Source organism: Leifsonia sp. EB41 (genome assembly GCF_041262565.1).
Lineage (GTDB): Bacteria > Actinomycetota > Actinomycetes > Actinomycetales > Microbacteriaceae > Leifsonia.
In genome coordinates, this window is the sequence record NZ_JBGCCJ010000001.1 from 4098005 (window position 1) to 4154166 (window position 56162).

The 56162-nt window shown below is 69.7% G+C and carries 54 protein-coding genes, 1 tRNA gene and 1 pseudogene (2 of these 56 running past the window's edge); 39 read left to right on the forward strand and 17 right to left on the reverse strand.

From position 1 onward, the window contains the following. Together ABH923_RS20205 and ABH923_RS20210 are read left to right on the forward strand one after the other, a co-directional pair. On the forward strand, positions 1-1728 hold the 3' portion of the coding sequence (locus tag ABH923_RS20205; protein ID WP_370057182.1) for an AAA family ATPase. Its footprint begins 1104 nt before the window's first position; the window shows 1728 of its 2832 coding nt (coding positions 1105-2832); its start codon lies off the left edge, out of view; its stop codon occupies positions 1726-1728. Positions 1729-1762: 34 nt separating this feature from the next. Further along, complete coding sequence (locus ABH923_RS20210) at positions 1763-2026, forward strand: hypothetical protein (protein ID WP_370057183.1); 264 nt, start codon at positions 1763-1765, stop codon at positions 2024-2026. On the opposite strand, the gene ABH923_RS20215 is transcribed toward ABH923_RS20210, so the two are convergent. Then, complete coding sequence (locus tag ABH923_RS20215) at positions 2014-3414, reverse strand: deoxyribodipyrimidine photo-lyase (protein WP_370057184.1); 1401 nt, start codon at positions 3412-3414, stop codon at positions 2014-2016. The two genes, ABH923_RS20210 and ABH923_RS20215, sit on opposite strands and share 13 nt — an antisense overlap. Further along, the gene (locus ABH923_RS20220; protein WP_370057186.1) at positions 3411-4049 is read right to left on the reverse strand and encodes an MBL fold metallo-hydrolase; all 639 of its coding nucleotides are present in this window, start codon (positions 4047-4049) and stop codon (positions 3411-3413) included. The genes ABH923_RS20215 and ABH923_RS20220 overlap by 4 nt, the downstream gene beginning before the upstream one ends. An 88-nt stretch (positions 4050-4137) precedes the next feature. On the opposite strand from ABH923_RS20220, the gene ABH923_RS20225 reads away from it, so the two are divergent. Next, positions 4138-5052, forward strand: a complete 915-nt coding sequence (locus tag ABH923_RS20225; protein ID WP_370057187.1) for a diacylglycerol kinase family protein — start codon at positions 4138-4140, stop codon at positions 5050-5052. Between the two features lie 80 nt (positions 5053-5132). Further along, positions 5133-5208, forward strand: a tRNA-Glu gene (locus ABH923_RS20230). A gap of 42 nt (positions 5209-5250) precedes the next feature. Here ABH923_RS20230 and ABH923_RS20235 read toward each other — a convergent pair. Further along, positions 5251-6393, reverse strand: coding sequence for a tyrosine-type recombinase/integrase (locus ABH923_RS20235; protein ID WP_370057188.1), 1143 nt, complete (start codon positions 6391-6393; stop codon positions 5251-5253). Between the two features lie 197 nt (positions 6394-6590). On the opposite strand from ABH923_RS20235, the gene ABH923_RS20240 reads away from it, so the two are divergent. Further along, positions 6591-7199 (forward strand): hypothetical protein, encoded by a 609-nt coding sequence (locus ABH923_RS20240; protein ID WP_370057189.1) that lies wholly within the window; start codon positions 6591-6593, stop codon positions 7197-7199. Between the two features lie 547 nt (positions 7200-7746). Here ABH923_RS20240 and ABH923_RS20245 read toward each other — a convergent pair. Beyond that, positions 7747-8130, reverse strand: a complete 384-nt coding sequence (locus ABH923_RS20245; protein WP_370057190.1) for a hypothetical protein — start codon at positions 8128-8130, stop codon at positions 7747-7749. Between the two features lie 416 nt (positions 8131-8546). Here ABH923_RS20245 and ABH923_RS20250 point away from each other — a divergent pair, with 416 nt between their 5' ends. Together ABH923_RS20250 and ABH923_RS20255 are read left to right on the forward strand one after the other, a co-directional pair. After that, on the forward strand, positions 8547-9851 hold the full coding sequence (locus ABH923_RS20250; RefSeq protein ID WP_370057191.1) for a hypothetical protein: 1305 nt from the start codon (positions 8547-8549) through the stop codon (positions 9849-9851). A gap of 141 nt (positions 9852-9992) precedes the next feature. Further along, positions 9993-10844: a hypothetical protein gene (locus tag ABH923_RS20255; RefSeq protein WP_370057192.1), complete on the forward strand. Its 852-nt coding sequence runs from the start codon at positions 9993-9995 to the stop codon at positions 10842-10844. A gap of 57 nt (positions 10845-10901) precedes the next feature. On the opposite strand, the gene ABH923_RS20260 is transcribed toward ABH923_RS20255, so the two are convergent. From ABH923_RS20260 to ABH923_RS20275, 4 genes are all read right to left on the reverse strand, one after another. Continuing rightward, on the reverse strand, positions 10902-11426 hold the full coding sequence (locus tag ABH923_RS20260; RefSeq protein ID WP_370057193.1) for a barstar family protein: 525 nt from the start codon (positions 11424-11426) through the stop codon (positions 10902-10904). A gap of 227 nt (positions 11427-11653) precedes the next feature. Further along, positions 11654-12148: a hypothetical protein gene (locus tag ABH923_RS20265; RefSeq protein WP_370057194.1), complete on the reverse strand. Its 495-nt coding sequence runs from the start codon at positions 12146-12148 to the stop codon at positions 11654-11656. Between the two features lie 303 nt (positions 12149-12451). Then, the gene (locus tag ABH923_RS20270) at positions 12452-13000 is read right to left on the reverse strand and encodes a hypothetical protein (protein ID WP_370057195.1); all 549 of its coding nucleotides are present in this window, start codon (positions 12998-13000) and stop codon (positions 12452-12454) included. A gap of 164 nt (positions 13001-13164) precedes the next feature. Further along, entirely contained in the window at positions 13165-13818 is a 654-nt protein-coding gene (locus ABH923_RS20275; protein WP_370057196.1) for a hypothetical protein, read from the reverse strand. A gap of 195 nt (positions 13819-14013) precedes the next feature. On the opposite strand from ABH923_RS20275, the gene ABH923_RS20280 reads away from it, so the two are divergent. From ABH923_RS20280 to ABH923_RS20330, 11 genes and pseudogenes are all read left to right on the forward strand, one after another. Continuing rightward, positions 14014-14934, forward strand: a complete 921-nt coding sequence (locus ABH923_RS20280) for a TetR/AcrR family transcriptional regulator (protein ID WP_370057197.1) — start codon at positions 14014-14016, stop codon at positions 14932-14934. 357 nt (positions 14935-15291) lie between these two features. Then, a complete protein-coding gene (locus ABH923_RS20285; RefSeq protein WP_370057198.1) occupies positions 15292-15495 on the forward strand; it encodes a hypothetical protein in 204 nt (67 codons plus the stop codon). Between the two features lie 58 nt (positions 15496-15553). Next, positions 15554-16357 carry an MBL fold metallo-hydrolase gene (locus ABH923_RS20290; protein ID WP_370057199.1) on the forward strand — a complete coding sequence of 268 codons (804 nt, stop codon included), beginning with the start codon at positions 15554-15556 and terminating at the stop codon, positions 16355-16357. A 183-nt stretch (positions 16358-16540) separates the two neighbouring features. Further along, on the forward strand, positions 16541-17611 hold the full coding sequence (locus ABH923_RS20295) for a TerC family protein (RefSeq protein WP_370057200.1): 1071 nt from the start codon (positions 16541-16543) through the stop codon (positions 17609-17611). Continuing rightward, entirely contained in the window at positions 17608-18348 is a 741-nt protein-coding gene (locus tag ABH923_RS20300; protein ID WP_370057201.1) for a PP2C family serine/threonine-protein phosphatase, read from the forward strand. Before ABH923_RS20295 ends, ABH923_RS20300 begins: the two co-directional genes overlap by 4 nt. Positions 18349-18512: 164 nt before the next feature. Then, positions 18513-19989, forward strand: a pseudogene (gene leuC / locus ABH923_RS20305) (3-isopropylmalate dehydratase large subunit). Beyond that, positions 19989-20588 (forward strand): 3-isopropylmalate dehydratase small subunit, encoded by a 600-nt coding sequence (gene leuD, locus ABH923_RS20310; protein ID WP_370057202.1) that lies wholly within the window; start codon positions 19989-19991, stop codon positions 20586-20588. Before leuC ends, leuD begins: the two are co-directional and overlap by 1 nt. Next, a complete protein-coding gene (gene murA / locus ABH923_RS20315) occupies positions 20585-21955 on the forward strand; it encodes a UDP-N-acetylglucosamine 1-carboxyvinyltransferase (protein ID WP_370057203.1) in 1371 nt (456 codons plus the stop codon). The genes leuD and murA overlap by 4 nt, the downstream gene beginning before the upstream one ends. Positions 21956-21974: 19 nt before the next feature. After that, positions 21975-22790 carry a lysophospholipid acyltransferase family protein gene (locus tag ABH923_RS20320; protein ID WP_370057204.1) on the forward strand — a complete coding sequence of 272 codons (816 nt, stop codon included), beginning with the start codon at positions 21975-21977 and terminating at the stop codon, positions 22788-22790. After that, complete coding sequence (locus tag ABH923_RS20325) at positions 22783-23940, forward strand: NAD(P)H-dependent glycerol-3-phosphate dehydrogenase (protein WP_370057205.1); 1158 nt, start codon at positions 22783-22785, stop codon at positions 23938-23940. The genes ABH923_RS20320 and ABH923_RS20325 overlap by 8 nt, the downstream gene beginning before the upstream one ends. Continuing rightward, positions 23837-24931, forward strand: a complete 1095-nt coding sequence (locus ABH923_RS20330; RefSeq protein WP_370057206.1) for a D-alanine--D-alanine ligase family protein — start codon at positions 23837-23839, stop codon at positions 24929-24931. Before ABH923_RS20325 ends, ABH923_RS20330 begins: the two co-directional genes overlap by 104 nt. Positions 24932-25011: 80 nt before the next feature. Here the strand turns inward: ABH923_RS20330 and ABH923_RS20335 are convergent, their stop codons facing one another. Continuing rightward, complete coding sequence (locus tag ABH923_RS20335) at positions 25012-25521, reverse strand: DUF3515 family protein (protein ID WP_370057207.1); 510 nt, start codon at positions 25519-25521, stop codon at positions 25012-25014. Between the two features lie 26 nt (positions 25522-25547). On the opposite strand from ABH923_RS20335, the gene ABH923_RS20340 reads away from it, so the two are divergent. After that, positions 25548-26543 carry a thiamine-phosphate kinase gene (locus tag ABH923_RS20340; RefSeq protein WP_370057208.1) on the forward strand — a complete coding sequence of 332 codons (996 nt, stop codon included), beginning with the start codon at positions 25548-25550 and terminating at the stop codon, positions 26541-26543. Positions 26544-26597: 54 nt separating this feature from the next. Here the strand turns inward: ABH923_RS20340 and rsmD are convergent, their stop codons facing one another. After that, complete coding sequence (gene rsmD / locus ABH923_RS20345; protein ID WP_370057209.1) at positions 26598-27179, reverse strand: 16S rRNA (guanine(966)-N(2))-methyltransferase RsmD; 582 nt, start codon at positions 27177-27179, stop codon at positions 26598-26600. Between the two features lie 48 nt (positions 27180-27227). On the opposite strand from rsmD, the gene ABH923_RS20350 reads away from it, so the two are divergent. From ABH923_RS20350 to mutM, 10 genes are all read left to right on the forward strand, one after another. Beyond that, positions 27228-28061: a tetratricopeptide repeat protein gene (locus ABH923_RS20350; RefSeq protein WP_370057210.1), complete on the forward strand. Its 834-nt coding sequence runs from the start codon at positions 27228-27230 to the stop codon at positions 28059-28061. Beyond that, positions 28058-30271 (forward strand): ATP-dependent DNA helicase RecG, encoded by a 2214-nt coding sequence (locus tag ABH923_RS20355; protein WP_370057211.1) that lies wholly within the window; start codon positions 28058-28060, stop codon positions 30269-30271. Before ABH923_RS20350 ends, ABH923_RS20355 begins: the two co-directional genes overlap by 4 nt. Before the next feature lie 89 nt (positions 30272-30360). Then, positions 30361-30843 (forward strand): pantetheine-phosphate adenylyltransferase, encoded by a 483-nt coding sequence (coaD, locus tag ABH923_RS20360; protein ID WP_370057212.1) that lies wholly within the window; start codon positions 30361-30363, stop codon positions 30841-30843. Positions 30844-30856: 13 nt separating this feature from the next. Beyond that, positions 30857-32020, forward strand: coding sequence for an AAA family ATPase (locus ABH923_RS20365; protein ID WP_370057213.1), 1164 nt, complete (start codon positions 30857-30859; stop codon positions 32018-32020). Positions 32021-32023: 3 nt separating this feature from the next. Beyond that, positions 32024-33379: a DUF58 domain-containing protein gene (locus ABH923_RS20370; RefSeq protein WP_370057215.1), complete on the forward strand. Its 1356-nt coding sequence runs from the start codon at positions 32024-32026 to the stop codon at positions 33377-33379. Next, complete coding sequence (locus tag ABH923_RS20375; RefSeq protein WP_370057216.1) at positions 33372-35636, forward strand: transglutaminaseTgpA domain-containing protein; 2265 nt, start codon at positions 33372-33374, stop codon at positions 35634-35636. The genes ABH923_RS20370 and ABH923_RS20375 overlap by 8 nt, the downstream gene beginning before the upstream one ends. Before the next feature lie 59 nt (positions 35637-35695). Then, positions 35696-36220, forward strand: a complete 525-nt coding sequence (locus tag ABH923_RS20380; protein ID WP_370057406.1) for a DUF177 domain-containing protein — start codon at positions 35696-35698, stop codon at positions 36218-36220. A 2-nt stretch (positions 36221-36222) separates the two neighbouring features. Beyond that, a complete protein-coding gene (gene rpmF, locus ABH923_RS20385) occupies positions 36223-36426 on the forward strand; it encodes a 50S ribosomal protein L32 (RefSeq protein WP_055919953.1) in 204 nt (67 codons plus the stop codon). Between the two features lie 55 nt (positions 36427-36481). Beyond that, a complete protein-coding gene (gene rnc, locus ABH923_RS20390) occupies positions 36482-37195 on the forward strand; it encodes a ribonuclease III (protein ID WP_370057217.1) in 714 nt (237 codons plus the stop codon). Then, positions 37173-38084, forward strand: coding sequence for a bifunctional DNA-formamidopyrimidine glycosylase/DNA-(apurinic or apyrimidinic site) lyase (gene mutM, locus ABH923_RS20395; RefSeq protein WP_370057218.1), 912 nt, complete (start codon positions 37173-37175; stop codon positions 38082-38084). The genes rnc and mutM overlap by 23 nt, the downstream gene beginning before the upstream one ends. A 75-nt stretch (positions 38085-38159) precedes the next feature. On the opposite strand, the gene ABH923_RS20400 is transcribed toward mutM, so the two are convergent. After that, positions 38160-39230: a GNAT family N-acetyltransferase gene (locus tag ABH923_RS20400; RefSeq protein ID WP_370057219.1), complete on the reverse strand. Its 1071-nt coding sequence runs from the start codon at positions 39228-39230 to the stop codon at positions 38160-38162. Positions 39231-39569: 339 nt separating this feature from the next. Between ABH923_RS20400 and ABH923_RS20405 the strand changes: the two genes are divergently transcribed. The 6 genes from ABH923_RS20405 (at position 39570) to smc (ending at position 48274) form a co-directional block, all read left to right on the forward strand. Then, positions 39570-40676, forward strand: a complete 1107-nt coding sequence (locus tag ABH923_RS20405; RefSeq protein WP_370057221.1) for a branched-chain amino acid ABC transporter substrate-binding protein — start codon at positions 39570-39572, stop codon at positions 40674-40676. 116 nt (positions 40677-40792) lie between these two features. Then, positions 40793-41803, forward strand: a complete 1011-nt coding sequence (locus tag ABH923_RS20410; RefSeq protein WP_370057222.1) for a branched-chain amino acid ABC transporter permease — start codon at positions 40793-40795, stop codon at positions 41801-41803. Then, a complete protein-coding gene (locus ABH923_RS20415) occupies positions 41800-42960 on the forward strand; it encodes a branched-chain amino acid ABC transporter permease (RefSeq protein WP_370057223.1) in 1161 nt (386 codons plus the stop codon). Before ABH923_RS20410 ends, ABH923_RS20415 begins: the two co-directional genes overlap by 4 nt. Beyond that, a complete protein-coding gene (locus tag ABH923_RS20420; protein WP_370057224.1) occupies positions 42957-43871 on the forward strand; it encodes an ABC transporter ATP-binding protein in 915 nt (304 codons plus the stop codon). The genes ABH923_RS20415 and ABH923_RS20420 overlap by 4 nt, the downstream gene beginning before the upstream one ends. Then, entirely contained in the window at positions 43864-44571 is a 708-nt protein-coding gene (locus ABH923_RS20425; RefSeq protein ID WP_370057407.1) for an ABC transporter ATP-binding protein, read from the forward strand. The genes ABH923_RS20420 and ABH923_RS20425 overlap by 8 nt, the downstream gene beginning before the upstream one ends. A gap of 118 nt (positions 44572-44689) precedes the next feature. Beyond that, positions 44690-48274 carry a chromosome segregation protein SMC gene (gene smc, locus ABH923_RS20430; protein WP_370057225.1) on the forward strand — a complete coding sequence of 1195 codons (3585 nt, stop codon included), beginning with the start codon at positions 44690-44692 and terminating at the stop codon, positions 48272-48274. Here the strand turns inward: smc and ABH923_RS20435 are convergent. Then, the gene (locus ABH923_RS20435; RefSeq protein WP_370057226.1) at positions 48271-49056 is read right to left on the reverse strand and encodes a CHAD domain-containing protein; all 786 of its coding nucleotides are present in this window, start codon (positions 49054-49056) and stop codon (positions 48271-48273) included. The two genes, smc and ABH923_RS20435, sit on opposite strands and share 4 nt — an antisense overlap. 29 nt (positions 49057-49085) lie before the next feature. Here ABH923_RS20435 and ftsY point away from each other — a divergent pair, with 29 nt between their 5' ends. From ftsY to ffh, 3 genes are all read left to right on the forward strand, one after another. Then, positions 49086-49961: a signal recognition particle-docking protein FtsY gene (gene ftsY, locus ABH923_RS20440; protein ID WP_370057227.1), complete on the forward strand. Its 876-nt coding sequence runs from the start codon at positions 49086-49088 to the stop codon at positions 49959-49961. Between the two features lie 7 nt (positions 49962-49968). Then, the gene (locus tag ABH923_RS20445) at positions 49969-50469 is read left to right on the forward strand and encodes a DUF2004 domain-containing protein (RefSeq protein ID WP_370057228.1); all 501 of its coding nucleotides are present in this window, start codon (positions 49969-49971) and stop codon (positions 50467-50469) included. An 82-nt stretch (positions 50470-50551) separates the two neighbouring features. Further along, a complete protein-coding gene (gene ffh / locus ABH923_RS20450) occupies positions 50552-52120 on the forward strand; it encodes a signal recognition particle protein (RefSeq protein WP_370057229.1) in 1569 nt (522 codons plus the stop codon). A gap of 26 nt (positions 52121-52146) precedes the next feature. Here the strand turns inward: ffh and ABH923_RS20455 are convergent, their stop codons facing one another. From ABH923_RS20455 to ABH923_RS20475, 5 genes are all read right to left on the reverse strand, one after another. Next, the gene (locus ABH923_RS20455; RefSeq protein ID WP_370057230.1) at positions 52147-52839 is read right to left on the reverse strand and encodes an SGNH/GDSL hydrolase family protein; all 693 of its coding nucleotides are present in this window, start codon (positions 52837-52839) and stop codon (positions 52147-52149) included. Between the two features lie 77 nt (positions 52840-52916). Continuing rightward, positions 52917-53393, reverse strand: a complete 477-nt coding sequence (locus tag ABH923_RS20460; RefSeq protein ID WP_370057408.1) for an SGNH/GDSL hydrolase family protein — start codon at positions 53391-53393, stop codon at positions 52917-52919. Positions 53394-53396: 3 nt separating this feature from the next. Further along, on the reverse strand, positions 53397-53633 hold the full coding sequence (locus tag ABH923_RS20465) for a hypothetical protein (protein ID WP_370057231.1): 237 nt from the start codon (positions 53631-53633) through the stop codon (positions 53397-53399). Then, positions 53630-54304, reverse strand: a complete 675-nt coding sequence (locus ABH923_RS20470) for an SGNH/GDSL hydrolase family protein (RefSeq protein ID WP_370057232.1) — start codon at positions 54302-54304, stop codon at positions 53630-53632. The genes ABH923_RS20465 and ABH923_RS20470 overlap by 4 nt, the downstream gene beginning before the upstream one ends. 44 nt (positions 54305-54348) lie before the next feature. Then, positions 54349-55524, reverse strand: a complete 1176-nt coding sequence (locus tag ABH923_RS20475; RefSeq protein ID WP_370057233.1) for a glutamate--cysteine ligase — start codon at positions 55522-55524, stop codon at positions 54349-54351. A gap of 204 nt (positions 55525-55728) precedes the next feature. On the opposite strand from ABH923_RS20475, the gene rpsP reads away from it, so the two are divergent. Beyond that, positions 55729-56162, forward strand: the 5' portion of a protein-coding gene (rpsP, locus tag ABH923_RS20480; protein WP_370057234.1) for a 30S ribosomal protein S16. Its footprint extends 40 nt past the window's final position; only the first 434 of its 474 coding nucleotides appear in the window; the start codon lies at positions 55729-55731; its stop codon lies beyond the right edge, outside the window.

Genomic DNA, 56162 nt, shown 5'->3' on the forward strand with positions numbered 1-56162 from the left:
GCCGGGCTTTCCGACGCGCTGCTCTCCCTGCACGCCGAGCGGGCGGGGAGGGCCCGGGAGGCGTACGCACTCGCCCGGCGGGCTGCCGAGCGGGCCTCCACGCTCTCCGCGCATCGCGAGGCCGCCGACCTCTACCGCCGCTCGCAGCGGACGATGCCGCTCGCGGTGGGCGGCCGCGACCGCGCCGACCTCCTGCGCCGGCTGGGAGCCGAGCTCGCCGCCGTCGACGCCAACCGGGAGGCCGAGGCCGAGCTCGCGCGGGCCATCGAGCTGTATCGCGCCGCCGGACTCGCACGGGAGGCCGCCGCCGTCGTCCCTGCACTCGTCGCCGCGCGCCACCTGCTCGGAGCCGACTATCCCTCGCGGGTGGCCGACCTCCGTGCCGCGCTCGGCTGGATCGACGGCGACGAGGACGCGGAGGCCGTCCAGGTGCGCGGGCGCCTCCTCGCCGCGCAGGCGGCCGCCGCCATGCTCGAGCGGCGGCTGGACGACGCACGCAGGGTCGCCCTGGAGGCACGGGAGCTCCTGACCGCGGAGAGCGACCGGATCGGCCTCGACGCCACCCTCGGCTCGGTGCTGGTGTTCGCGGGGGAGGGCGAGCCCGCCTGGGACCTGCTGCGCGGGGCGGCGGAGCAGGGCGCGGCGCACGGCCGGGAGGAGGCGGCCGCCCGCGCGTACCGCATGCTCGGGTCGAGCGCGTCGGTGCTCCTGCAGTACGGGCGCGGCGCCGAGTGGCTGGCCGACGGGATCGCGTACGCCGAGCGCATCGAGCGCTGGAACGACGCGCACTACCTCACCGCGCACCTCGCGCACGTCCGCTGGGCCGGCGGCGACCTCCGCGCTGCGGCCGAGCTCGCCGGCCACGCCCTCGCGGACGGCCGGGGCGGCATCACCACGGAGGTGACCGCCCTGCACGTCCTCGGCTACTGCGCCCTGTCGTCCGGCGACCTCGCTCGGGCCGGCGAGCTGCTGCGCCGGGCGGAGGGGATCGGCGAGCGGATGCAGGAGCTGCAGCGGCTGTCGCCCGCGCTCTGGGGGCTGGCCGAGACGGCGCTGCTCGCGGACGACCCGGCTGGGGCGGTCGGTTACTGCGAGCGCGGCGCGGCCGAGTCGCACCGCGTCGAGGACTCCGCCTACGCGTTCCCGTTCGCGGTCACCGGCGTGCGGGCGCACCTGGCGGCAGGCGACGTCGCCGCAGCGCGGTCGTGGCTGGAGCGGGTGGGCGTCCTGGTGGAGCGACGGCGGATCCCCGGGACCGAGTTCGCGCTCCAGCACGCCGCGGGCGTCCTTGCGCTGCGCGAGCGGCGTCCCTCCGACGCCAGAGAGCTGCTGGAGTCGGCCTCCGCCGGCTGGGACGCGCTGGGCCGCTGGTGGGAGGGCACGCACGCGATCCTGGACCGCGCCGAGTGCGCGCGCCGAACCCGCAGCCCGGCGGAGGCCGCCGCACTGGTCGCCGAGGCGCGGACACGGGCGCGCGGGACGGTCCTCGAGCGCCGGGCCGACGAGCTGGCCGCCCGGCTGGCCGAGGGCGTCGAGCCGTCCACGCTCAGCGCGCGGGAGGAGGAGGTCGCCGCGCAGATCGCGGGAGGCGCGACCAACCGGGAGATCGCAGCCGCCCTCCACATCGCCCCGAAGACCGTCTCGACGCACGTGGAGCACATCCTCGCCAAGCTCGGCGCCTCCCGTCGATCCGAGATCGCGGCCTGGGCGGCAGGGCGCGGGGCTTGACGGACGGCGTGCCCGCCGGTCTACCATGCGGCACATGAGCCAGATCGAGACCGGGATCGTCTCCTACACGCTGTCCTCCGACTACTACGCGCAGGTCGGCGCCGACTTCGACACCGAGGCGGTGGACGACGCCATCCTGGCCGAGCTGAACCGCAAGCTGCCGGCGGGGATCGTCGTGGAGCGCAGCGGCAAGGTGCTGGCCGACGAGGAGCTGGCCGACGTCGCGCGGGGGCTGGACTGGCCGGCGCTGCTGCAGCAGATCGACGTGGACCAGATCCTCGCCGATCACGCGCGCTGAGCGCTCTTGACGGTCTCGTAGGCCGCGAGCGCCGCCCGCCGCGACTCGGGGAGGTCGACGACCGGCTCGGGATAGTCGGCCGTGTCCCACTCCGGCACCCAGCGCCGCACGTAGTCGCCGTGCCGGTCGAACTTCGTCCGCTGCAGTTCGGGGTTGAACACGCGGAAGTAGGGCGCGGCGTCCGCGCCTGAGCCGGCGACCCACTGCCAGTTGAACGGGTTGCTCGCGGGGTCGGCGTCCACCAGCGTGTCCCAGAACCACTGCTCGCCGCGCCGCCAGTCGATCAGGAGGTTCTTGGTGAGGAACGACGCCACGACCATCCGCACCCGGTTGTGCATGGATCCGGTTGTCCACAGTTCTCGCATCCCCGCGTCCACGAGGGGGACGCCGGTGCGACCCTGGTGCCACGCGGTCAGCACGGACGGGTGCAGGCGCGGCCAGGGGAAGGAGTCGTACGCGCGATGGATGTTCACGGTGGCGAGGTCGGGGTGCTCGAAGAGCGTGTGATAGGCGAACTCGCGCCAGCCGAGCTCGGAGAGGTAGGTGGCGGCGGCCTCGGCCAGGGCGCCGTCGCGCGGGCGGGCGTCGCGCGCGGCGGTGATCGTGTGCCAGACCTGGTGCGGGCTCAGCTCGCCCCAGCGCAGGCGAGGGGACAGCCGGGAGGTGCCGTCGACGCCCGGAACGTCCCTGTCCTCGCGGTACTGGGCGAGGGCCCCGGCGGCGAAGTCGTCCAGGGCGGCATGGGCTGCCCGTTCGCCCGGCTCCCAGGTGTCGCGGAGGCCGGCCGCCCAGTCCGGGTGAGTGGGCAGGAGGCCGAGGTCGTCGATCGCGAGGCCGTCGACGGCCGGGGCGGGCATCAGGTGGGCCGGAGCGACGAGCGGCATGCGCGGAGGCGGGGCCGACCGGCACGCCCGCCAGAACGGTGTGAAGACCGAGAACGGCGTCCCGGAGCCGGTGCGGATCGTCCACGGCTCGAAGAGCAGGCTCGCGCCGAAGCTCTCCGCCTCGATCCCCGCCGCCCGCGCCGCGGTCTTCACGGCGGTGTCGATCCGCCGCTCCGGGCCGCCGTAGCGACGGTTCCAGAAGACGGCGGCAGCGTCCACGTCGGCCAGGAGCGCGGCGATCGTCGGTTCGGCCGCTCCGCGGAGGACGACGAGCCGCGAGCCGCGCTCGCGCAGGTCGGCGTCGAGGGAGGCGAGGCTGTGGTGCAGCCACCACCGGGCGGCGCCTCCGGGTGGGCGCAGGCCGGGGGACCGGTCGTCCCAGACGAAGACGCAGATGACGGGTCGGCCCGTGTGCGCCGCGGCGTCGAGCGCCGGATTGTCGGCGAGGCGGAGGTCGTCCCGGAACCAGACGACGGCCGGTCGGGAGTCGGGAGCCGCGCTCACAGGTCGAGCGAGTCGCCCGGTTCGAGCGCGAAGAACTCGCCGCCGTTCTGCTCGGTCGCCCACGCGATCCGGCCGTTCGAGAGGTCCTTGCCCGCGCGCGACAGCACCATCTCGTGGGTGGGGAAGCTGCGCTTCGGCTTGGTCGCGAGCACGTAGTCCATCGTCTCCGCCACCTTCATCCACGGCGCGCCGGCGGGCACCGCCAGCACATCGACCTCGACGCCGTCCGGGATGACGAACGAGTCGCCCGCGTAGTAGAGCTCGTCGTTGACCAGCACACCGAGGTTGTCGACCACCGGGATGCTCTCGTGGATGACGGCGTGCCGGCCGCCGAAGAAGCGGAGGGTGAACGGGCCGGCCTCCACCGTGTCGCCCGCGTGCACCACCGTGACGTCGAAGTCCGCGGCGGCTCTGGCCACGCCTTCCGGGGCGAAGATCGGCGCCTCCGGGTTCAGCTCCAGCACCCGCTTGAGCTGCTCGGGGGTCCAATGGTCGGCGTGCTCGTGCGTGATGACGACGCCCACGGTGTTGGCGGTGTCCGTCAGCGGCGAGGTGAAGCTGCCCGGGTCGATGAAGAGCTTCTTCCCGGACTCCTCCAGGAGCAGGGCGGCGTGTTCGAACTTCGTCAGTCTCATGGGTTCATCAAACCTCCACCGGGCGGCGCGCGCCAGGTCCGGCCGTGTCGCGCGCTCGAGGACGGCGGCTATGCCATAGTCGTGGTCTATGTCTGTCACCCCTCGGACCGTGGTCGTCGCGGTCAACCCGATGGCGTCCTTCGGGCGGCGCCGCGACGTCGGGCCGCGCGTCGTCGAGCGGCTGCGCGCCGCCGGCCACACGGTGATCCCGGTGGACGAGGCCAACATCGAGCTGCTCCGCCGGGAGACGATCCGCGCCGTCGAGTCCGGCGCCGACGCGCTCGTGGTCGTCGGGGGAGACGGCATGGCGAACCTCGGCATCAACATCGTCGCCCAGACGGAGGTCCCGCTCGGGATCGTCCCCAGCGGCACCGGCAACGACCTCGCCGACGGCCTCGGCATTCCCACCGACGACGCCGACGCCGCGACCGAGCAGTTGCTGGAGGCGCTCGGACGCCCGCCGCGCACGATCGACGCCGGGCTGATCAGGCACGGCGAGCAGCACGGCGAACTCAGCACCTGGTTCGGTTGCGTGCTCTCCGCGGGCTTCGACGCGACCGTGAACGAGCGCGCCAACCTGATGACGCGCCCGCGCGGCCGCAGCCGATACGTCTTCGCGCTGCTCCGCGAGCTGGCCGTCCTGCACCCCCGTCCGTACCGCATCGTCGTGGACGGCGAGGAGGTCGACACCGAGGCGATGCTCGTGTCCGTCGCGAACAACCGCTCCCTCGGCGGCGGCATGCGCATCGTCCCGCACGCCGACCTCTCCGATGGCCGCTTCGACCTGTTCGTGGTGACGAAGATGTCCCGCCCGCGCTTCCTCCGGCTCTTCCCGAAGGTGTTCCGCGGCGAGCACACGGATCTGCCGGAGGTGTCCTTCCGCAGCCTCAGCACGGTGCGGATCGAAGCCGAGGGCGTCGTCGCGTACGCCGACGGCGAGCGGATCGGCCCGCTCCCCGTAGAGGTCACCGTCGTCCCCGGCGCACTCCGCGTCCTCGTCTGACGGCTGCGACACTCCCGGGATGTCGGCCCCGTTTTGGCGCACGGCCCCGTTCTGTGGCATTATCGATGAGTTGCAAAGACGGCCCCATCGTCTAGCGGCCTAGGACGTCGCCCTCTCACGGCGGTAACGCGGGTTCAAATCCCGCTGGGGTCACCACAGCCCGCTTCCCTTGATTTTCAAGGGAAGCGGGCTTTTTCCTTACCCGCCCGCCGGTGGCGAAAACCGGGTCTGTGGCAACACTTTGGCAACATTTGATTTCATAGCTGCGTCATCAAGTGCGACGGCAACAGCATCCAGGTCATCTTCGAAGAGGTCGGCGTAGACATCGAGGGTGATGCTCGCCGACGCGTGGCCGAGCATCCGCTGGACCGCTTTGACGTTTGCGCCGGCGGATACAGCGAGGCTCGCTGCGGTGTGACGCAGTTCATGGGGAGTAAGCGATTCGAGCCCAATAGCGGCCGCCGCGGGATCGAACCAGCCGTTTCGGAACGTGTGATTCCGTAGCCAGATCTTCGTTCGACTGCCATAGAACACCGGATCGTCTCCGCTGCGGCCGATCGTCTGCGCCCTGAGCGCGCCGACCAAGAAGGCAGGAATGGGGATCGAGCGATGCTCGTAGTCCTTGGGCGGCTCGATGCGCTGGTAGCCCTTGTCGGCCACGACCGTCTGCTGGACCGCGAGTCGCTTCCGCGCGAAGTCGATGTCTCGCACCCTGAGTCCTGCTAGTTCGCCCCAGCGCAGCCCGCAGTACGCCAGTGTGAGCACGAGGACGTCGTATCCGTGTTGGGAGCCCTTGGAGCGGTCCCCAACGGCCTGAGCGAGCGCAGCGACCTGATCATGGGTGAGATATCGCTTGATCGCCCGTACGCGCTTCGGGAGTTTGAGCTTGACTGCGGGGTTGGCTGGAAGCCGTCCGTCGTCCACAGCGAGCTGCAGAGCCCCGCTGAGCACATTTACGACCTTGCGTATGGTCTCGGGGGAGCCGGGCAATTCCGCAGCCCACTCCTGTACGCGAAGCCGAGTCAGATTCCCGATCGGAATTCGTCCGAGGTCCGGCTCGATGTAGTTGGCGATGATCCCCTCGACCCGGGTCCGCGTCGTGGCGCGGAGGTCGGACCTGCTCGCGAGCCATCGACTCATCCAGTTCACAACGGTTGTCCGGCTCTTGGCGGGATCAACGTAACGCCCGGTGGCCTTATCCACCTCGACCGACGCGAGGAAGATCTGGGCGTCGAACTTGGTCCGGAACCCACGTTTCGATGTCTGCAGATGGTCGGGTCGTCGGTAGAGCACCCGATATCGCCGGCCTTTGGTTGTCTCGTACGGCTCAATGCTTCCCACGACGCCCCCTTGGAAAAGACTGCACCGAGCCTCCGACAAAATCCGGGCGCTCCCAACGGTGGTGCGTAGTGTGTGAGCCGAAGGCCTTCTCAACTCATCGGTCCTCCATCTGACGAGGCCCCGTGTAATCGCCTGCGACACTCGGCGACCGTTTGCTGCCGGGAGGTGAGTCGGGGATCACCGTAGGATCAAGGCTCATGTGGGCCTTGTCACCGCGACGACTATTCGTCTTTGCGGTCTCTTCGGGTGGTGTTGGAATCGCGCTTTTCTGCCTCACCGAGTTCGTAGATCCGTACGTAGCCGGGCCGCCGGCCTTGCGTGTGATCATTGAGGTTCTGTTTGCCGCAGGGATCAGGCTCTCGCAACTGGCGTTTGTTCTGGCGTTCGCGCTCGCCGCAGCGGGCACGCTTGCGCTCGGACTCGGTCCGGTTCTCTCCCGAGAGCGGGCACTCCCGCACAGCCCACAGGTGCATGGCCGAGGGGGGAGAGCGGTCAAACTACTCGCGGTCGGCGCGGCTGTTTCTGCTGGCATCTCGCTGCTAATCGATGGCTCGGCAGGCCCCACGTTCTTCGGGCAGACTTTTGCATTCGGCGGGGACTCCGGATGGTTGGGGGCAAGCGGTACCGGCCTTCCCGAAGGCCTGCTCGAGGTCGCCTACTACTCGAGCTACGTGTTCCTTGCCGCCTGCGCTCTGTTCGTGTGCATTGCGGCCACTATCGGCTCGCTTACCAGCCCTGCGCCAGACGGGAATGACCAGCCGGGGCCGTTGGCAGGATCCTTCGAACCGCGAGAGGCTGACGCATGACGCGAAGCAGCCGATCACAACGAGTCGTGATCGCCGCCGCAATCTCGGCGACGATATTTCTCGTGGCCTTCTTGCCGCCACTTGTGCCGTGGAACGACTTGCCGCGTGATATCCGACCGGCAGTCTCATTAGCGTTGATCGCCGACATTTATCTCATCCGGCTGTCCTTCGTCTGCTTCCTCGCATTCGCCTGCGCCGCGGTTGGTTTGGCGATCCTTCGCCGTGCGCTTCCAGACGCGCTCGCTGTTTCGCGCCGCTTGGGACCCCCGACTGTTCGCCACCTTGTCGTTGCGGCCTCCATTTTGGCGGGAGCTTATGTTGCAGGTGATGTCACAGTCACCACGCTGCAACTCGGCACAGATTGGCTCTCATCTGGCGGGGCTGGGGTGTTCGCTTGGAGCGACTTCCCGCCGGGTCTCGCGGATGTACTCGGCGGTGTTTGCCGTCTCTGCGACTTCGCCGGTGGCGTTCTCCTTAGCGTGGCGTGCCTGCTTGGCTCGTTCCGACGGCCCGCCGCGGACGGCTCGGCCCGACTTGACGTCAGTCGCTAAGTCTCCGCCGATTCGTCTGGTCCAGACTTCCGCTTGGACAGCGCTTGCCGGCTGAGGCCTGTCCGGGCTGCAAGCGAGTTCCAGCTCTCGCCCAGCTCGCGAAGCTGGGCAATCAATTCGTCCCGCTCGAGAAGTGCCGAGTTCTGCTCGTCGCGGAGTCGATCGATGGTCCGCGAAACGTCGTGCAGGCGTTTGAGGGCGTCGGCGCGCGTGCCCCATTTGCCCCGCAGCTCCAAAATCGCGTCGGCGGCGTGCCGCTCTGCGGCCTCCCATTCGAGGTCTTCGGCGTGCCGGACTGCGGCGGCATCGTGCGCTTCACGTAGCCGCGCGTAGGACGCCTCGCGCCGCCTCGTTCTGGTTGATTTCCCCCGATTTGCCATGCAACCGGGTTTACACGCGACCCCTGTCATTCACTGGGCCGTCGAAGAGGTCCACTTAAAGTGCCTGCGTGCATTCGCTTTGGCTTCTACGTCTCGGCCTTGCTCGTGTATCTCTCCTTGGCTTGTATCTCTGTTGATTATTCATCCCTCGGTCTTCTCTCGGTTCTGGCTTCTATTCATTGGTCTCGTCTATCGGCCTGTCTCCTCGTTGTCCTCCGCTCAACGCACCGCTCTCATTCCAGAGAATGATTTTGGCTCGAACCGCGAGCGCGCGCCGGGTCAATCCCAGTAGCGTGAACCGACTCGTTGGGGATGGAGAACATGTGGAGAAGTGGCTCGGACGTCGTCGGGCTTCTGGCTCGACCACCACGGTGAGGTCGAGTCTGGCGCGGTGGATTGTGGTTCCCGCTGCCGTCATGATCGGCGCGACCCTCGCAGGATGCACGAGTCTTCCGCTCGCAACAACGCCGCCGACGGTCTCTGTCCTCTGGGACTCGAACAGTCCAGTCCCCTCAGGGGACACCGCACGCAGCGCCACGTTCAACGGTGTCGTCTGCCCACAGGAAGGCGACTGTGTCGCTTACGGAAGCGACACCACCGCCCACGAAGGCTATCGACCACTTCTGGTGAAGCGACGTGGTCACGCGTGGGCGCCGGAGACTGTTCCTCTGCCGGTCGGTGCCAAACCGGCAAGCGATTCGCTCTCCGGTGTCGCTACAGTCGGCTGCATTAATCGGGCGTGCCTCGCCGTCGCCGAGTTCCAGGACGCCAAGCACGTGTGGCATTTCTCCTCGACGGGATTCGAGCGTGAGTCCGGTCCGGCTGTCGTGATTCCGGTCGCCGGGGCGGCCGAGGCGGCGGACGAGCTTGCTTCCGGGCCGGAGGAGCAAGGCGGGGTCGCGCTGTCCTGCTGGTCGACCACTGGCTGCATGGCGGCGATAAGCATCTACTTCGACGTCGGCGGTGAGTTCGAGAAGGACGCGTTTGAACTTGTCCGGTTCGACGGCGAGCGCTGGACGACAGTGCCGAGTCCCGAACTCGGTCTGCCGTCCGGCTATGGGTCGCAAGTGGACGAGCTCAGCTGCACGTCGCCGGCGTCCTGTGTGATCGTCGGGAGCGCCAGCAACGCGCTGGGTGATTCGCTGCACGCATGGTCGGCCGTGTCGGCTGGGGGTCGGTGGCGAGTGACGAAGGAGCCGGGGCTGCTGACGTTCGACGATCTCTCGTGCATCGACGCCGCCCCCTGCCAGGCGCTTGCTGAGAAGGACGAGGGTAACGCCCTGGTGACGCTCGGTTCAGACGGGTCGACCTCCGTTCGTGATCTCCCTTCGGGGTCCCAGTTCCATGCGATGGGCTGTTCATCCCAACTCTGTGCATTCAGCGGAGCGCCCGAGGACGGAGGCGGATACCTCGGCACAGGGACGCCCTGGGGGATGACGTCTGCGGACGCGGATCCCGGCGATAGGGCGCTGAAGCTCGGCAATCCTCAAACGGTCGCCTGCGCGTCAACGTCCCTTTGCGCGGCCGTAGGTGGATACGAGGGCAACTCTGTCGACGGGACTTCCTTTCCGCTAGTTGAGATCTATGCAGACAACTCATGGAAGGCGACGACCCCCGCATTTCCAACGGGGATCAAGAGTGGAACGTTGAACGGCGTGGCTTGTCAGTCCGTCCGCGACTGCGTGGCGATCGGACAAGCGAATGGATACGTGAGGCCGTAACCCTGATCGCCGGCGACCTGCACCATCTCCCGGTGCTCGGTCTGTCCCTCCGTTCGCGATGTCTACGCGATTCGTGATGAGAGAACATCGGGCGAGGCTTTGAACCCCGTTCGCTGACGCGGAAGCTGTCATCATCGTCGAATGGACTGGTTTGTTGATCCCGCCCGCGGCCGGTGGCTTCAAGGCCGCATTCCACAACTCGGAATGATGGTGCCCTCAGGCATGCTGGCCTATGCGCGCATCCTGCACCCGGTCTTCGCATTCCGCGAAGCTGACGAGACCATCGAAATGTGGCGGTGGGAGGACGTAGCAGCTAGGAACGACGTGGTTATGGACGCCACGAGCGAGTGGTCGGACATCACTGCGGGCGGTGCGAAGGAGGAGTGGCCGGATGGATGGTCTGTCGGGTGTCCGATTGATGGGCAGATCGACCCGGGCTTCCTTGCATCCATCGTGCCGACGTTGGCTGGGCATACGTCCCGCCCCGACGACATCACGTTGGGAGTCTGGGAAGGGTGGGGCTTTGGCGGATCGGGCACAACGCTGTACCGAACGACGTGGGACGACGACGATGCGCCGACCGACCCCGTTCCGGACCCGATGGCTGCGGAGCGGATGGCGACCGACCCTCGTCTGATCGAGCTGGATGAGTTCGGCCGCTCGGCGTTTTCGCGATATCAGCGAACTGGAATGGTTCCGCAGTTCAGCCGGCCGCTCCTCGAGCTACCCGATCGGAGATACGTGCTCGGTTCGACGACGTTGACTTCGCTAGCGGATCCGGAGTGGGTCTACGCGTCGGGGCTCGGTTGGGTTCCCGGCGGCATGGGCGGGACGATGCCGCAGCTGGTCTGGCCTGCTGACGAAGCCTGGTGCCTGTCGATCGAGGTAGATGCGCCCTACACAGTGGTCGCTGGCTCGGCGGAACTCGTTCGCGCTCTCCTCACCGCGCCGGGCGTTGAAGGGCACGCCATTCGCGAACCTGACTATCCCTGAAGTGATGGTGTCGGACCTATTGGGCGTCTGGAATCGACATGCTCGGCGCTTCGATTGTTATTGATCCAGTCGGTCGGCGGTGCGCCACTCGCGCGGATTCCACTCCGGCGTGTAGCCGCCGATGGGACCTGGTTCTAGCAACGGATCATCTGAGCGGACCAAGCACAGAACCCGGTTGCCGAGCAACGCACCCCGCAAAGCGGCACCGTTGATGACCAGAATGGTGACCGCGAGGTCTGGCATCGCTGAATGGAAGTGATCGAAATTGTCGACCACAATGACCAAACCCGTTTCGTGCTCTGCCCATCCGTAGTCGAGGTCGGCGACGTCGCCGAAACAGTCGTCCAACGCGTTGAGGTTTCGTCCGTAGTAGTCCGGAAACTGTAGCGCCGTCGAGAACGACTGGTGCAGCGCGCTTTCGTCAGTCCACGATCCGGCGTCCAGTCGGACGATTCGATAGCCAGCCGCTTGGAGGGTCCAGATTGCGTCGTCCAGGATGTTCCGCGATCGAAACTTCGAGACGAAGCCGTTCTGCACCAGATTGAATCCGGGGTCCTGGTTGTCCGTGTTCCATACCGCCACGTGAAGAAACGTAGCGGTCGAACGGTCCGACTTCCGGTCCGCCCCGCCCAAGGGATACTGGCGCGCTGAGAGATCGAGTCAAGGGTGCGGCTCCGCTGCATCGCGCAGCGACGCGCAGCGCCCTTGACACGGCCTCTCAACTCGCCATCATCGGGCGTTGGGGCGGACCCACCCGACGATCTCAACTCGGGAGTCGCAGCCCGCTTCGGGGAGCCGGCACCGCCAATTCACCACGGTGTCGGGCGCCACTCGACGACGAGCTGCTTCCAATAGCCTGCGCACGAGGCTTCGTCGTCGCATTCGTCGTAGGGGCTGCCCGTGACCGAGATCACCGCATCCCCTGGCGGGAAGGAGGCCGGAACGGTGATGTGCGCCTCGAAACGGCCGTCCGGCGCCACCTCGACGCGTTGAGGCACTGTTCGCACGTCCCGATGCTGCAGCACGACTTGGTAAGTGTGAGCCGGCGAGTAGGCGAGGCGGCACGCGGCGGCGTCACTGGAGAGCACCACCTCGTCCCCTGGATGCGCGACGCCCGGCTCCAGGTGCAACGGTGCGGGCAGGCACGCCATCGGGAGTGGAATGATGCCGGTCGACTGAGCATGTGCCACTAACGCGACGGCGCCAATCGCTGCGCCAGCCGTCAACACGGTCACCGCAGTGATGACCCATCGTCGTCGTTGCATGACGACATCGTGGCCGACGACGGGCTTCGGCGCGAGCAACGAATACGTAAGCGGCCGTTCGTCACGTGCAACCTTGCGCGAACTTACGCGGGGTACACCATGGGGAGTGACAACAAAATGGCAACAAACCAAATGAATCTCGTGCAGTTATCGTGATCTCCGGAGATCTCGAATTCCGCCATTTCATTGGGATTGCGGGCCAAACCGCGCAGGTATGGTGCGTTCCTTTCGCCCTCTCACGGCGGTAACGCGGGTTCAAATCCCGCTGGGGTCACCAACAGCCCGCCTCCCCGGAAACACTGGGGAGGCGGGCTTTTTTCATGTGCCGATGACGGTACGGTGCTACGCATCCCAGGTCGCCGCAGCGAGCCTCCGAAGTCCGTTTCCGTCATCGATGCTGACCGCCAGTGGGTCCGTGATCGCGGCGGAGTAGGCCATGAACAGTTTGTTGCGCTCTTTGCGTCGGAGTCCGTCCCCGACGCGATCGGAGATTCGGATCATCGAGCAGAGCACGGCGAAGTCCTGTAGGTGCCGCTGACGCAACGAATCGTTGACGAGGCCATATGCATACGCCTTGGCGATCAGTGCGCCTTGCAAGGCCGGGCGGAAGATCGTCGCGGCTTGGCCCTGCAGCGAGACCTCGAACGGCTCGGCGCGGTGGAGCACATTCTGCGCGCCGGGAGTCTCCAGAGTCGTGCCGCCGCGGATCCCGACCCGCTTCGCCCGCAGGCCGATGCCTTCGGGGAGCAGAATGTCGATCTGGCCGCGGTCCTGGTTCACCCAGCGATGCTGGTGACCCTGCCAGTCTCGGCCGTCCGGCTCGAATCCCGAGTCGACCAGAGCCTGAGTGAACTGCATCATTATGTCCGGATGCGCCCGGATGTCGAGCACAGCGTCACCGTCGTCGGTGGGGCGTACCGGCTCCACCTCGCGCTCCCAGCACCACAACTGGACCATCTGGCCGCCGACAAGGCACCATCCGCTCGGAACGCGACGCGCCACTGCGATGATCCCGCGCCATGAGGCCTCTTGCCTCGGAGTCATCGCCGGGAGTTCTAGCGCGGCCACTGAACGGCCTCTAGGAGTTCACGGGCGCGACCGTCTTCGCGAGGGCGGTTCCAGTCGATCAGGTCCGCGATCACGAATCCCACAGGGATGGGCGCGGCGGGCAGCTGCTCGACCACGTGGAGGTGGACGTTCGGCGCATCAGACTCGATGAGGAGGTTGTCGCGAAGGAATCCATCGAGCGCGGAAGCAGCGACGTAGCCCTCGAACTCGCGAGCCGCCGACAGGCCGGCCCGGGCGTCGCTGATGCCCGATGCGATGGCTCGTCGGTCGGAGGAGACGTCCGCAATGTCGGCGGGGTTGGCGGCCACATCCACTACCCGGATCTGCCGAGAACGCAACCACGAATGCAACAGGCCCAGGGGGGACGGATCGCTTCGAAGGCGTTCAACGTAGCGACCGAGGAAGTAGCGCTCCTGCGAGTCGAGTTCGGCCGGTTCGCTGGACATCGCAGCGATGAGCAGGCGGGCCATCCTTGGGCTCAACGGGCGGCTGATCGCCGGCCGCTGGTTGACCTCCAGCTGATCGATCGCCCAGGAGTGGCCGATGCGCTTCGCCTTGACCTGCCCGGAGTTGATGAGGGCGAGCGCGCGCTGCCGCGAGACCCCGCGGGCCTCGGCGAATTCGGACACGCTCAACTGCATTGAACAACTCTAGTCGAACGACAATAGAAGTTCAATGACGATGGTTCAGTATCCCAGCAGGGTCCTGAAAGGGAATACGCAGCGAAATCCACGGATATCGGCTTTCGGTCAAACGTTTGCATCATTCAACCTTTAACTCGGTCGCTCACGGAGGGTGTGTGCGGCGGAGATGCGAACCGACCTGGGGGTCCGAGTATGACGTTGTCCAGTCCCGTGATCGACGAGCGGAGCCCCGACGAAGTCGCTCGGGGTCGGGCATTTCCGATCGAGGTGCTGGTCAACGGGCGAACGCTTCGGGCGACCCGCTCGATGGGGGAGATCTTCGTCCGGGCCGCGCGCGTCAACGCCACGAGCGCGGGATGCCCGCTGACCGTGCTCTCCCACTCGGACGGGGTCGAATTGCTGCACATCACCGGCGCCACGCCCATCGTGGTCCGGGACCTCGAAGCCTCCGCTTCGCCGACGACCGGGAACGGACCCACCGTGAACGACCTCCCGGAGCGAATCGTCTCGGCCGCCTACGGTCTCTTCGCGCACCTCGCCGTCCACGAAGTCACCCGCGAGCAGGTGCTGGAGGCCGCCGCTGTCACGGCGTCGGAGCTCGACGGCGAGTTCGCGTCGCTCGAGGCTCTGGCGGAGGCGTGCCTGAAGCGGCGCGAGCGCGATTGGACCATCGGTCTGGTCCGCGCCGGCGTTCGGGCGCGCTCCGACCGGCCCGAGGAGCAGCTGCTGGCGATCTTCGATGTGTTCGACGAATGGTTCCACCGCAGCGACTACGAGGCGTGCATGTTCGTCAACGTCCTGCTCGAGATGGGCAAGGACCACCCTCTCGGTCGCGCAAGCGTCGAGCACCTCACGTACATCCGCGGCCTGGTGTCGGGACTCGCGACGGAGGCCGGCCTGGCCGAGCCGGAGGAGTTCGCCTACTCGTGGCACATCCTGATGAAAGGCGCGATCATCAACGCCGTGGAGGGGGACGGAGCCGCGGCGAGGCGGGCGCAGTCGATGGGGCGCGCACTCATCGCCCGGCATCGGCTGGCGGCCCAGGAGGCGCAGAACGAGGAGGCGCACGAAGCAGCGGCGCACCAGCTCGACCCGCGCTGGGCGGTCGGCTGAGCGACGACGGCTAGAACCACCTGTCGACGCTTGTAGCCGCGGCGGAGCGAACTTAAACTGGGTGGAGCGTCCACGAGACGCCATGGTTCTCTCTCTCCCCATCTGGTCGCCGGTGCCGACCGTTCGGCGTCCTGCGGGATCCTCCATTCGCGCCCACCATCGCCCTCGCGACGAGACGCTCGAGTCTCTGGCAGATGATTCGTCATGCACACCACACTGAAGGCGGAGGCAGGAACTCCCCGCCACTACACACTCGCTCGGTCAGGGCGAACGCCACCTCCTGTCGCCGGCGGCGCGCCCGGGACGCCTCTCACCCACGCGAGTCGGATCCGCCTGATCGGTGCGGACGACACCATCGTGAGCGTCATCCTCGACGTGAGCCGGATCCGCGCGGAGACCGACGAGATCAGGCTCGGCGGCTCGATCATCGGATACGTCACCCGCGCTGAGCACTGCTTCATCGCGTCCGCGGGCCGGAGGCACGGATCCGCGCACACAGCCGGAACCTTCGACTTGTGGGACCAAGCCGCGGCCGAGTTGCTCCTCCAGCGGCACGATTGAGTTCGAGCGCCGCCGACCTCATCACGCTCCGACGGTCGTCTCTGCTACCGTCGCCACCATGCTGAGTCCGGTCGTCGAGGGCGTGCGCGTCCACCAGAGCGAGTTCTGCCAGACCAACACCGTCGTGGTCGACGGCGACGCCGGTGCGCTGCTGGTCGATCCCGGCATCCTCGACGATGAGCTGGGCGAAATCGCGGCCGACCTGCGTGCGTCCGGCACGCCGGTCGCGGCCGGCTTCGCCACGCACCCGCACTGGGATCATGTGCTCTGGCATCCCGCGTTCGGCACGGCGCCCCGCTTCGCGACGGCGCGCGGGGCCGGTGCGATCGAGGTCTTCCTCGCGAACGAGGCGTGGCGGGAGCGGGTCGCTCCGATGATCCCGGCCGACATCGCCGAGCGCGTTCCGCTCACCCTCTTCGGCGAGCTCACCGGCCTCCCGGACGGCGCCGAGTGGATCCCGTGGGACGGCCCCCGCGTCCGCGTCGTCGAGCACCGCGCCCATGCGGCCGGCCACGCGGCGCTGTTGATCGAGGAGAGCGGTATCCTCGTCGCAGGGGACCTCCTGTCCGACGTGCTGGTGCCGCTGGTCGACCACAGGGCGGAGGACCCGGTCGAGGACTACCTCGCCGCCCTGACGCTCATCGAGAGCATCGCCGACAGCGTCGGGACGGTCATCCCCGGCCACGGCTCGGTCACGGGACCGGACGGCCTCCGCGACCGTGTCGAGCTCGACCGCGCCTATCTGCTCGCGCTGCGCGCCGGCGAGCACCCGGCGAACGACCCGCGGCTCGGCCCGGACGCCGTCTACGACTGGGTGGCCGGCGTGCACGAGCGGCAGGCGGGGCTGCTCGCGCAGCGGTAGCGGAGGGAATGCAGCCGCCCGACCCGGTAGACTGGGTGCTCGCGAAGGGGAGTATCCCGAAGAGGCCAGGCGGCCTCGCGCTGTGAACGTCATCACGGTCCACTCGGGCCCGGGCACAGCGGCACGGATGTGCGGGAGAGACTTTCGGGTCCGTCCCGTACGCCCTTCGAAAGGTCTCCTCCCGTGGAACTCGCCCTCCCGCTCTGGTTCGAGGTCGGCAGCTTCGTCGTCCTGCTGCTGATCCTCGCCTTCGACCTCCTGATCGTCTACAAGCGGCCGCACATCCCGAGCCCGCGGGAGTCCGCGCTCTGGGTGGCCTTCTACGTCGGCCTCGCGCTCGTCTTCGCGCTGCTGATGCTGCTGATCGGCGACGCCGAGCACGCCGGTCAGTTCCTCGCCGGCTGGCTCACCGAGTACAGCCTGAGCATCGACAACCTGTTCGTGTTCGTGATCATCATGGGCAGGTTCGCGGTGCCCAGGAAGTACCAGCAGGAGGTGCTCATGGTGGGCATCATCCTGGCGCTGGTCTTCCGCGGCGTGTTCATCCTGCTCGGCGCCGGCCTCATCGCGAGCTTCAGCGCGATCTTCTATCTGTTCGGCGCCTTCCTGCTCTGGACGGCGTTCAACCAGGCGTTCGGCACGCACGACGACGAGGGCACGAAGGACGGCCTGCTCATCCGCTTCGCGCGGCGCCGGCTCAAGGTCTCCGACCAGTACGAGGGCAACAAGCTGCGCACCACGGTGAACGGCAAGCGGATGTTCACGCCGCTGATCATCGTCTTCCTGGCGCTCGGCACCACCGACCTGCTGTTCGCGCTCGACTCCATCCCGGCGATCTTCGGCATCACGCAGAGCCCGTTCATCGTGTTCACCGCGAACGTCTTCGCCCTGATGGGGCTGCGCCAGCTCTACTTCCTGCTCGGGCACCTGCTGGAGAAGCTGGTCTACCTCAAGTACGGGATCGCGTTCATCCTCGCGTTCATCGGCGTCAAGCTGGTCTTCCACGCCATGCACGAGAACACACTCCCGTTCATCAACGGCGGCGAGCACATCGAATGGGCGCCCGATATCAGCACCTGGACCTCGCTCGCGGTGATCGTCGGTGCGATGGTGGTCGCGACCGTCGCTAGTCTGGTGAGGCTGCACCTGAGCGGCACCACCGTCGAGGACGCCATCCACGGGGATGACGACCCGGCGACGACGACCGCAGAGGCCGCCCCGGCCGCGAACTCCCCGGAGGACCCACGCACATGACTTCCCGCGTCGAGGTGAGCGCCAGAAGCGACACCGGAGCGGTCAGGCAGATCAACGAGGACAGCTACCTCGCGCAGGACCCGGTGTTCGTGGTCGCGGACGGGATGGGCGGTCACGCGCGCGGCGACGTCGCGAGCCGGACGGCGATCGAGAGCCTCGCCCGCACACTCCCCGCAGGCGTCACGCCGACGCCGGAGGAGGTCATCACCGCGATCGACGAGGCGAACGCCGCCGTGCGCGCGCTGTCCGACGCCGAGGAGACCGGTGCGGCCGTCGCGGGGACCACGCTCACCGGCGTGGTGCGCGTGCGTGTCCCGGAACGGGCCGACGAGGAGTGGATGGTCGTCAACGTCGGCGACTCCCGGGTCTATGCCTGGGATGAGCGCGAGCTGCGCCAGCTCTCGTCCGACCACTCGGCCGTGCAGGAGCTGCTCGACGCCGGCCTGATCACCCGCGAGCAGGCGGCCGTGCACCCGGAGCGCAACGTGATCACCCGCGCGCTCGGCGCGGAGGACTTCGTCGACACCGACAGCGAGCTGCTCCCGCTGGACGACGCCAGGACCTTCCTGGTCTGCTCCGACGGACTCACCCGGGAGCTGAGCGACGAGACCATCGCGGAGCTGCTGGCCGGCGACCCCGCCGATCCGGCCGCCGTGCTGGTGGAGGCCGCCGTCGCGGCGGGCGGCCACGACAACGTCACGGTGCTCGTCGTCCGCCAGGTGGCGGACCGCGCCTGACGGCCGCGAGCCGTCGGCCCTGTCCCCAACTCGGGTGATAATCTGAATCCGTGTTCGCGGGTCTGCTCCTTCTTAGCCGCCGCGGCGAGTCCTAATCCTCAGGCCACCCTCGCCGCGGAGTCCGTCGACGGCTGAACCGTGAACGAAGCTCAAGGAGTACCGAGATGACGACGCAGCACAGTCCGCTGACCCTGGCGGAGAAGGTGTGGCGAGACCACCTGGTCGTGAAGGGTGAGGACGGCACGCCCGACCTCATCTACATCGACCTCCACCTGGTCCACGAAGTGACAAGCCCGCAGGCGTTCGACGGCCTGCGCATGGCCGGGCGCCCGGTCCGCCGCCCCGACCTCACGATCGCGACCGAGGACCACAACACGCCGACCATCGGCATCGACCGGCCGATCGCCGACCTGACCAGCCGCACGCAGATCGAGACGCTGCGCCGCAACGCCGAGGAGTTCGGCGTCCGGCTGCACTCGCTCGGCGACATCGAGCAGGGCATCGTGCACGTCGTCGGCCCGCAGCTCGGCCTCACCATGCCGGGCATCACGGTCGTCTGCGGCGACTCGCACACCTCCACGCACGGTGCGTTCGGCGCGATGGCGTTCGGGATCGGCACCAGCGAGGTCGAGCACGTGCTCGCCACGCAGACCCTGCCGCTCAAGGCGTTCAAGACCATGGCCATCACCGTCGAGGGCGAGCTGCGCCCCGGCGTGACGGCGAAGGACATCATCCTCGCGGTCATCGCGAAGATCGGCACAGGCGGCGGCCAGGGCTACGTGCTCGAGTACCGCGGGAGCGCCATCCGCGCCCTCTCGATGGAGGGCCGCATGACGATCTGCAACATGTCGATCGAGGCCGGCGCCCGCGCCGGCATGGTCGCGCCGGACGAGACCACCTACGCCTACCTGAAGGGTCGTCCGCACGCGCCGGAGGGCGCCGACTGGGACGAAGCCGTCGCCTACTGGGACACGCTCGCCACGGACGACGACGCGGTCTTCGACGCCGAGGTCTACCTCGACGCCGCCGCGATCGAGCCGTTCGTGACCTGGGGCACCAACCCCGGCCAGGGCGTCTCGCTGAGCGAGTCCGTCCCGGACCCGGCGGCGATCGCCGAGCCCAACGCTCGCGCCGCCGCCGAGCGCGCGCTGGAGTACATGGACCTGGGCCCCGGGGACGCCGATGAAGAGCATCCCGGTCGACGCGGTGTTCATGGGCTCCTGCACCAACAGCCGCATCGAGGACCTCCGGGCCTTCGCCTCCGTCATCAAGGGTCAGAAGAAGGCCGACAACGTTCGCGTGATGGTCGTCCCCGGCAGCGCCCGCGTGCGCATCGAGGCCGAGGCCGAGGGCATCGACAAGATCGTCGAGGAGTTCGGCGCCGAGTGGCGGTTCGCGGGCTGCTCGATGTGTCTGGGCATGAACCCCGACCAGCTCGCGCCGGGGGAGCGCTGCGCCTCCACCTCGAACCGCAACTTCGAGGGCCGGCAGGGCAAGGGCGGCCGCACCCACCTGGTGTCGCCGCTGGTCGCGGCGGCCACGGCCATCCGCGGCACACTGTCCAGCCCGTGGGACCTGGAGCACGACGACGCCCCATCTCCCGATGGATCAGTGCCGTCCGGAGAGAAGGTGGGCGCCTGATGGAGAAGTTCGAGACCGTCACCGGTGTGGCCGTGCCGTTCCGCCGGTCCAACGTGGACACGGACCAGATCATCCCCGCCGTGTTCCTCAAGCGGGTCACCAAGACCGGCTTCGACGACGCGCTCTTCCACGAGTGGCGCAAGGATCCTGAGTTCATCCTCAACAACGAGGCGTACCAGGGCGCGAGCGTGCTCGTCGCCGGCGCCGACTTCGGCACCGGGTCTTCGCGCGAGCACGCTGTCTGGGCGCTGCGGGACTACGGCTTCAAGGTCGTCCTGAGCCCCCGGTTCGCGGACATCTTCCGGGGCAACTCGGGCAAGCAGGGCCTGCTCACGGGCATCATCTCCGAGGAGGACGCCGAGCGACTCTGGGCGGCCATCGAGGCCGAGCCGGGAATAGCGGCGACCGTGGATCTGGTTGCCAAGACTGCGACCGTCGGTGAGGTCCAGGTGTCTTTCGACATCGACGACTACACTCGCTGGCGTTTGCTCGAAGGGTTGGACGACATCGCTCTGACCCTGCGCGACGAGGCGCGAATCTCCGAATACGAAGCCGCCCGCGCAAGCTGGCGGCCCAAGACACTCCCGGTGAAACTTTGAACTCACTTCTTCAGGACGCTCAGGCGGCAGGCGCGCACGTCGGTCTCACGGCCGACCGCATCACGATCAACGGCGGTATCCCTCTGCGGGGCCGCATCGAGGTGCGCGGAGCCAAGAACTTCGTCACCAAGGCGATGGTCGCCGCCATCCTGGGCGAGGGCCCGAGCGTGCTGCGGAACGTCCCGAACATCAGCGATGTCCGGGTCGTCCGCGGCCTCCTCGAGGTCCACGGCGTGAAGGTGACCGACGGCGCGGAGGAAGGCGAGCTCCTGCTCGACCCCAGCGCGGTCGAGACGGCCCACATGGCCGACATCGACGCGCACGCCGGGTCGAGCCGCATCCCGATCCTGTTCTGCGGTCCGCTGCTGCACCGGCTGGGCGAGGCGTTCATCCCCGACCTCGGCGGCTGCCGCATCGGCGACCGCCCGATCGACTACCACCTGGAGGTGCTGCGCAAGTTCGGCGCCGTGGTCGACAAGCTCCCGAGCGGAATCCGGATGACGGCCCCCGAGGGCCTGCACGGCGCCAAGCTCGAGCTCCCGTACCCGAGCGTCGGCGCTACCGAGCAGGTGCTGCTCACCGCCGTCCGCGCGGAGGGCATCACCGAGCTCAAGGGCGCGGCGATCGAGCCCGAGATCATGGACCTGATCAACGTCCTCCAGAAGATGGGCGCGATCATCTCGGTCGACACCGACCGCGTGATCCGCATCGAGGGCGTCGACAAGCTCGTCGGCTACAGCCACACCGCGCTGTTCGACCGCAACGAGGCCGCGAGCTGGGCCGCTGCGGCCCTCGCGACCAGCGGCGACATCTACGTCGGCGGCGCCCGCCAGCCCGAGATGCTGACCTTCCTCAACGTCTTCCGCAAGGTCGGCGGCGCGTTCGAGATCCACGACGACGGCATCCGCTTCTTCCACCCCGGTGGACCGCTGAAGCCCGTCGTGATCGAGACCGACGTGCACCCCGGCTTCATGACCGACTGGCAGCAGCCGCTTGTGGTCGCGCTGACCAAGGCGGAGGGCGTGTCGATCGTCCACGAGACCGTCTACGAGCAGCGTTTCGGCTTCACCGACGCGCTCATCGACATGGGCGCGAAGATCCAGGTCCACAAGGAGTGCCTCGGCGGCCACGACTGCCGCTTCGGCCAGCGCAACTTCAACCACTCCGCGGTCATCATGGGCCCGGTGGCGCTGACCGGCGCCGACGTGGAGATCCCGGACCTGCGCGGCGGCTTCAGCCACCTCATCGCCGCCCTGTCGGCGGAGGGCCAGTCGACCGTCAGCAACGTCGGCATCATCAGCCGCGGGTACGAGAAGTTCATCACCAAGCTCGAACTGCTCGGAGCGGACTTCGTCCTCGCGGGGTGAGGCCCGCGATAATGGGATGGTGCCCCATCCCGATGAACCCGTGAACCCGCCTGCGTCCGAGCACTCCCAGAATTCCGAGCACTCCGCGAAGAGGGAGCGCTCGGAGAAGAGCCGGCCCTCGATCTTCTGGGTGCTGGCCGGCCTGATCATCCCGCTGGGGAGCCTGCTCGCCCGGTTCCGGATCACCGACGGTCAAAAGCTCCCGCGGCACGGCGCGTACATCATCTCGCCGAACCACTACAGCGAGATCGACCCGGTGATGATCGGCATGGTGGTCTGGAAGCTCGGCAGGCTGCCGCGGTTCCTCGCCAAGGAGAGCCTGTTCCGCATCCCCGTCGCCGGCTGGTTCCTGCGCAAGTCCGGGCAGGTCCCGGTGGCGCGCGGCGGTTCCGGGCGCGGCGCCGCACCGCTGGCCGAGGCGCAGAAGATCGTCGACGACGGCAAGGTCGTCATCATCTACCCGGAGGGTTCGCTCACCCGCGACCCCGACATGTGGCCGATGCGCGGCAAGACCGGCGCGGCCCGCATGGCGCTGGAGCACGACCTCCCGGTGATCCCGATGGCGCACTGGGGCACCCAGCAGGTCATGGCGCGCTACGCGAAGAAGATCAGCTTCTTCCCGCGCAAGACCATCGAGGTCAAGGTCGGCGACCCCGTCGATCTTTCGGCGTTCAAGGGCCGCAGTCTCGACCAGGCGACCCTCACCGAGGCGACCGACGTGATCATGGCCGCCATCACCGCACTGCTGGCGGACCTGCGCGGCGAGAAGGCGCCGGAGGCCCGTTGGGACCCGGCGGCGCACAACCAGAAGGAGACCGGCCGCTTCGATGGCTGACAGGAAAGGCCGGACGGCCGCACCACCGACCACTCCTCCCCGCCGCGTCGCCGTGCTCGGCGCCGGAAGCTGGGGGACGACCTTCGCCAAGATCCTGGCCGACGGCGGCAACGACGTCGTCCTCTGGGCGCGTCGCCCGGAGCTCGCACGCGAGATCGAGGAGGTGAAGCGCAACAGCGACTACCTGGAGGGCATCAACCTCCCACGCAACCTGCACGCGACCTCCCATCTGGGCGAGGCGATGCGCGGCGCCGAGCAGGTGTTCGTGTCGATCCCGAGCCAGACGCTGCGCTCCAACCTGGAGGCCATCGCACCCCATCTCGGTCCGGAGACCATCCTCGTCAGCCTCATGAAGGGCGTCGAGAAGGGCACCGGCCTGCGGATGAGCGAGGTGATCGCGCAAGGACTCCCGATCGACGCCGAGCGGATCGCCGTCGCCTCCGGTCCCAACCTCGCGCTGGAGATCGCGCGCGAGCAGCCGACCGCCGCCGTGGTGTCGTCGGTGAGCCTGGAGACCGCCCAGGCGGTTGCGATGGCCGCCACCAACCGCTACTTCCGCAGCTTCGTGAACACCGACGTGATCGGCACGGAGTTCGGCGGCGTCCTCAAGAACCTGATCGCGGTCGCGATCGGGATCGTGGACGGCGTCGGCTACGGCGAGAACACGAAGGCGTCGATCATCACGCGCGGCCTGGTCGAGATGACCGACTTCGCCGTCGCCTACGGGGCGGAGGCCGTGACGCTCTCCGGCCTCGCGGGCCTCGGCGACCTGATCGCCACGTGCGAGTCGTCGCTCAGCCGCAACAACACCGCTGGCCGGCTGCTCGGCCAGGGCTACAGCTTCAACGACGTCGTGAAGCAGATGAACCAGACGGCGGAGGGGCTCGCCTCGGTGGCGCCCATCCTGCGGCTGGCGGAGGAACGCGGCGTGGACATGCCGATCGTCCGCCAGGTGAGCCAGGTGCTCGCGGGCACGCTCGCCCCGAGGGACATCGCCCCGCACCTGACCACCGACGACGATGAACCCCAAGGAGAGAGGACAACGGATGACGGACAAGGTCGCAGTCGCACTTCTGTTTGGAGGTCGCTCAAGCGAGCATTCGATCAGCTGCGCGACGGCGGCGGGAGTGCTGGCGGCGATCGACCGTGAGCGCTACGACGTCATCCCTGTCGGCATCACCCACGAGGGCGCCTTCACACTCCAGCCGGACGACGCGGCGCGCTTCGCGCTGAACGTCGACGTCCTCCCTGAGGTGGAGGACAACGGCTCGCGCATCGTCTGGCCGGAGTCGTCGGCCTCCCGCGAGCTGGCCGTGGTCGCCGCCGACGGCACCCGCTCGTCGCTGGGCACGGTGGACGTCGTCTTCCCGATCCTGCACGGCCCGTGGGGCGAGGACGGCACCGTCCAGGGGATGCTCGACCTCGTCGGCCTCCCGTACGTCGGCAGCGGCGTGCTCGCGAGCGCGCTCGGGATGGACAAGCACTTCACCAAGACCGTGCTGCAGCAGGCGGGCATCCCCGTCGCGCCGTGGCAGACCGTGACCGCGTACCAGTGGGCGACTGCTCCGGAGACCGTGCGCCAGGAGTCCGAACTGCTCGGCCTGCCCGCGTTCGTCAAGCCCGCCCGCGCGGGGTCCAGCGTCGGCGTGTCCAAGGTGACGTCGTGGGACGACCTCGGCGCGGCGATCGACACCGCTCTCGCCGAGGACGACCGCGTGCTCATCGAGTCGGCGGTGGTCGGCCGCGAGGTGGAGATCGCGGTGCTGGGAGGCCGTCCGGGCGAGCCCGCGCGTGCCTCCGTCGCCGGCGAGATCGTCATCACCGGCCGCGACTTCTACGACTTCGCGGCCAAATACCTGGACGCGCCGGGGATCGACCTGGTCTGCCCGGCCGACCTCACCAACGCCGAGCTGGCCGAGATGGGCGACCTGGGCGTGCGGGCGTTCGACGCCATCGGTGCGGAGGGCCTGTCGCGGGTGGACTTCTTCCTCACCGAAGACGGCTTCGTGGTGAACGAGATCAACACCATGCCGGGCTTCACCCCGATCTCGATGTTCCCGCGCTGCTGGCAGGAGTCGGGCCTGTCGTACCCGGCGCTGATCGACGAACTCATCCAAGTCGCCCTCGCGCGCGCCGCGTAGCGACGCGTCGCGCCGCGATTCGTGCCGAATGTCGCGAATCGCGGCGGCATTCGCGACATTCGGCACGAATGTCGCGGTCGTCAGCGCGAGGGCGTCGGTGACGGCGTCGGCGGGGTGAGGCTCGTGTCGAGCGTCGAGAGGCACTTCTGGGTCTGCTTGATGGTCGAGATCGCGGAGGCGAACTCGGGGAGCACAGCGGCGTCGGAGGCCCCGGACACGTGGTCGATGATGACCTCCGTCGCCGGCGTGCGACCGAAGGTCTGGTAGACGACCTGCTTGGCCGCCGGATCCGACATCAGCACCCAGTCGACACCGCTCACGTTCACGCACGGCTTGGTGGTCGGCCCGATCGGCGGCACGCCGCAGCGCAGCAGCACGGCGGCCGGGTCGCCCCACGCTCCGGTCGCCTGCGCGTCGGTCTCGCGGCGGTCCTTGTCGGCCACCGAGTCGGGCAGCCGGACGGAGATCTCGGCGCAGCCGGGGTCGTTCGCGTCGGCGGCGGGGTCGAGGGAGACCGTGGACGCGCACCCGGTCAGGGCGAGCGCTGCGGCGGCGAGCACGAGGGCGAGGGCGGAGCGGCGAGCGGACATCAGGATTCAGGCTACCGTTGTCAGTCATGGTGGATTCTGGGAGCGCGGCCGACACCGTCGCGGGCGCGTCGGAACGCGAGGCGCTGAAGCGCATCTTCCCGCGGCTGCCGGAGTCGTCGGCGACGCTCGTCGGGCCCGGTGACGACGCCGCGGTGCTCGCGGCGCCGGATGGCCGGTTCGTGGTGACCACGGACATGATGGTGCACGGCCCCGACTTCCGCCTGGCCTGGTCCACGCCGGAGGACCTCGGCTGGAAGGCCGCGGCGACCAACCTGTCCGACGTGGCCGCGATGGGCGCGGTGCCGACGGCCCTCGTGGTCGCGATCGCCGCGCCGCAGACCCTCCCGGTGTCCGCGCTGGAGCACATCGCGGACGGCTTCCGCGCGGCTTGCGCCGAGCTCGCGCCGGGGTGCGGCGTGGTCGGCGGCGACCTGTCGGCCTCCGACACGCTCACGCTCGCGGTGACCGCGTTCGGCGACCTGCAGGGGCGGGCCCCTGTCTTGCGGAGCGGCGCGCGTCCCGGCGACATGGTGGCGGTCTCCGGGAGTCTCGGCGCTGCGGCGGCGGGACTCCGGCTGCTCTTCGCGGAGGCGGTCGACGTGGACGGCGTGCCCGATCGCGACCGGTTCGCAGCGGTCGCCGCCGCCCATCCCGAGCTGGTCGCCGCCCAGTTGCGGCCCCGGCCTCCCGTCGCCGACGGCCCGCTGGCCGCGGACGCCGGAGCGACCGCGATGCTCGACCTGAGCGACGGCCTCGCCCTCGACGCCCGCCGCGTGGCGGAGGCGAGCGGGGTCGCGATCGACCTCGACCGCGCCGCCCTCGGCGACGACCCGCTCACCGCGCTGACCGGGGGAGAGGACCACGGCCTCCTCGCCTGCTTCCCTCCCGGCGCCGAGCTGCCGGGCGGCTTCCGTCGCGTCGGCACGGTCCGGGAGGGCGCGGGCCTGCTGGTCGACGGCCGCCCGTTCGACGAGCGCGGCGGCTGGGACCCGTACCTGGAGTGGGACGGCGCCGCCGGCTGACGAGCTGACTGACAGAACACGCCGTCGGCCCGCCGGCCGAGGCGGCGTGTCCTGTCAGATAGATCGTCGGGAGACGTAGTGGACGGCGGTCTCGCCGTAGGCGCGCGTGCGGTCGAGGACGAGGCCCTCGGGGAGGGTCGGCTCGCCGTCGCGAGTGCTGCGCTCGACGCAGACGAGGGCGTGCTCGGTCAGCAGCGGGACCAGTGCGGTGAGTACGGCGAGCAGCTCGGCGTCCGGGAGGTTGTACGGCGGGTCCACGAAGACCAGGTCGAAGCGCGCGGCGGACGATCCGGCTGCGGCCAGGTACGGCTGCACGGCGGTTGCCCGCACGTCCACTTCGGGCCGCGCGTCCTTCGGCGCCGCGCGCACGACGGCTTCGGCGTTCCGCCGGCAGATCGCCGCCGCCGCGGCCGACTTCTCCACGAGCAGCACGCGCGCGGCTCCCCGGCTGGCGGCCTCCAGGCCGAGCGCGCCCGAGCCGGCGAACAGGTCGAGCACATGCGCCCCGCGGACGGCGTCGCGCGCGTCCAGCCCGGAGAACACGGCTTCCCGGACCCGGTCGCTGGTGGGGCGCGTGCCGCTCTTGGGCACCTGGAGCGTCAGCGAGCCGGCGAAGCCGGAGACGATTCGGGTCATAGCCCTCCGAGCCTAGCGGTGCCGCCGCGCCGCCCGCACAATAGGAGCATGGACGAACGCCTCCCGCAGGCGGAACTCGACGCCCTGTGGCGGTATGACGACCCGATCGCCTCCGCCGAACGCTTCGCGATCGCTGCCGCCGAGCCCGACCGCGCCGAATTGGTGCGAGCCGAGCTGGAGACCCAGCGCGCCCGCGCGCTGGGCCTGCAGGGCCGGTTCGCCGAGGCGGACGGCTTGCTCGACTCCCTGGAGCCCGCGCTCGACACGCTCGCCGTGCGCATCCTGCTGGAGCGCGGCAGGCTCCGGAACACCGAGGGGCTGCGGTCGGAGGCCGTCCCGCTCTTCGAGAGCGCGCTGCTGGCCGCGCGGCGCGACGACGACACGTTCCTCGCGGTCGACGCCGCCCACATGCTCGCGATCGCAGACCCCTCCCGATCCGAGCAGTGGACGGAGGAGGGCCTCGCGGAGCTCGCGAACACCACGGACCCGCGCACGCTGCGCTGGGGCGTCGCCCTGCACAACAACCGGGGCTGGGCGCTCTTCGAGGCCGGTCTCCCGCACGAGGCGCTCGGCTCGTTCGAAGCTGCGCTGGAGGCGGCGGAGCGTTACGGCACGCTCGATCAGCAGTTCGCTGCCCGCTGGTCGCTCGCCCGCTGCCTGCGCGAGGTCGGCCGGTGGCAGGAGGCGCTCGACATCCAGGCCAGGCTCGCGGCCGAGCGTCCGGGGGAGAGCGACGTGACGGACGAGCTCGCGGCGCTCGCGGAGGTCGAGGCGCATGTGCGCGACACGGCTGTCCATGATGCGGTTGTCCCCGAAGCGCCTGTCCCCGACGAGCCTGTCCGCGACGCGGCGACGGAGGCGGCCCCTACGATCGAACCATGACCTCCAGCACCGCCCCGGCCTCCGGAGGCTCCGTCGCGCTCGAGACCCGGCTGACGGGTGTGCTGGGCGGCCGCACGGCCTCCGCGTTCGAGAAGGCGTTCGGGATGCGCACCGTCGCCGACCTGCTCGCGCACTATCCGCGCCGGTACGCCTCGCGCGGCGAGCTGACCGCCCTGGCGAACCTCCCGCTCGACGAGCACGTCACGATCGTGGCCGAGGTGCTGCGGGTGCAGGAGCGTCCGATGCGCGCGCGGCGCGGGTCCATCCTGGAGGTCAAGATCTCCGACGGCGAGGGCATCCTGACCCTCACGTTCTTCAACCAGGCCTGGCGCTCGAAGGAGCTCGCGCCGGGCGTGCGCGGCATCTTCGCCGGCAAGGTGTCCGCGTACCGCGGGGCCCTCCAGCTCGCGCACCCCGATTACGAGCTGTTCGCCGACGACGCCGAGAACGCCGTCGCCCCGGGCAGCGCCGCCGCGAAGGAGTGGGCGCAGACCCCGATCCCGATCTACCCGGCGACCGGCACCGTGGCGAGCTGGCAGGTGCAGAAGGCGGTCGTCCTCGCGCTCGATGCGCTCGGGCCGTGCCCCGACCCGGTGCCGAAGGCCATCGCGACCGAGCGCGGGCTGCTGCCGTTCCGCGAAGCGCTGGAGGGCATCCACCGGCCGCAGAAGAACGCCGAGTGGCAGCGCGCCCGCGACGCGCTGCGCTTCCAGGAGGCGTTCGTGCTGCAGGCCGCGCTCCTCCAGCAGCGCGCGGAGAACCGCTCGGTCGCGGCCACCCCGCGGCAGGCGGCGCCCGGCGGTCTGCTGGAGCGCTTCGACGCCGTCCTGCCGTTCACCCTGACGGACGATCAGGCGGTCGTCGGCCGCGAGATCGCCCAGGACCTCGGTGCGGCAGAGCCGATGCACCGGCTCGTGCAGGGCGAGGTCGGCTCCGGCAAGACCCTGGTCGCGCTGCGGGCGATGCTGGCGGTGGCGGACAGCGGCGGCCAGTCCGCGCTGCTCGCGCCGACGGAGGTCCTGGCCTCCCAGCACCTGCGCTCCATCGCCGACATGCTCGGCCCCGACCTGTCCGCCCAGGTGATGCCGACGCTCCTCACCGGCCAGCTCTCCACCGCCGAGCGCAAGCGGGCGCTGCTGCGCACGGTCAGCGGGCAGTCCCGCATCGTCGTCGGCACGCACGCCCTCCTCGGCGACGCCGTCACGTTCTTCGACCTCGGTCTCGTCGTCGTGGACGAGCAGCACCGCTTCGGCGTCGAGCAGCGCGAGGCGCTGCGCGCGAAGGGCGGGACGCCTCCGCACGTCCTCGTGCTCACGGCGACGCCGATCCCGCGCACGGTCGCGATGACGGTTTTCGGCGACCTGGAGGTCTCCACGATCGCCCAGCTCCCCGCCGGCCGGCAGGGGATCGAGAGCTTCGTGGTCCCGCTCGCCGACCGGCCGGGCTGGGAGCGCCGCATCTGGGAGCGCGCGTCGGAGGAGATCGGGCACGGCCGCCAGGTGTTCGTCGTGTGTCCGGCGATCAGCGCCAAGGAGGCGGAGGACGACGGCGAGGACGCACCGGCGCCCGACGCGGACGACGCCGCAGGACCGCCGCGGCCCACCGCGAACGTCGAGTCGGTCGCCGCCCAGGTGCGCGCCGATCCGCTGTTCGCCGAGACGCGCGTCGGCGTGCTGCACGGGAGGCTGTCCTCCGACGAGAAGGACACGGTCATGCGCGCTTTCGCCGCAGGTGAGCTCGACCTCCTCATCGCCACCACCGTGATCGAGGTCGGCGTCAACGTGCCGAACGCCTCCGCCATGATCGTGCTGGACGCCGACCGGTTCGGCGTCTCGCAGCTCCACCAGCTCCGCGGCCGGGTCGGCCGCGGCGACAATCCGGGACTCTGCCTGCTCGTCACTTACGCCGAGGAGGGGTCCCTCGCCCGCGAGCGCGTCGACGCGGTCGCCGCGACGCTCGACGGCTTCGAGCTGGCCAATGTCGACCTCGAGCTGCGCCGCGAGGGCGACGTGCTCGGGAGCCGTCAGTCGGGCGGCCGGTCCTCTCTCAAGCTGCTGCGCGTGGTCTCCGACGGCGAGCTCATCTCGGAGGCGCGCGTCGCCGCCGCCGAGACGCTGGACGACGGCGGCCTCGCCGCGCATCCCGCCCTCGCCGCGGCGCTCGCCCGGCGGCTCGACGAGTCGGAGCGGGCCTTCCTCGGCAAGTCCTGACGGGGCCGCCGGGCCACGCGACACTCTGCCCTGGGAAGATAACGGATTCACAACGAATAGCCGGGTATCGCGTAATAGTCTGGTGCCCTATGAACAGGATCGCCGTAGTCCCTGGATCGTTCGACCCGGTCACTCTCGGGCATCTCGATGTCATCGAGCGGGCCGCTCGGCTGTGGGACGAGGTCCACGTGCTGGTGGTGCACAACCCGGACAAGTCGGCCCTTCTGCCCATCGCGCAGCGCGTGGCGCTGATCGAGCGCTCGATCGAGGACGCCGGCATCCTGGGCCGCATCGTCGTGGCGTCCTGGTCGGTCGGCCTCCTGGTCGACTACTGCACCGATGTCGGGGCGGATGTGCTCGTCAAGGGCATCCGCTCCCAGGTCGACGTCGCCTACGAGACCCCGATGGCGATCGTGAACCGCCACCTCGCCGACGTCGAGACGGTGTTCCTGCTTCCCGATCCGGCGAACGCGCACGTGTCGAGCTCCCTCGTGCGCCAGGTCGCCAACCTCGGCGGGGACGTGAGCCCCTACGTGCCTCCCGCCGTATCAGAGCTGCTGTCAACCACATGACCCGGGTGGAGAGATGAACAGTTACGCGACGCGTCAGCCGACGGAATCCTCGGTCGCCCCGGAGGAGGTCGGCCTCCCCGCTCCCAGCATGGACCTGGACGAGTTGAGACGCGCCGCGGAGCAGATCACCGCCAATGTGGAGTCCGTCATCGACGGCAAGCACGACGCGGTGCAGACGGCGCTGGTCGTCCTGCTCGCCGAGGGCCACCTCCTGATCGAGGACGTGCCGGGCGTCGGCAAGACCATGCTGGCGAAGTCCCTGGCGAAGTCGGTGGACTGCTCGGTCAGCCGCATCCAGTTCACGCCCGACCTGCTTCCGAGCGACGTCACGGGCGTCTCGGTCTACAACCAGGCCGAGCGGCGCTTCGAGTTCAAGCCGGGCGCGGTGTTCGCGAACATCGTGATCGGCGACGAGATCAACCGGGCCAGCCCCAAGACGCAGTCCGCCCTCCTGGAGTGCATGGAGGAGCGGCAGGTCACGGTCGACGGCTCGACCTATCCGCTGGCCGCCCCGTTCATCGTCGTGGCGACCCAGAACCCGATCGAGATGGAGGGTACGTACGCCCTCCCGGAGGCGCAGCGCGACCGGTTCATGGCGCGCATCGCGATGGGCTACCCGGACGACGACTCCGAGCTCGCCATGCTGACCACGCGCGACACCTCCAGCCCACTCTCCCGGATCGGGCCGGTGGTCACCTCGGAGGAGCTGCGCTCGATGATGACGACGGCACGCGCGGTGTTCGCGTCGACGCCGGTCAAGCAGTACGCGGTCGACCTGGTGCGCGCGACGCGCGAGGACCGCGACCTCCGGCTCGGAGGCAGCCCGCGCGCGACGCTGCAGCTCGTCCGCGCGGCCAAGGCGATGGCGGCGCTCGACGGCCGTGACTTCGTGCTGCCGGACGACATCGACGCGCTGGCGGTCCCGGTACTCGGCCACCGGCTGCTGCCGACCAGCCGCGCGCTCGGCCACCACCACGAGAGCGCGCCGGTCATCGCGGACATCGTCCGCCGGATCGTCGCCGCGACGCCCGTGCCGGTCGGCTCCGGCGCGATCGGTGGCGCGAGCGCGCAGGAGCGGAACGGCACGGGGAACACCGCGAGGAGCAGCGCGCGCGCCGGCGCGACGACCGCCACCGGCCGGTCCGCCTCCGGAGCTGCGCGCACAGGCGGGGAGTAGGCCATGGCCGGGCGCGGGGGGCCGTCGCCCCTGAAGAAACCGCGCCCCACCGCGCGCGGCTGGACCTTCGGCGCCGTCGGGGTCGTGGCACTCGCCGCGTCCGCGTTCTTCGGCCGTACCGACGTGCTCTTCATCGGCGTCTTCCTGACCGTGCTGCCGCTGGCGGCGATGATCTCGGTCACCCTGGACCGGCCGCGGCTGACCGTGGCCCGCAGCTTCCATCCCGACGTCGTCGCCGTGGGGGAGCAGGCGACCATCGTCACGACCGCGCGCAACCAGTCCGCCCGGCCGAGCCCGCCCGCGCGCTGGCGTGAGTACGCTCCTGCCGGGATCGAGGTGCAGGGCTCCGCGCCGTTCCCACGACTGGGCGCCCACCAGGTGAACGTCGCGCACGGCCGCGACTCGGTCGTGCTGCGGCAGGACGTCGTCGCCTTCAAGCGCGGGTCGCACCCTGTCGGTCCGCTCATCGTGAGCCGGACCGACCCGTTCGGCGTGGCCTACGCGGAGTACGCGGTCGGGCAGCCGCGGCAGCTGCTGGTGACGCCGCGCGTGGTGCCGCTGTCGAGCGGCGAGCTGGACGTCGCGCACAGCGAGGGCGCCGAGCACGAGCTGCAGCGGCACAGCATCCCGAGCGCCGACGAGCTGATCGCGCGCGAGTACCGGCCGGGCGACCCGCTGCGCCGTGTGCACTGGCGGGCGACGGCCAGGCACGACAAGCTCATGGTCCGCCAGGAGGAGCAGCGCAGCAACCCGGAGGCCTGGATCGTGATGGACACCCGGCCCGCTCCGGCGCCGGCCGGCGCTATCCGGCCTCCCGGCGCCCCGAGCGCGTACGAGCCGGACGACGCGCTCTTCGAGACACTGATGGAGCTGGTCGCGTCGGTGGGCGTCCACCTCCTCGACGAGGGCTTCGTCCTCAGCGTGGTGGAGACGGCCCCTCGGCAGCTCTCCGGCCGCAGCGGGGCGGGCAGGACCGGCACCCTCGGGTCGGTGACGCCCACCTACGATCGCGGGACGGCCGACCGGCTGCTGCTGGCGGACCTGGCCGCGGTCGACGCCACGGCGGTCACGCGCGACGACGCGGTCGCCGAGCTGGCCTCCGGGCTGCGGCGCGCCGGACGGGCCGTCCCGATCTTCGCGGTGCTGCTCGACGGCACGCCGGAGCTCGGCTCGCTCGCCGCGCTGCGCGGGATGGGCGACCCCGCCGTCGCGTTCGTCGGCGCGGGGGCAGCGCCGGAGGTGGAGGACGTGCTCGGCGACGCCGGCTGGCTCTGCGTGCCGTTCGCCGCGGGCGACGACCCGGCCGAGTGCTGGCAGCGCGCCCTCGACCGCCAGCGGGCGGTGGTGGGTCATGGTTAGCGAGGCCCTCCCGCTCGGGTTCACCCGCGTCCGGCGCAGGCGGCAGGCCTACTGGCGGATCACCGGCGCGCTCGTGCTGCAGATGCTGGCGCTCAGCTTCGCGCTGGGCGGACTGATCCAGGGGCCCACCTGGTGGTTCGCGCTCATGCTGACCAGCTCGTTCCTGCTGGTGTGCGGAGCGGGCCTGCGTGCGGTCGGCGTGCCCCGCGGGCTCGTCCCCGTGCTCCAGCTCGTGCTCGCGGCGATGATCATGACGGTGACGTTCGGCAACGGGACCGGGCTGCTCGGCCTCATCCCGACGCCGGCGACGGTGCAGCGCTGGGGCGGGTACCTGCAGCAGGCGATCCTGTCGATCTACCAGCAGGGGACGCCCGCCGAGAGCCTGCCCGAGTTCATCTTCCTGGTGGTCGCCGGCGCCTGCCTCATCGCGATCGTCCTCGACCTCCTGGCTGTCGCGATCCGTGCACCGGCCTACACCGCGATCGGCGTCGTCGCCGTGCTGGTGGTGCCTGGGACGCTGCTCGGCGACGGGCTGGACCCGATCGCGCTGGCGGCGTCGGCCGCAGCGTTCCTCTGGCTGCTGCGCTGCGACGTGCGCACCAGGAGGCCCGGCGCAGGCAGGCCGGGAGCCGCGCTCTCCGTCGGCGCAGCGTCCGTGGTCGTCGCGATGCTGCTGTCCGGGACGGCGCCGGGGTTCGACAAGGGCGGCGCGACCTCCTTCACGGCAGGCGGCATCTCGATCGGCGGCACCGTGACCCCGCTGATCGATCTCGGCAAGGACCTCCGCCGGCCCGCCGCCGTTCGCGCGCTGACCTACACGACGACGGCCTCCGCCGGCCAATACCTCAAGCTCGCCTCGCTCGACCAGTTCACCGGTTCGGTCTGGAAGCACCGCGAGCGCGACACCAAGCGCCTGTCCGACGGCGTCGCGGTCGGTCCGGTCCCCGGGCTGTCCGCCGCCGTGAAGCGGGCCAAGATCACCACGTCGGTGCAGATCGACGACATGACCAGCCGCTGGCTGCCGGTGCCGGCGCCCGTGCAGTCGGTGAAGGGCCTGAACGGCACCTGGTCGTGGGACCCGGACGACCTCACGCTCGGCGGCATCAACGTGACCACGCAGGGCCAGAAGTACACGGCGACGAGCCTGGTGCTCGAGCCGACCGCCGACCAGCTCAAGGCGGCGGGCGGCTTCGTGCCGGCCGACCTCCAGCGCGACCTCTTCCTGCCCTCCAACATGCCGGCGATCGTCGGGCAGACGGCCCTGGCCGCAACCGCAGGGGCGGTGTCGGAGTACGACAAGGCGGTGGCGCTGCAGGACTACTTCCGTGACAACGGCTTCGTGTACTCCACGCAGACGCCGCTGAAGCAGGGCTACGACGGCGACGGCGCCCGGGTGATCGCGAAGTTCCTGGAGGTCAAGAGCGGCTACTGCGTCCACTTCGCTTCGGCGATGGCGCTGATGGCGCGCAGCCTCGGCATCCCGGCCCGGGTAGCGGAGGGGTACCTGCCCGGCACCTCCAGCGGCGGCACGGCGAACAGCCCTGGCACCTACACGGTCACCAGCGACGACCTGCACGCGTGGCCGGAGCTCTACTTCGCGGGTGTCGGCTGGGTGTCGTTCGAGCCGACGGTCGGCCGCGGCACCATCCCGAGCTACACCCGGCCGAACGCCACGCCGGATCAGATCACGCCGACGACGGCTCCCGGCTCGTCCGCCGCGGCGAAGCGCCTCGTCCCCACCGACCAGCCGAACGTCGCGGGAGCGGGCGGCACCACACCGCCGTCGCCGCTGCAGCCGCTGCTCTCCGGTCTGGGCGTCGCACTGCTGGTGCTCGCGGTCGCGCTGACGCCCGCTGTCATGCGCCGGATGCGCAGACGCGCCAGGCTGAGACGGCTCTCGGAGTCGTGGGGCGGCGCGTCGGTCGTATGGGACGAGCTGCGCGACACGGCACGCGACCTGGGCTGGTCGGCGCCGGACACCGAGACGCCGCGCGTGTTCGCCCACCGCATCGCGGCCGCCGTCGAGGGGACGCCGGGGGAGGAGGCCGTGCTGCGCCTGCTGGACGTGCGTGAGCGCGACGCCTTCGGGCCGCCGACACGCGCGGTCGCCGTCGGCCTCGCGGACGACCTCCGCCGGGTGATCGACGCCCTTGAGGCCCAGGCGGGCCGCGGGCTGCGGCTCAAAGCGGCGCTGATTCCTGTGTCGTTGCTGCCAGCAGGCTGGCGCTCGCCTGCGAGCGTCGGAGGCCCCGCGTAAACTGGTCGACCGTGACCACCTACTACAAGAGCCCGTACGCCGTCAACGTGTACGACATCATGCGGCGCCCTGGCGAGATGCGGGAGCAGCACCTCAGCCTGCCCGTGGGCGACAAGCTGGGCGAGGGACTGCTGTCCGTGCCGGAGGGTTCGACCATCGATCTCGACCTCCGGCTGGAGTCGATGCACGAGGGAATCCTCGTCACCGGGGAGGCCGAGACCACCGCAAGCGGCGTCTGCGGGCGCTGCCTGATCGACATCGACCAGCCTGTCGAAGTCGATTTCCAGGAACTTTTCGCGTATCCTTCTACGGAAGCTTTCGATTATGAGGTTCACGACGACCACGTGGATCTTGAACCTCTGATCAGGGATGCGGTAGTGCTGTCACTGCCGTTTCAGCCGGTGTGCCGGCCGGACTGCCCGGGTCTCGATCCAGAGACCGGGGAGAGGCTGGCGGATGTACCGGACCGCAAGCCGAACGAGACCGTCGATCCTCGCTGGTCCGCGCTCGCGGCGTTCCAGGCTTCCGACACCGAGTCCACCAGCAACAACGCCCCGGCCGCCGGGGCTGGAGAAGAGAGATAGTCATGGCCGTTCCGAAGCGGAAGCAGTCTCGCGCCAACACCCACGCACGTCGTTCGCAGTGGAAGGCCGAGGTCCCCACGCTCGTCAAGTCGATCGAGAACGGCAAGGTCGTCTACAGCCTCCCGCACCGTGCGAAGGTCGTCGAGGACTCCGCGGGCACCGCGCTGTTCATGGAGTACAAGGGCCGCAAGGTCGCCGACGTCTGATTCGCCGGTAAGGCTGAACAGCACGCGAGGCAACGAAGTAGGGGGCAGACAGCACGTGGTCGGCGAGAACACTGACCGTGCTGCCCTCATCGAGAAGCTCGGGGTCGACATCGACCCCGAGCTTCTCGTGCTTGCGCTGACCCACCGCTCGTTCGCGTACGAGAACGGCGGCATCCCCAACAACGAGCGCCTGGAGTTCCTCGGCGACTCGATCCTCGGGCAGGCCGTCACCGTCAAGCTGTTCCGGGAGAACCCGCACCTCGATGAGGGCGAGCTGGCGAAGCGCCGGGCCAGCCTGGTCAGTTCCGTGGCGCTCGCGGAGGTCGCGCGCAGCATCGGCCTCGGCCAGTACCTGCGCCTCGGCCGCGGCGAGAACCAGAGCGGCGGCCGCGAGAAGGCGTCCATCCTCGCCGACACCGTGGAGGCGCTGATCGGCGCCGCCTACCTCGACGCCGGCGGCGAGGAGGCGACCGCGCTCGTACTGCGCCTGGTCGACCCGCTGCTGGCCGACCCCGACCGGTTCGGGGCGGCGATGGACCCCAAGACGAGCCTTCAGGAGGCGGCCGCCCACCGCGGCGCCGGCCTCCCCGTCTACACCGTGACGAACACCGGCCCGGACCACTCCAAGACCTTCCACGCCACCGTCTCGGTCGGCGACCTCGTCACCGCGACGGGGGAGGGGACGAGCAAGAAGCAGGCCGAGATGGCCGCCGCGCTCAGCGCCTGGACCGAGCTGACCCGCCGCCGTGCCCGAGCTCCCCGAGGTTGAGGTCGTCCGCGCCGGGCTGTCGCCGGCGGTCACGGGTGCGACCATCCTCGGAGTCGAGGTCTTCGAGCCGCGCTCGCTGAAACGCCACGACCCGGTCGCCGGCGCCTTCGAGACGCTGCTGACCGGTCGCGTGATGGAGGAGCCGGCCCGCCGCGGCAAGTTCCTCTGGATCCCGCTGCAGGGCGCCCCGCGCCGCGCGATCGTCGCGCACCTCGGGATGAGCGGCCAGATCCTGCTGCGCGAGCCCGGCTGGGACGAGGCCGGCCTGCTCCGCATCCGCCTGCACATCGAGACCGCCGCGACGCTGCCGGGTGATCATCGCGAGCTGTGGGTGAACTTCGTCGACCAGCGCATCTTCGGCTCGATGGCGGTGGACTCGCTGGTCCCGACCGCGGACGGCGCCGCCGCCGGCCTGGGAACGGCCGAGCCGCTCATCCCGACCCAGGTCTCCCACATCGCCCGCGATCCGCTCGACCCGGCCTTCGGCGACGCGGGGTTCTTCGCCGCACTCGCCCGCAAGAGCAGTGGGATCAAACGCGTCCTCCTCGACCAGACGGTGATCAGCGGCATCGGCAACATCTACGCCGACGAGGCACTCTGGGCCGCCCGCATCCACTACGAGCAGCCGGCGTCGTCGCTGAGCCGTGCGAAGGCGCGAACGCTGCTGGCCGAGGTGCGCCACGTGCTGGACAAGGCGCTGGCGGAGGGCGGGACGAGCTTCGACGCCCAGTATGTGAACGTGAACGGGAACTCGGGGTACTTCGCGCACAGCCTGAACGCGTACGGGCAGGAGGGCAAGCCGTGCCCGCGGTGCGGAACGCCGATCGTGCGGGAGCGGTTCATGAACCGGTCGTCGCATTTGTGCCCGCACTGTCAACGGCTGCGGTGAATACACCCTCCACGATTCGTGCCGAATGTCGTGAATGGCGCCGCGAAAGCGGCGATTCGTGCCGAATGTGCGCGGCTAGTTCACCGTCTTCTGCCAGTGGCCGGTGAGGGCATGCAGCTGGAACCCGAACGCCCGGTTGATCGCCAGCATCGGCGCGTTCTCGTCGGCGTTCCACGTCAGCAGCCGGTGGATGTGCGGCGCGTGGTGGGCGAGCTCGTGGATGTTCTGGAGCTTCACCAGCGTGCCGAGGCGGTTGCCGCGGTGGGGGATGGCGACCAGCGTGTCGTACTGCTCGGCCTTGTCGCCGTCGGCCGGGACCGCGATCTCGGTGTACGCGGCCAGCTCGCCCGTGTCGATGTGCTCGGCCGCCGTGACCAGGAGCGGCTCGCCGCGTTCGGCCAGCTCGCGCTCCTGGGCGCGCACGCGGGCGCCCGTCCACTCCTCGCGGTCGACCGCGATACCGCTCTGCGGGATGTCCGTCGACATGCGCGCCTTCAGCGCCGCGAACGGCTCCAGGAGGTCGTCGGGCGCGTGTCCCAGCCAGGACACCGCGCGGTAGCCGGTGGCGGAGGCCGCCGTGCTCGCGAGGCCGGCCTCCCTGGCCCGCGGCAACGGGAGCACGAGTTCGCTGGAGCGCTCCACCTGCCCCAATCGGTAGCCGTGCCGGAGGGCGAAGCGCACGTCGCGTGACTCCGCGGGCAGCCCAGCGGTACCGGAGCGGGCGCGGATGACCGACACGCTGTCGCCGAGGGTGCTCGCCGGGTGCTCGGTGTACGTGCTGATGACGCGCCGGCCGCCTTCCGCCGCCAGCTCCTCGCCGGCCGCGAGCAGCGCAGAGCCGATGCCGCGGCCGCGCGCAGCCGGCGCCACGTCGACCAGGAGGCTCATCGTCTCGGCCTCCTCGTCGAGCGGGAAGTCGGCCTGGACGCGCCCGACCACCACGCCGTCCTCGATCGCGACGAGCAGGATCTTCTCCTGGTACTCCTGCGCGCGGAACGCCGCGAGGGCCTCTTCGGCCGTCTCCACGAAGTCGTCCGCCCTCCAGAGAGCGACGCTGATCCCGTTCAGGACGCCGACGAGCTCCTCGAACAGCAGCGACTCCGGAGTGCCGAGTGCCGGGGGAGGAGAGAGCCGCTCGATGCGCACCGCTGCCTCCTGGTGTCGTCGATTCGGATATGCGGCCAACCGCCCACACTAACCCGGCTGCGGATCGCTGTGAAGAGCGCCGAACGGTTTGGTTTCGATCGTGTAAATCTGGGCCCGAATGGCGGGTGCAAATGCTTGCATCGCATGTAGTCTCAGCACACATATTCGTGGTGCGACGAGGCAATCACGCCGCGTTCGACACGGATTCACGTCGAGAGGCAGAAGATGCTAGGAAAGAAAGTCACGATCGGTGCGGCTGTTGCAGCGTCAGTCGCACTGTTCCTCGTTGGGTGTGCCAACCAGCCGTCAACCGGTGGCTCAACCAACACCAACTCGAAGGTGAACATCCCGGCTATCACCTCGGTTTCCACCCCGAAGGACGCGGTTCTCCCCGCGGGTGACGGCAAGGCCACCTGCCCGTCAGGGCTCACCATCGCGTACGTCGGAGCCGAGACCGGCCCGAACGCCCAGCTCGGTATCAACATCTTCAACGGCATCCAGCTGGCCATCAACCAGCACAACACGGCCAACAAGGGATGCCAGGTCGGCTTCAAGAAGTTCGACACCGAGGGCGACCCGAACAAGGCGACCGGCCCGGTCACCCAGGCGGTCAACGAGGCCGACATCATCGGCGTCGTCGGCCTCCCGTTCTCGGGTGAGTCCAAGGCCACCGGCAACATCTTCGAGCAGCAGGGCCTGGTGCACATCACCCCGTCCGCGACCAACCCGGCGCTGACCCAGAACGGCTGGAAGACCTTCTTCCGCGGCCTCGGCAACGACGCCGTGCAGGGCCCGGCGGCGGCGAAGTTCATGACCGACAAGCTGCAGGCCAAGAAGGTCTACCTGGTCCAGGACGACTCCGACTACGGAATCGGCCTCGGCACGACGACCTCCAAGGCACTCGGCAGCGCGCTGATCGGCACCGACAAGGTGACGACCGGCCAGAAGGACTTCTCCGCGGTGATCTCCAAGATCCTCAACGCGAAGCCCGACGCCGTGTACTACTCGGGCTACTACGCCGAGGGCGCCCCGTTCGACCAGCAGCTGGTCAACAAGGGCTACACCGGCACGTTCGTCGGCCCCGACGGTGTGAAGGACGACCAGTTCATCAAGCTGGCCGGCGACGCGTCCAGCAACGCGTACTTCACCTGCCCCTGCATCCCGGGCGAGCTGATCCCGTCGTTCGAGTCGGCCTACAAGTCGCTCGCGAGCGCCGAGCCCGGCACCTACTCGATCGAGGGCTATGACGCCACCACCGTCCTGCTCTCCGGCATCGACAAGGGCAACACGGCCCGCGCGAAGCTGCTCGACTACGTGAAGAACTACGACGCCGACGGCCTGAGCAAGCACTACAAGTGGGACTCCACCGGTGAGCTCCAGGCGCCGACCGTCTACGGGTACAAGGTCGAGGGCGGCAAGATCGTCCCGATCGGAACCATCGGATAACGCGACACGCGAAGGTGCCGCGGGCCACCGTGGCCCGCGGCACCTTTGTTTCGACTTACGCTCGTAAGAACTGAGCCGGACCAACGACGATCCGGCACTGACACCTGGAAGCTCGAATGCTCGAAACCCTCCTCCTCGTCCATCCCGTCCTCGACAACTCCTGGATCAACTTCGACGTCGGCGCCCTCGTCCAGAACTTCTGGAGCGCCACCTTCGACGGCCTCACCTTCGGCGCCATCTACGGCCTGATCGCCGTCGGCTACACGCTGGTCTACGGCGTGCTCAACCTGATCAACTTCGCCCACTCCGAGGTGTTCATCGTCGGCGCGTACGGCGTCGTGATCACCCTGACCTCGCTCGGCTTCGGCCCGAGCGCCCCCAACCTGAGCCCGGTCGCGATCATCGGCGACCTCCTGCTCGCCCTCCTCGTCGGTATGGCGGCGTCCGCGTTCACCGCGTGGGTGCTCGAACGCGTCGCCTACAGACCGCTGCGAAAACGGAACGCGCCACGCCTCGTGTTCCTCATCACGGCGATCGGCGCCTCGTTCACGATCCAGTACCTGATCTTCCTGATCCGGGGCGCGAACGCGGAGCCGGCGGTGACGATGTTCATCCCGACGCCGATCTTCGACGTCTTCGGGACGATTGTGAACAGCCAGCAGATCATCATCGTCGTCGCCTCGGTGATCCTGATGATCGCCACCGACTGGTTCATCCGGCGCACCCGCACCGGCCGCGGCATCCGCGCCGTCGCGCAGGACGCCGACACCGCCACGCTGATGGGCGTCAACAAGGAGCGGATCATCCAGATCACGTTCATCACCGGCGGTGTCCTCGCCGGCGCCGCCGCGCTGTTCTACGTGATGCTGGTGCCCTCCGGCGTGATCTACAACGGCGGCTTCGTGCTCGGCGTCAAGGCGTTCGCGGCGGCCGTCCTCGGCGGCATCGGCAACGTGCGCGGCGCGCTGCTCGGCGGCCTGCTGCTCGGCGTGATCGGCAACTACGGCCAGATCCTGCTGGGCGACTCGCAGTGGACCGACGTCGTCGCGTTCGTCGTGCTGGTGCTGGTGCTGCTGATCAAGCCGACCGGCATCCTCGGCACCTCGCTCGGAAGGAGCCGCGCATGAGCACGACGGAAGGTCCCAAGGTCCTGCCCGACGGCCGTTCGGAGCAGGCGGACGACGCCCTCGAAGCGGGACGCGCCGGCCGGAAGAAGGGTCCGCTGCAGCCGCTGCGCGACTACTGGAACGGCCTCCCGCGGGCCGTGCAGTGGGCGTGGCTGCTCATCGTGGTGGCCCTGGCGTACGCGCTGCCGTACCTGAACTTCTTCCCGCTCACCACCGAGCCGGGCAACGACTGGCCGCTCGCGTGCTTCGCGATGGCCACCTACGGCCTGATCGCGGTCGGCCTGAACGTGGTGGTCGGCTACGCCGGCCTCCTCGACCTCGGCTACGTCGCGTTCTTCGCCGTCGGGTCGTACACCGCGGCCATGCTCACCAGCCCCGACTCGCCGTTCATCAAGATCCCGTACCTGTGGACCGTGCCGGTCGCGATGGCGGTCACGATGACGTTCGGCGTCATCCTCGGCGTGCCGACGCTCCGCCTCCGCGGCGACTACCTGGCGATCGTCACGCTCGGCTTCGGTGAGATCGTGCGCATCCTCGCCACGATCATCCCGGCGATGAAGGGCCAGGTCGGCTTCCAGAACGTCGGCCACCCGCCGGGGGAGACCGCCAAGGGAATCCCGATCTTCTCCAACTCGAACGGCGTGCCCTGGTACTGGCTCACGGTGACGATCATCATCGTGATCCTGCTGCTGGTCGGCAACCTGGAGCGCAGCCGCGTGGGCCGCGCGTGGATCGCCATCCGCGAGGACGAGGACGCCGCCGAGATCATGGGCGTGCCTACCTTCAAATACAAGGTGTGGGCGTTCGCGATCGGCGCCGGCGTCGGCGGCCTCTCCGGCGCGCTGTTCGCCGGGCAGGTCGGCTTCGTCAACAACCAGAAGTTCGACGTCCAGACGTCGATCCTGTTCCTCGCGGCCGTCGTGCTCGGCGGCGCGGGCAACAAGGTCGGCGCGATGATCGGTGGCGCGATCGTGGCGTACATCCCGCTGCGGTTCACTGCGATCGCCGACTACAAGTACCTGATCTTCGGCATCGCGCTCGTGCTGATCATGATCTTCCGCTCGCAGGGCCTGTTCCCGGCGCGGCAGAAGCTCCTGGCGTACGGGCGGCTCGCGTACCGAAGAGTGGCGCAGAGCGCGAAGGGAGGCGCGCGATGAGCGACGAGAACACGACGGCGGTCCCGGAGGAGGAGCCGGCCCTCGGCGCCAACGAGGACGAGCTGGAGGCGGCGGGCATCGACCTCGACGTCGCGGAGGCAGCGGCCCCCGACCGCGAGATCGCGGTCGAGGTCGGCGAGAACATCGTGGAGGTGCGCAACCTCACGGTGAAGTTCGGCGGCCTCCTCGCCCTCGACGACGTCTCGTTCGACATCCGCCGCGGCGAGATCCTCGGCCTGATCGGGCCGAACGGCGCGGGCAAGACCACGTGCTTCAACGCGATGACCGGCGTCTACAAGCCGACCAGCGGCGACGTGCTGCTGGAGGGCCAGTCGATCAAGGGCCAGAAGCAGCACAGGATCACCCGGCTGGGTCTGGCGCGCACCTTCCAGAACATCCGCCTGTTCGGCGAGATGACGGCGCTGGAGAACGTGGTCGTCGGCCTCGACGCGCGGCACCGCACGTCGGTGCCCGGCGCGCTGCTGCGGCTGCCGCGGCACACGCGGGAGGAGAAGTCCTCGATCGAGCGCGGCATGGCCCTGCTCGAGTTCGTGGGCATCGCCGACCACGCCGCCGACCTCTCCCGGTCGCTGCCCTACGGGTCGCAGCGCCGCCTGGAGATCGCGCGTGCCCTCGCCACCGACCCCAAGGTGCTCTGCCTGGACGAGCCGGCCGCCGGCTTCAACCCGGCGGAGAAGGAGGACCTGATGGACCTCATCCGGACCATCCGGGCCGACGGGTACACGGTCCTCCTCATCGAACACGACATGAAGCTGGTCATGGGCGTGACGGATCGCATCGTGGTGCTGGAGTTCGGCCGCAAGCTGGCCGACGACGTGCCCCAGGAGATCCGGAACGACCCGCGCGTGATCGCCGCCTACCTCGGGGAGCCCGAAGATGACGTTGCTTGAACTGAAGAACATCAGCGTCTCGTACGGGCGCATCGAGGCGATCCACGACATGTCGTTCTCCGTGGAGGAGGGCGAGATCGTCAGCCTCATCGGCGCGAACGGCGCGGGCAAGTCGACCACGATGAAGACGATCTCGGGCATCCTGAACCCGTCGACGGGCTCCATCCTGTTCGACGGCCAGGACATCACCAAGATGAAGGCGCACATCCGCGTCGTCCGCGGCATCTCGCAGGCTCCGGAGGGCCGCGGGATCTTCCCGGGCATGACGGTGATGGAGAACCTCGACATGGGCGCGTTCGGCCGCAAGGACCGGTCCAACATGGGCCCGGACTTCGACCGGGTGTTCTCGCTGTTCCCGCGCCTGGCCGAGCGCAAGACGCAGGCCGGCGGCACGATGTCCGGCGGCGAGCAGCAGATGCTCGCCATCGGGCGCGCGCTGATGTCGAACCCGCGGCTGCTGCTGCTGGACGAGCCCTCGATGGGGCTGGCCCCGCAGTTCATCCGGCAGATCTTCTCGATCATCACGGAGATCAACAAGCAGGGAACCACTGTCCTGCTCGTGGAGCAGAACGCCAACCAGGCGCTGGCCCGCGCGAACCGCGCCTTCGTGCTGGAGACCGGCAGCATCACGCGCTCCGGCACCGGCCGCGAGCTGTTGGCCGACCCCGCCATCAAGGAGGCCTACCTCGGCGTCGGCTGACGCCGGGCAGCCCCCGAGTACGCGAAAGTCCGCCGTTTCCGCCCGGAACGGCGGACTTTTCGCGTACTCGACGGCTTGGGAAAGAAGGGTGGCGCGGGGGGTCGGGTAGATTCACAGCGTGTATCTGAAGAGTCTGACGCTCAAGGGCTTCAAGTCGTTCGCAACGGCGACGACTTTCGCCTTCGAGCCGGGCGTCACCTGCGTCGTCGGGCCGAACGGCTCCGGCAAGTCGAACGTGGTCGACGCCCTTGCCTGGGTGATGGGCGAGCAGGGCGCCAAGACGCTTCGCGGCGGCAAGATGGAGGACGTCATCTTCGCCGGGACCTCCACCCGCGGCCCGCTCGGCCGCGCCGAGGTGCAGCTCACGATCGACAACACCGACGGCGCCCTGCCGATCGAGTACACCGAGGTCACCATCTCTCGCACGCTATTCCGCAACGGCGGCAGCGAGTACGCCATCAACGGCCAGTCCTGCCGGCTGCTCGACGTGCAGGAGCTGCTCAGCGACTCCGGCCTCGGCCGCGAGATGCACGTCATCGTCGGCCAGGGCCAGCTCGACGCCGTGCTGCGCGCCACCCCGGAGGAGCGCCGCGGCTTCATCGAGGAGGCCGCCGGCATCCTCAAGCACCGTCGCCGCAAGGAGAAGACCCTCCGCAAGCTGGAGGCCATGCAGACCAACCTCACCCGGCTGAGCGACCTCGCCGGGGAGGTGCGGCGGCAGCTCAAGCCGCTCGGCCACCAGGCCGAGATCGCGCGCGAGGCGCAGTCCATCGCCGCCATCGTCCGCGACGCCCGCGCGCGCCTGCTGGCCGACGACGTGGTCGGGCTGCGTCGTTCGCTCGACGACCACACCCGCACGGAGGCCTCGCGTCACAGCGAGCAGATCGTCCTGCAGGAGCAGCTCGAGCAGAAGCAGCTCCGCCGCACCCGCCTGGAGCAGGCCCAGATCGGCGACGCCGTCGACGTCGCGCGCAGCACAGCCTTCGCGCTGGAGCAGGCTCAGGACCGCCTGCGCAGTCTCTACTCGCTCGCGACCCAGCGGGTCGCCCTCCTCGGCAGCCAGGCCGAGACCACAGCCGACGGACCGCGCGTCAGCCCGCAGATGGTGCAGGACGCCGCCGACGAGGTCGAGCGGCTGCGTGCCGCCGTCGTGGAGGCCGAAGCGGCCTGGCAGGCGGCGCAGTCCGCGACCCGTGCCGCGCGCGGCCGGCTGGACTCGGTGGACGACGAGATCGCGGCGCAGGGCGCGCTCGTCTCCAAGCACGACCTGGAGATCAGCAAGCTGAACGGCCAGGCCGAGGCCGCCGCCCAGCGCCTCGCGGCCGTGCGCGGAGAGGTCCTCCGCCAGCAGAACGCACTCGACGCCGCCACCGAGCGCCGCGAGAAGGCACAGGCCGAGTTCGCCGCGCGGGAGGCCGAGGCCGCCGCCACGGACCTCGGCGAGGGCGCCCTGGACGAGGCCTACGAACTCGCCCAGGCCGACGTCTTCGAGGCGGAGGGGCTCATCGAGACCCTGCGCGACGACCTCCACGCACTGGAGCGCGAGCGCGACGCCCTCGCGGCCCGCACCTCCGCGCTGTCGCTCGCCCTCGACCAGAAGGACGGGTCGGCAGCGCTCGTCGCCGCGCGCCTCCCCGGCGTCCGCGGCCTCGTCGCCGAGCACATCCGTGTCCATCCCGGCAACGAGGCGGCCATCGCCGCCGCCCTCGGCACGCTGGCCGACGCGGTGCTCGCCGAGAGCAGGGACACCGCCTTCGACGCGGTCGCCCATGCCGCCGCCGACGACCTCGGCCGGGTGGAGGTCATCGTCGCCGACGCCACGGCTCCAGCGGTCGACCTGACCGGCGTCGCCGGAGTCGTCCCCGCTCAGTCGGTCGTGGAGGCGCCGAGCGGCGTGCTCGGCCTGCTTGCGTTCACCGCCATCGCGGAGGACGTGGAGTCAGCGCGCGCCGCGGCCGACGCGTTCCGCGCGCGGAAGCTCGGCGGCCCCGTCACCCTGATCACCCGCACCGGAGAAGTGCTCACCGACTTCGTCCTGCGCGGCGGCTCCGGCGCCACGCAGAGCCGCATCGAGCTGATCGCGGACCGTGACGCCGCGGAGGACCGCCTCGGCGAGGTCACCTCCCTGATCGACCGCGCTCGGTTCGCGCTGGCCGAGCAGCGCGGTGTCCTCCAGGTCGCCAAGGAGCAATCCCAGACCGCGCTCACCGCTCTGCGCGAGTTCGACTCCCAGCTCGCCGCCCAGACCGAGGGGCTGAACCGGGTCAAGGTGCAGTTCGAGGCCTCCGTGGCGGAGTCCGACCGGCTGAGCCGCGCGCTGGAGCAGGCCGCCGAGCGCGTCGCCGAGGCAGAGTCCGCGGCGGAGACCGCGAAGTCGGAGCTGGAGGTCGCACGCTCGCGGCCGCGGCCGATCCTCGACGTCTCCGCACGAGACGCGCTCTCCGTCGAACTGGACGCCGCCCGCGAGACGGAGGTCGAGGCGCGCCTGGCAGTCGAGACCGCGAAGGAGCGCGTCCGTGCGGAGCAGGCCAGAGGAGAGGCACTCGCCCGGCAGCTAGACGCCGAGCGCGCCGCTGCGGAGGAGGCCGCGCGCCGTGCCGTCATCCGCCGCCGGCAGCTCGAGGCGGCGCAGGGGGTCGTGGACGTCCTGCCCGCGGTGCTCGCCTCCGCCGACCGCTCGGTGTCGCAGGCGCGGCTGGAGCTCGCCGCCGCCGAGGCGCAGCGTGCGAGCCAGAACGAGGAGCTCGCGACCGTGCGCCGCGAGGAGGCCGCCCTGCGCGAGCGCCTGCACGGCATCACCGAGTCGGTGCACGGCCTGGAGCTGCAGATCTACGAGAAGAAGCTGCACCTGTCGAGCCTCCTGGAGCGGGCGGGCAGCGAGCTCGGCCTGGTCGAGGACGTACTCGTGGCCGAGTACGGGCCGGACGTGCCGGTGCCGCCCGACACCCGAGACGAGGACGGCGCCCGCGACGAGGACGACACGCGCGAGGAGCAGGCCGACGGCGAGGATCCCGAAGAGCGCCCTGGCACCCCCTACGTCCGCGAGCAGCAGCAGAAGCGCCTCGCCTCCGCCGAGCGCAAGCTCGGCCAGCTCGGCCGGGTCAACCCGCTCGCGCTGGAGGAGTTCGCGGCCCTGGAGCAGCGGCACAAGTTCCTCACCGAGCAGCTCACCGACCTCACCAACACCCGCAAGGACCTCGTGACGATCATCGAGGAGATCGACGAGAAGATGCAGACCATCTTCGAGTCGGCCTTCGCGGACACCGAGGCCGCCTTCGAGCGGGTGTTCCCGATCCTGTTCCCCGGCGGCTCCGGCCACATCTCGCTGACCAACCCGGACGACCTCCTCACCACGGGCATCGAGGTGTCGGTCAAGCCGGCCGGAAAGAAGATCGAGCGGCTCTCGCTGCTGTCCGGCGGCGAGCGGTCGCTGGCCGCGGTGGCGCTGCTGATCGCGATCTTCAAGGCCCGCCCCAGCCCGTTCTACATCATGGACGAGGTGGAGGCCGCGCTCGACGACGCCAACCTGGGTCGCCTGCTGACGATCTTCGAGGACCTCCGCGAGAACAGCCAACTCATCGTGATCACGCACCAGAAGCGCACGATGGAGATCGCCGACGCCCTCTACGGCGTCTCGATGCGCCAGGACGGCGTCTCGGCGGTCGTCGGCCAGCGCGTCGTGCAGGAGAAGGCGTCGGCCTAGCCGTCAGCTCCCTCGAACACGATCGCCGCGAGCTTGCCGTCGATCCCGTCGAGGGCGTCCGCCGCGCGCCGCTCGCAGCGCATGGCGAGGCCGACGTGGCCCTGCTCGCGCAGCTCGTGGGCCAGCAGGAGGTCGTCGCGGTTGTCGCCGAGGGCGTCCTGTACGGCTTTCGCCGCTGCGGCGAGGCGGACGGCCGAGCGGCCGAGCTCGTCCGCGACGGCCTCTGCCGCGTACCGGACCTTCCGCGCGGCCTTGCGGGTGGCGTGCCGTTCCTCCAGGCTGTCGCCGCGCGGCAGGTGCACCTTCGCCACCGACTTCTCCAGCCCGCGCTCGGTGACGCGGGAGGGGTCCTTCCGTCCTTTCGCCGAGAGCGGCGGCTCCGCGGCGAACATCTGGAGGTCGGCCAGCAGCGCACGGACCTTCGGGCCGTGGAGGAAGCGGAGCAGCGCCGCCAGCGCCTCCCCGTGGGCGGCGCGGGTCTCCGCGGCCTGCGCCGAGACGGCGTCGACGAGCTCGGGCTCGTCGTCGGCCTCCAGGAGGTCCTCCAGCGTCGTCGCCTTGACCTCCAGGTCGCGCACAGCGCCGAGCCGGTCGCCCAGCGCCTCCAGTCGCAGTCGCATGCCGAGAGCGGCATGCGACTCGAAAGCGGCCCGGTAGACCCGCAGGACGCTGCGCAGCCTGCGGACCCGGATGCGGGCTTGATGGACGGCGTCCTCCCCGTCCTCGTCGATCGCGACGAGCTGCTCGGCGAGCTCCGCCGACACCGCCACCAGGGAGAACATGGCGCCACCGTACCAACTAGTCTGAGTGCATGGCAGACCGCACCCCCTGGTCCTTGTCTGGCGCCCTCCGCGGGATGTTCGCCAGGAAGACCATCGACGACTCCACCTGGGACGATCTGGAGACGGCGCTCATCACAGCGGACTTCGGTCCGGACGTCACCGAGGCGGTCGTCGACGATCTGCGCGCCAAGGTCGAGCGCTACCACACCACCGACCCGGCCGACCTCCAGCGCATGCTGCGCGAGACGATGGAGGAGCGGCTCTCCAGGCTCGACACCACCCTCAAGCTGAGCGAGCGGCCCGCGATCGTCCTGGTCGTCGGCGTGAACGGCGTCGGCAAGACCACGACGATCGGCAAGTTCGCCAAGTTCCTGCGCACCTACGACCGCTCGGTCGTCGTCGGCGCGGCGGACACCTTCCGCGCCGCTGCGGTCGAGCAGCTCGCCACCTGGGCCGAGCGCGCCGGGGCCGAGATCGTCCGCCCGCAGCAGCAGGGCCAGGACCCGGCGTCCGTGGCGTTCCAGACGGTCGAGAAGGCCAAGCGAGACGGCACCGAGATCGTCATCATCGACACCGCGGGCCGGCTGCAGACCAAGGGCGGCCTGATGGACGAGCTGTCCAAGATCAAGCGCGTGGTCGAGAAGCAGGCGCCCATCGCGGAGGTGCTCCTGGTGCTCGACGCGACCACCGGCCAGAACGGCCTGGCGCAGGCCGAGGCGTTCCTGGAGCACGCCGGGGTGACCGGCCTCGTGCTCACCAAGCTCGACGGCTCGGCGAAGGGCGGCTTCGTGCTCGCCGTGCAGGAGCGCACCGGCCTCCCGATCAAGCTCATCGGCCAGGGCGAGGGCATCAACGACCTGACCGGCTTCACCCCGCACGTCTTCGCGCAGCAGCTCGTCGGATAGGGACGTCATGGCCATCGAGCACGACTACTTCGGCGTCATCGACGAGACGGCCTCCGGCGGCCTCGCCTGGAACGACACGGTCGACCTCGCCGACCAGGCGGTGGAGGTCGAGCTGCGCGCCGACGACGAGCGCGCGGTGGGGGAGTTCGCGCTCGACTCCGCGGCGGCGCTCATCCAGGCGATGGAAGGCTTCGACAACCGGGCGAGGGACGCGCTCATCGCCGAGCTGAGCTCGCAGCAGTCGGCGACGACGAGCTACATCGACGATCACGTGGACAAGCTGGGGGAGTCGCTGCTCGACCTTCTGGTCTACAACTCGGGGGACATCGCGATGGACGTGCTGCGCTCGCTCCAGCTCCTGGCCGTGAGGGTGCAGGCCGACCAGGCCGGCGAGGACGAGGCCTTCGCGACGTTCGACTACTCGATCAGCCCGGACGAGACGGACGCGATCCTCACGGTGTCGTTCGATGTGCGCGGCGACGTGGTCGCGGTCGACACCCAGGGCTGACATACACAGCTGACGCGCAGGGCTGACGCGCACAGTGCAGGCTCGGCGACCGGCCAGCCTCGCCCGATAGACTTGCACGATCATGGCTACTTTCGGCTCGCTGTCCGACCGTTTGACGGACACCTTCAAGAACCTGCGCACCAAGGGCAAGCTCTCCCCGTCCGACGTCGACGGCACCGTGCGCGAGATCCGCCGCGCGCTGCTCGACGCGGACGTGGCGCTCGACGTCGTCAAGGAGTTCACCGGCAAGGTGCGCGAGCGCGCCCTGTCCGACGAGGTCAACAAGGCGCTGAATCCGGCGCAGCAGGTCGTCCAGATCGTCAACGAGGAGCTCGTCGCCATCCTCGGCGGTCAGCAGCGCCGCCTCCAGTTCGCCAAGAAGCCGCCGACGGTGATCATGCTCGCCGGCCTCCAGGGCGCGGGTAAGACCACGCTCGCGGGCAAGCTCGGCAAGTGGCTGGTCAAGGACGGCCACACGCCGCTCCTCGTCGCCGCCGACCTCCAGCGGCCCAACGCCGTCACTCAGCTCCAGATCGTCGGCGAGCAGGCCGGCGTCCCTGTCTATGCTCCGGAGCCCGGCAACGGCGTCGGCAACCCGGTGAAGGTGGCCAAGGACGCCATGAAGTTCGCCGAGACCAAGCAGTACGACACGGTCGTCATCGACACCGCCGGTCGCCTCGGCGTCGACGCCGAGCTGATGAAGCAGGCCGCCGACATCCGCAAGGCCACCGACCCGGACGAAGTGCTGTTCGTCATCGACGCGATGATCGGCCAGGACGCCGTGGCCACGGCCAAGGCGTTCCAGGACGGCGTCGACTTCACCGGCGTCGTGCTGTCCAAGCTCGACGGCGACGCACGCGGTGGCGCCGCCCTCTCGGTGGCGTCGATCACGGGCCGCCCGATCATCTTCGCCTCCACCGGTGAGGGCCTGGACGACTTCGAGCCGTTCCACCCCGACCGCATGGCGTCGCGCATCCTCGACCTCGGCGACATCCTCACCCTCATCGAGCAGGCCCAGGAGGCCTTCGACGAGGACGAGGCGCGCAAGGTCGCCGAGAAGTTCGCGACCGACAGCTTCACGCTCGACGACTTCCTCAAGCAGATGCAGCAGCTGCGCAACATGGGCTCCATCAAGAAGATGATGGGCATGCTCCCCGGCGCCGGCCAGATGAAGCAGCAGCTCGACAACTTCGACGAGCGCGAGATCGTGCGCACCGAGGCCATCATCCAGTCGATGACGACGGCCGAGCGCACCACTCCCAAGCTGCTCAACGGCTCCCGCCGGCTGCGCATCGCCAAGGGCTCCGGCACCACGGTCACCGAGGTGAACCAGCTCGTCAACCGCTTCGAGCAGGCCGCCAAGATGATGAAGACCGTGGCCAAGGGCGGCGTTCCGAATGTCCCGGGCATGGGCCCGATCCCCGGCGCCGGCTATGCGGGCAAGGGCAAGCAGCAGCCCAAGAAGAAGGGCTCCCGCTCGGGCAACCCGGCCAAGCGTGCTGCGGAGAACGCCGCGCTCGCGTCCGGCGTCAAGCCGGCGACGGGCACGCCGGGAGGCACCGGCTTCGGACTCGGCTCCGGGAACAAGGCGAAGGCCGGAGGCCCGACCGAGGAGGAGCTGGCCGCCCTGCAGAAGTTCATGGGGCGCTGAGGCCCGCGCGCTGAGGCCCGCAGCCGCTAGGAGGTCACGCCGAGCGGCGCGAGCCGGTCTTCGATGACCTTCGCGACGGCGCGCTCGCCCGCCGCGTTCGGGTGGATCCCGTCCGCCTGCACCAGCTCGGGATGCCCCGCCAGCGGGTAGCCGATGTCAAGGAACGTCCCGCCGACGCCGGTCACGGCCTTCTCGACGATCCCGTTGACGGTCGCCACGGTCGGCGGCGGCGTGTCCGCGCCCCAGACCGTCGTGATGCCGATGATGCGCGCCCGCGGGAACGTGTCGCGCAGTTCACCCAGCAGTTCGTCCGCCGAGGAGGCCACGAGAGCGGCGTCCTGCGTGCGGTCGTTGCGGGTGGCCGCGATCAGGATGTAGTCGGGGTGCAGGCCGAGTGCAGTGGCGACCTGCTCGCGGTAGGTGTCGCCGTTCCAGCCCGGCTTGACGAAGCCGGAGCCGGAGACCGCGAGGTCGGTGAGCGTCCAGCCGTGCTGCGCCGCCACCAGCGCGGGCCAGGCTTGATCCGGGCGCACGCCCTTGCCGAACGCAATGGAGTCCCCGATGGCGATGACCTGCGGCTTCGAGCGCTCCGCTGGGGCCGCCACAGCCGTGCCGTCGGCGGCGACCGGGCGCGCGGCGACGACCGAGGAGCAGCCGGCGAGAGCGGCCGCGGCGAGAGCGAGCGCGACGACGGCGATCAGGCGGGGACGGGTGGACACGGTGTGAGGCTAGACCGCGCTGACTGACAGATCGCTGTGCATCCCGTCCGGGCGTGTCGGAGTGTGCGGGCGCAGGCCTAGCTGCGAGCGGGTCCCGGCTCGATCCGCGCCTTCGCGATGGCGTCTGCGACGGTCCTCCCGAGCAGTTCCTGGCCCGCGCTGGTCGGGTGGATGCCGTCCGCCTGCAGGAGGGTCGGCTGCCCGAGGAACGTCTGGCCCAGCGGGAGCCAGTGGCCGCCGACGCCGAGGACCGCGCTCTTCAGGGCCTCGTCGACGACCGTGGCCGTACGGCCCGCAGCTGTCGCTCCCCAGACCGACCCGATCCCGATGATCGTGGTGTGCGGGAGTGCGGTGGACAGCCGGTCGATCGCCGCCGCGGTGTCGCGCGTGACCGTCCCGGGAGCGGAGGCGGCGGTAGCCGCGTCGTTGCGCGTCGCGGCGACGATGACGACCTGCGGGCGCAGCCGGATGGCAGCGCTCACCTGGTCGTCGAAGTCGTGGGTGTTCACGCCGGGCGTGGTGAAGCCGGCGCCGGCTTCGCCGAGGTCCGTCAGGTCCTAGCCGAGGCGGGTCGCAGCGATGAGCGGCCAGGCGTCGTCGGCGGGCACACCCAGGCCGATCGCGATGGAGTCGCCGATCGCCGCGGCCGTGGGCTGCGCCTCCGTCGCCGAGGCAGACGCGGTGGACGGCGCGGACGGGGTGAGTGTCGTGCAGCCGGTCAGAGCGAGGCCCGCGAGGACGAGGACGGCCGCGACGCGGCGCACTCCACCCGCGCGAGGTGTCGCTTGCGTCACACGATCCCGTCGAGCTTCGACAGCACGACCGACGCGATCGCCTGCTGGCCTTCGAGGGTGGGATGCTCGCCGTCGTCCTGGACGAGGCCGAGCTGGCCGCGGTACGGCTGGCCGAGGTCGATCCACTTGCCGCCCGCCGCGGTCACGGCCTGCTTCAGTGCGTCGTTCAAGGGAGCGAGGTCGTTGTCGCTGGCCTCCCCGGTGAGAGCGTTGTACCCGATCAGGTGGGCTTTCGGCAGGGCGTCGCTCAGCCGCTCGACCGCGGCCGCCATCGCCTTGGCGACGGCGGAATTGTCCTGGCCGAGGTCGTTGTCGGAGGCGCCGATCAGCACCACGTTCGCCTTCGCGGCGATGGCCTGGTCGATCTGGCCGTTGAAATCGGCGTTGGTGGCCCCGACGGCGACGAAGCCGGCCCCCGGCTCGCTGAAGTTCTCCAGCCCCCAGCGCCGATCGACCGCGACGAGCGCCGGCCAGGCCTCGAACGGCTCCAGACCCATGCCCGACTCGATCGAGTCCCCGACGATCGCGACCACCGGGTGCTTGCCGGCCGGGACCGCGGCGCCGACGGCGACCTGCGAGGAGGCGGACGCGCATCCGCTCAGGGCGACCGTGCCGAGCAGCAGCGCTGCGAGCGCCGTGGCGACGGTGGCGAGAGGTCGGTGGCCGAACATGCCAACGAGCCTAAATGACGAGTCTATGGATGGACTATGCACGGCTATGAGCCCCCTGTGCCCGGGTGGCCGGCGTCCCGCGCCGTCCGGTCCAGCCCGCTGCGGAGCTCGTGCGTGAGCGAGCTGACCACGGCCTGCAGGCTGCCGCCGTTGGCCTCCGCGACGGCGAGCTGGCGCTGGTAGCTGGCGCCGGTGGCGAGCACGTCGGCGACGGTCGCGAGCTCGGCGGAGCAGCCCAGCCGTTCCGCGGTGTCACCGAGCTCGTCCACGAGCTGGAGGAGCTGCTCTCGCACCAGGCGCTCGGTGCCGTCCGGCGCGACGATGATCTCGGCGTCCAGCCCGTAGCGGGCCGCGCGCCACTTGTTCTCTCGCACGAACCACGGCTGGAGGGTGACCGGCTCGACGCCCTCGTCCAGGTCGCCGGACATCCGGTCGGTCAGGCAGTGGATGAGTGCGCCGACTGCGCCCACTTCGTCCGCGGTCGAGAGCCCGTCGCACGCGCGCATCTCGACGGTTCCCCAGCGGGGCGATGGTCGGATGTCCCAGCGCACTTCACTATGGTCCTCCACGACGCCGGTCGTCACCAGGTCCTGCACGTACTCCTCGTAGTTCGCCCACGAGCCGAACTGCCACGGCAGCCCCGCGGTCGGCAGCTGCTGGAACATGAGCGCGCGGTTGGAGGCGTACCCGGTGCGGGCGCCCGCCCAGAACGGGCTCGACGCGCTGAGCGCCTGGAGGTGCGGGTAGTAGGTGAGCAGACCGTTGACGATCGGCAGCGCCTTGTCGCGGTCGTCGATGCCGACGTGCACATGGATGCCCCAGATCATCATCTGCCTGCCCCACCACTGGGTGCGGTCCAGCAGCCGGTCGTAGCGCTCGTTCGGCGTGATCTTCTGGTCGTACCACTGGGCGAAGGGGTGCGTGCCTGCGCACATCAGCTCAACGCCCAGCGGGTCGGTGACCTCGCGGGTCAGCGCGACCAGCTCCTGCAGGTCGGTGATGGCGGCCGGGACGCTGTGGTGCACCCGGCTGACCAGTTCGATGGTGTTCAGGAGCAGCTCGTGGGTGATCTGCGGGTGCTCCCGGCCGTCCGGGGTGCCGAGCTCGCGGAGCACCTCGTCGGCGATGTGCACCAGGTCGCCTGTCGAGCCGTCGACCAGCGCCAGCTCCCACTCGATCCCGACGGTGGAGCGCTCCGACTCTGCGAATTGGATCTGCATCGCTGTGACCCCGTCCGTCCGATTGTTCATTGGGCGCGCTTTTCTGACAGAATATCTAGTTGAGTTCACCGTGCCCGACCCTCTATCCGGTACGGCGGACGAACAATAGACCTCCTGCCGCGTGTGCCCCCACGCCCACGGCAGTCAGTTCGACAACGAATCCACCGGAACCCTGCGGGTTCCGGACGTCAACACAGGAGAATTGTGGCTGTCAAAATCCGTCTGAAGCGCCTGGGCAAGATCCGCGCTCCGTACTACCGCATCGTCGTCGCCGACTCGCGCACCAAGCGCGACGGTCGCGTCATCGAGGAGATCGGTCTGTACCACCCGACCGAGGAGCCCTCGCGCATCGAGGTCGACTCCGAGCGCGCTCAGTACTGGCTCGGCGTCGGCGCTCAGCCGTCCGAGCAGGTGCTCGTGCTGCTCAAGCTCACCGGTGACTGGGGCAAGTTCAAGGGCGACAAGAACGCCGTCTCGACCGTCAAGACGGCCGAGACCAAGGAGGCGTTCGTCGCCGACGAGAAGAAGAAGCCGGTCCTGAAGCCCAAGAAGGACGACACCGCCAAGAAGGCGGAGGCCGTCGTCGAGGCCGAGGTCGAGGCCGAGGAGGCCGCTGAGGCCGAGGTCGTCGCCGAGGC

Bases quoted from the DNA above. Each gene is read 5' to 3' on its own strand.
- ABH923_RS20210 (WP_370057183.1), top strand. From the start codon at position 1,763: ATGAGCCAGATCGAGACCGGGATCGTCTCCTACACGCTGTCCTCCGAC.
- ABH923_RS20220 (WP_370057186.1), bottom strand. From the start codon at position 4,049: ATGAGACTGACGAAGTTCGAACACGCCGCCCTGCTCCTGGAGGAGTCC.
- ABH923_RS20225 (WP_370057187.1), top strand. From the start codon at position 4,138: ATGTCTGTCACCCCTCGGACCGTGGTCGTCGCGGTCAACCCGATGGCG.
- ABH923_RS20240 (WP_370057189.1), top strand. From the start codon at position 6,591: ATGTGGGCCTTGTCACCGCGACGACTATTCGTCTTTGCGGTCTCTTCG.
- ABH923_RS20245 (WP_370057190.1), bottom strand. From the start codon at position 8,130: ATGGCAAATCGGGGGAAATCAACCAGAACGAGGCGGCGCGAGGCGTCC.
- ABH923_RS20250 (WP_370057191.1), top strand. From the start codon at position 8,547: ATGATCGGCGCGACCCTCGCAGGATGCACGAGTCTTCCGCTCGCAACA.
- ABH923_RS20255 (WP_370057192.1), top strand. From the start codon at position 9,993: ATGGACTGGTTTGTTGATCCCGCCCGCGGCCGGTGGCTTCAAGGCCGC.
- ABH923_RS20275 (WP_370057196.1), bottom strand. From the start codon at position 13,818: ATGCAGTTGAGCGTGTCCGAATTCGCCGAGGCCCGCGGGGTCTCGCGG.
- ABH923_RS20280 (WP_370057197.1), top strand. From the start codon at position 14,014: ATGACGTTGTCCAGTCCCGTGATCGACGAGCGGAGCCCCGACGAAGTC.
- ABH923_RS20290 (WP_370057199.1), top strand. From the start codon at position 15,554: ATGCTGAGTCCGGTCGTCGAGGGCGTGCGCGTCCACCAGAGCGAGTTC.
- ABH923_RS20300 (WP_370057201.1), top strand. From the start codon at position 17,608: ATGACTTCCCGCGTCGAGGTGAGCGCCAGAAGCGACACCGGAGCGGTC.
- leuD (WP_370057202.1), top strand. From the start codon at position 19,989: ATGGAGAAGTTCGAGACCGTCACCGGTGTGGCCGTGCCGTTCCGCCGG.
- ABH923_RS20325 (WP_370057205.1), top strand. From the start codon at position 22,783: ATGGCTGACAGGAAAGGCCGGACGGCCGCACCACCGACCACTCCTCCC.
- ABH923_RS20330 (WP_370057206.1), top strand. From the start codon at position 23,837: ATGACGGACAAGGTCGCAGTCGCACTTCTGTTTGGAGGTCGCTCAAGC.
- ABH923_RS20335 (WP_370057207.1), bottom strand. From the start codon at position 25,521: ATGTCCGCTCGCCGCTCCGCCCTCGCCCTCGTGCTCGCCGCCGCAGCG.
- ABH923_RS20340 (WP_370057208.1), top strand. From the start codon at position 25,548: ATGGTGGATTCTGGGAGCGCGGCCGACACCGTCGCGGGCGCGTCGGAA.
- rsmD (WP_370057209.1), bottom strand. From the start codon at position 27,179: ATGACCCGAATCGTCTCCGGCTTCGCCGGCTCGCTGACGCTCCAGGTG.
- ABH923_RS20350 (WP_370057210.1), top strand. From the start codon at position 27,228: ATGGACGAACGCCTCCCGCAGGCGGAACTCGACGCCCTGTGGCGGTAT.
- ABH923_RS20355 (WP_370057211.1), top strand. From the start codon at position 28,058: ATGACCTCCAGCACCGCCCCGGCCTCCGGAGGCTCCGTCGCGCTCGAG.
- coaD (WP_370057212.1), top strand. From the start codon at position 30,361: ATGAACAGGATCGCCGTAGTCCCTGGATCGTTCGACCCGGTCACTCTC.
- ABH923_RS20365 (WP_370057213.1), top strand. From the start codon at position 30,857: ATGAACAGTTACGCGACGCGTCAGCCGACGGAATCCTCGGTCGCCCCG.
- ABH923_RS20370 (WP_370057215.1), top strand. From the start codon at position 32,024: ATGGCCGGGCGCGGGGGGCCGTCGCCCCTGAAGAAACCGCGCCCCACC.
- ABH923_RS20375 (WP_370057216.1), top strand. From the start codon at position 33,372: ATGGTTAGCGAGGCCCTCCCGCTCGGGTTCACCCGCGTCCGGCGCAGG.
- ABH923_RS20380 (WP_370057406.1), top strand. From the start codon at position 35,696: ATGCGGCGCCCTGGCGAGATGCGGGAGCAGCACCTCAGCCTGCCCGTG.
- rpmF (WP_055919953.1), top strand. From the start codon at position 36,223: ATGGCCGTTCCGAAGCGGAAGCAGTCTCGCGCCAACACCCACGCACGT.
- ABH923_RS20410 (WP_370057222.1), top strand. From the start codon at position 40,793: ATGCTCGAAACCCTCCTCCTCGTCCATCCCGTCCTCGACAACTCCTGG.
- ABH923_RS20415 (WP_370057223.1), top strand. From the start codon at position 41,800: ATGAGCACGACGGAAGGTCCCAAGGTCCTGCCCGACGGCCGTTCGGAG.
- ABH923_RS20420 (WP_370057224.1), top strand. From the start codon at position 42,957: ATGAGCGACGAGAACACGACGGCGGTCCCGGAGGAGGAGCCGGCCCTC.
- ABH923_RS20435 (WP_370057226.1), bottom strand. From the start codon at position 49,056: ATGTTCTCCCTGGTGGCGGTGTCGGCGGAGCTCGCCGAGCAGCTCGTC.
- ftsY (WP_370057227.1), top strand. From the start codon at position 49,086: ATGGCAGACCGCACCCCCTGGTCCTTGTCTGGCGCCCTCCGCGGGATG.
- ABH923_RS20445 (WP_370057228.1), top strand. From the start codon at position 49,969: ATGGCCATCGAGCACGACTACTTCGGCGTCATCGACGAGACGGCCTCC.
- ffh (WP_370057229.1), top strand. From the start codon at position 50,552: ATGGCTACTTTCGGCTCGCTGTCCGACCGTTTGACGGACACCTTCAAG.
- ABH923_RS20470 (WP_370057232.1), bottom strand. From the start codon at position 54,304: ATGTTCGGCCACCGACCTCTCGCCACCGTCGCCACGGCGCTCGCAGCG.
- ABH923_RS20475 (WP_370057233.1), bottom strand. From the start codon at position 55,524: ATGCAGATCCAATTCGCAGAGTCGGAGCGCTCCACCGTCGGGATCGAG.